The following is a 55,590-nucleotide window of genomic DNA, read 5'->3' as shown; positions in this document are numbered from 1 at the left end:
GCGAGGCGCGCGTCCGCGAGCTCGTGCACCTCGTCGGGCTGCCCGAGTCGGCGCTCGACGCGCTGCCCGGCCAGCTCTCCGGCGGGCAGCGGCAGCGCGTCGCGATCGCGCGCGCCCTCGCGCTCTCGCCCGACGTGATCGTCGCCGACGAGCCCACGTCCGCGCTCGACGTGTCCGTGCGGGCCCAGATCCTCAACCTGCTCGCCGACCTCAAGGCCACGCTCGACCTGGGGATGGTCTTCATCTCGCACGACATCCAGACGGTGCGCCACGTCTCCGACGAGATCGTCGTCATGCAGGGCGGCCGCATCGTCGAGTCGGGCCCGGCCGCGCGCGTGCTCGACGACCCCCAGGACGACTACACCCGCACGCTGCTCGCGGCGGCGCCCGCCCTCCTGTGAGCGGCGCCGCGCCCCTCGCGACGCGGGGCACCACCCAGACCGAACCACCGCTGAACCCAGAACCGGAGCTCCTCGTGACCACCCCCTTCCGCGGGATCGTCCCGCCCGTCCTCACCCCGCTCACGACCGAGGGCGAGGTCGACGTCGCGTCCCTCGAGCGTCTCGTGGACCACCTCGTCACCGAGGGCGTGCACGGCCTGTTCGTGCTCGGGTCGACCGGCGAGGTCGCCTACCTCACCGACGCGCAGCGCGACGTCGTCGTGCGGACCGTCGTGCGCGTGGCCGCCGGTCGCGTGCCGGTCATGGGCGGCGCCATCGACCTGACGACGGCGCGCGTCGTCGAGCAGGCGAAGGCGCTCGTGGCGGGCGGGGTGGACGCGGTCGTCGCGACGGCCCCCGTCTACGCGCTCAACGACCTCGACGAGATCGAGCGCCACCTGCGCGCCGTCGCGGCCGCCGTGGACGTGCCGCTGTTCGCGTACGACATCCCGGTGCGCGTGCGGACGAAGCTGCCCGCGGACCTCCTCGTCCGGCTCGGCACCGAGGGCGTCCTCGCGGGCGTCAAGGACTCGTCGGGCGACGACGTCGCGTTCCGCCGCCTCGTCGCCGCCAACGCGGCGGCCGGCTCGCCCCTCGTGCTCTTCACGGGGCACGAGGTCGTGGTCGACGGGATGCTGCTGCTCGGCGCCGACGGCGTCGTGCCCGGCCTCGCGAACGTCGACGCGGGCGGGTACGTGCGCCTGTGGGACCTCGCCCAGGCCGGGAAGTGGGACGATGCCCGGGTGGAGCAGGACCGTATCGCCGCGTTGTTCGAGATCGTGTTCCAGGCCCGCGGCCGCTCGGGCGACGCCGCGGGCGTCGGGGCGTTCAAGGTGTCCGCGCAGCGCCAGGGGCTCATCGAGACCGCGACGCTCGCGTACCCCGTCGAGCCGCTCGCGGACGACGTCGCCGCGCGCGTCGAGGAGATCACGCGCGCCGCGGGGCTCCTGCGTGGCTGACGCCTCCCCTGCCGCCGCCGCGCCGACGGTCGTCGTCGGCGTCGACCTCGGCGGCACCAAGACGGCCGCGGCGACCGTCGCGGCCGACGGGACCCTCGGTCCCGTGCTCGCCGTGCCGACCCCGGCCGCGGGCGGCCCCGACGCGGTGCTCGACGCCGTCGCCGGGGTCGTGCGCGAGGTCGTCGCCGCGCTGCCGGGCGCGGCGCGCCTGCGCGCGCTCGGGGTCGGCACGGCCGGCGTGGTCGACGTCGGTCGCGGCGTGATCGTGTCCGCGACCGACACCCTGCCCGGCTGGCCCGGGACCGACGTCGCGGGCGGCCTGCGCCGCCGGCTCGCCGACCTCGCGGAGGTCCCCGACCTGCCCGTGTTCGTCGAGAACGACGTCGACGCGCACGCCGCCGGCGAGGTGTGGCGCGGCGCCGCCGCGGGCGCGCGCAGCGCGCTGCTCGTCGCCGTCGGGACCGGCGTGGGGGGCGCCGTCGTGCTCGACGGGCGTCCCCTGCGCGGCGCGCACCACGTCGCGGGGGAGCTGGGGCACGTGCCCGTCCCCGGCGCCGAGCTGCTGCGCTGCCCGTGCGGACGCACCGGCCACCTGGAGGCGATCGGGGCGGGCCCGGCCGTCCACCGCCGCTACCTCGCGCTCGGCGGGGACGCGACCAGCCCCGACACGCGCGACGTCGTCGCCCGGGCCGACGCGGGCGACGAGCTCGCGGCCTCGGTCGTGCGCGACGCCGCCCGGGCCGTGGGCCGCGCCGTCGCCGGGGTCGTCACCGTGCTCGACCCGGAGGTGGTCGTCGTCGGCGGCGGCATGGCCGGCGCGGGCGACCTGTGGTGGTCCGCGCTCGAGGACGCGCTGCGCGCGGAGGTCGTCGACGTGCTCGCCGACCTGCCGCTGCGGCCCGCCGCGCTCGGGAACGTCGCGGCGGTCGTCGGCGCGGCGCGCGGCGCGTGGAACCTGCTCGACGACCGCACGACCGACGGAGGAGCGCGATGAGCGCGGAGCAGCACGACCGGACCCCCTGGACGCGCGAGCGCGTCCTCGACGCGATGCGCGGACGCCTCACGGTGTCCTGCCAGGCCTACCCCGGCGAGCCCCTGCGCGACCCGCGCACGACGGCGCAGATGGCGCGCGCCGTCGTCGCCGGGGGCGCGGCCGCCGTCCGCGTGCAGGGCCTGGACGACGTCGCGGCCGTCGTCGCGGCGGTCGACGTGCCCGTCGTCGGGCTGTGGAAGGACGGCGACGGCGGGGTCTTCATCACCCCGACCCTGCGGCACGCCCGCGCGGTCGCGGACGCCGGCGCGCACGTCGTCGCGCTCGACGGCACGCGCCGGCCGCGCCCCGACGGACTCACGCTCGCCGAGACCGTGGCGCGCCTGCGCGAGACGACCGACGCGCTCGTCATGGCGGACTGCGGGTCGCTCGACGACGCGCTCGCCGCCCAGGACGCGGGCGTCGACCTGCTCGGCACGACTCTCTCCGGCTACACCGGCGAGCGGCCCCGAACTGACGGTCCCGACCTCGCGCTCGTCGACGAGATGGTCGCCACCTGCACCCTCCCGGTCGTGGTCGAGGGTCGCGTGCACACCCCCACCCAGGCCGCGGAGGCGATGGCACACGGCGCGTTCGCCGTGTGCGTGGGCACCGCGATCACCCACCCCACGACCCTCACGTCCTGGTTCGTCGACGCGGTGGCGCCGTCTGCCTGACGGGGTGCGCGCCGGGGTGGCGACCCGTCATCCCGGCTCCGCATGCAGCGCGACCCCGGCGCGAGCACAGGCTGCCCGCGACGTACGGCCTCGCCGGGCTGCGGGCGATCCACCGGCGCCTGTTCCAGGACGTGTAGGACTGGGCCGGGGACGTGCGCACCGTGTCGATCCGCAAGAGCCGAGACGGCTGGTTCGCGCCGCTGGACCGGATCGAGGACGTGATGGACGTGGTGGCGACCTACCTGCGCGACACCGATAACCTGCGCACCCTCAATCCGAGCGACGTGCCGGGCGCGCTGGCCAGCGTCTACGACGTCGTCAACCAGACCCACCCCTTCCGGGCGTAGGCGAGGCCGACCGCGTCGGTGTCGATGCGGAGGTCGTGTTGGGTGAGGTCGACGCCCTCGCTCATGCGCGCGCCCGGGAGGTCGATGACCGAGATCACCGCCTTGGGGTAGAGCTGGGTGTTCGCCCGCTGGAACAGGTGCAGGAGGACCATGTCCATTCTCCGTGGTCGTGGAGTCCTTGCCCCAGTACTTGACCCTGACGATCTCGTGCATGCCGTCCGGGCGGGTTTCGGCGAACGAGGGTCGGAGTGCTATGCCGAGACCGGCGATGTTGACGACCCCCTTTTCGACCTCGGTCGGCGTGCAGGCTGACCACCGCGGCGCGGTCTTCTTCCACTTTCTGGCGAGGTGCGTGGAGCGCGCGCCACCTTCGTCTCGGTCACGCTAGCCACCGCAGCCTCGATCGTTGACCCGTCGCGCTGAACGAGGCGGATCATTTCGGCTGAACGGTACCTGCGGGCTGCTGCGCTGTTGAAGCCGCAGCAGAGTTCGTCGGGAGATAGAAGACCTGGATCGATTTGATCTGCGCCTCCGGGAGGATGACCATCCGCCAGGGATCGTCCAAGTGGTCGAACTCCTTCCCACCGTCTCGCTTGCGCCGGACAGGTGGGCCGATCAGGAGACTTCGTTGTGCGTCCTCAGGGTCGGAGTCGAAGCCGAGTAACTCGCCTCTCCACACGGTGTCGTCGAGTAGTACTACGGTCAGGTATGTGACCTTCGCGTTGGCTGGGCGTAGGTCAATAAATGCCTGGCTCCAGATGCGCCCCTCGTTGATCGAGGCTCGCCCTGGCCACTTTGCGAGCGACACGAACAGCACCAGACCGCATGCGAGTAGGGATGTAGCGACGACTCCCGCGACGTAGGGCACCGACGCGACCGGTGAAGGTGAATTGCTGTCGCTGGCCGTCTCTGCATAGCGGTAGAGCGGCAACCAGACCCACCAACTCAGGAGAGCCGCGGCCGTCCCAGTCGCTGCCAGGGACGCGAGCACGACGCGTGACACCTCGATCAGCGCGCTCTCCTTGACCGTCGGCCGGTAGCGGGCCCGCTGCAACTGCCACACGATCCCTGGGGCGAGCAGAAGGAGGAACGAGACCAGGGCAGCCAGACTGTCCGGAACCACGTCTGGTTAGTCGCTGTTGTCGTTGGCGATGTCCACCACGTCGTTCGCGCTCACCTTGCCTGTGTCGATCGTGGTGTAGGCAGACCCGAGGAGACCCTTCTCCTCCAACTGGGTCAGATCCACGGTCGTGCGGCGGTCGTCCTGCGGTTCGCTCATTTCAACTCCTTTGGGTAGGTCCTTGTCCGTTTCGGCAGGTGCTTCGACAGTCTCCCATTGCCTTGAGACAGCGGCGCCGGCCGCGCGGGCGAACTTTGCGTCGTCGCGTGCCTGCGGACCGCCTGCCGTGTCCCGTCTGGCCTCCGCGTGCCTCTAATAGTGTGTGCGGCACGAGGAGGGAGAGGTCGATGGCGAGTGGCCTGGTCGATCAGTACGTCACGACCTTGATCCCAAGCGCCTACGACCGGTCGGTCGTGTCCGAGCGGCGAGCGGCGATCGAGAAGGCCCTCGACAACTGCGCGTTGGATGCGGGGTTGCTGTTCGAGAGTGGGTCCTGGTCCCACGGAACCGCGCTGGCCGGGCACAGCGACGTGGACCTCATGGCCTGGGCGAGCGGGCTCCAACCCACGCGCCCTAGCAGTGCATTGGCGGCGATGAGTCGGTCCTGCAGGGCTCGCACTGGGCAATCACTAACCTGCGAGTGTCGAGCCCGACGGTGCAGGTCCAGTTCATGGGGCCACCACACTTCGAGGTCGTGCCTGCCTGGCTGCACGCGAACAACGACGGCGAGAGCCGCGTGTTCCAGATCCCGGGGCCGGGGGACCGGTGGACCGAGTCCGCCCCGAGGCCGCACCTGCGGTTCGTCACCCAGCAGAACGAACGCCTGAACAAGCGGGTCAAGCCTCTCGCCCGGCTCCTCAAGCAGTGGAAGGCGCACACCGGGGCACCGGTGTCAAGCTTCTACCTCGAGATGCGCACGGCGGCGTACGCCAAGACGCAGTCCTCGATCTTCTACCACCTCGATCTGACGATCCTGATCGATGACCTGATCACGAGCGGGCTGCCCGACATGAACGACCCCACCGGGTACGTCTCACGGATCCACGCGGTCTCCTCCGAGGAGAACCGCCGCACGACCCTGCAACTGCTGCGCGAAGCCAAGCACCACCTGGACGAGGCGTACGAGCTCGACGGGCGCGCGGACACCAAGACGACGTACTGGCTGGCCATGGCCGACGTGTTCGGCAACGACTTCCCCTACCCGCCGTGGTGAGCGCTGAACCGGCGTCGGTCCGGTACCGGGCCCAAATCGTCCGCGAGCTGCAGACACTCGAGGAAGACCTGCTGTGGACGGAGAAGGCGCACTTCGCCACGGCGACGCACTATGCGCGTCTGCACCTCCTGCTCGGACTGATGGCCACTATCGCCGCCACCGTCGCGGCCGCGACCGTCGTCGCCGAGGTCACGCCCGCCGTCCCGGGAATCGCGGCCTTGGTCGCAGCCCTGGCCTCCGGGCTGGTCACCTTCCTCAAGCCTCGGGACACCGAACGGCGACACCTGGACGCGGGACGCCGGCTCGGCACGCTCCGGGTGCGCACTCGTCAGGCGATCGACCTCGACCTCGACCCCGACCACGGGCTCGCCCTCGACGCCTGGCGCAAGCTCGCCGCCTCGATCGCCCAGGAGAAGGCCACCGCCGATGCCGAGAACCCAGGAACGTCGAACCGCGCGTTCGCCGCGGCACGTCGCAAGATTGACGCGGGGAACTTCGAGCACACCCATACCAGCGCCCCGAACCAGGCCGGGTCAGCTACCCCCCGTCCAGCCCCGTAGCGCCTGCCCAGACCTGGAAGTTGGGAGAGTGCTGGGATGCGCGGCACCTACCTGCCGGGGCCAGCCGGGTCGTCCACTCGTCGACAGAGTCCTGAAGCGCAGAGGCTCGAAGTACTGCGGGCAGGCTCTCATCGCCGATTCCTCGCCTCGCGCCTCCACCACCGCGGCGGTAGCTAAGGGCTGAGCGCTCCGTGCAAGAGCACGGTGTGCTCACCAGACAACTCCATCCACTCGCCGTGTGCGGTGTGCAGAGGATGGACAAACGCCGGCAGGTGGCGGAGCAGATTGCGCAAGTCCACGCTCGTCCGCTCAGGGGCGTATCGGATCCAGTCAGAAGCATCAGGCAGATCACTGGTGACCTCATAGCCCAGGCGGTCCGCAGGGTGGTCAGGTACCAGCGTCCACACAAGAGGTGGGAATACGATCTCGGCGAGCGGGGAGTGCAGCTCGCGCTGCCCAAGGACTCGCATCATCGACAAGCCGCTCGTCAAGAGCCCATGGCGATCCAAGTCCGAGTGCGTGAGAGCAACGCAGAGTCGGGTACGGCCTGGCCAACGCACCGCGCGGGGCGCATGAAGCAAGTCGTGTGCAACCTCGGGTAGCACCACCCGCAACTGGGGTGCGATAGCGAACATGCCCATCAGGACGCTTCGTGCCACGAGTCCGGGCGCGAACATCGCAAGCGGAGGCTCAGTTGACTGAATCATCGGAATGCGGAGGCTAGATGATCGGCGTGCGCGGATCTGCCTGGCGAAGTCGGCATACGCAAGGTCGCACGTGCGTCCAGCGAGGTTGTTGCAGTCCACACACAGGCCACGGACTTGCATACCGCCCGCGACCCAGCGCCCTGGTCCCCGTTGGCCGGCATCGATCCGGTCCGCCGCCCGGAGAACGGTTGTCGTGTTGCCAGCGGCCTGCGGCGGAACGTGCGCACGACTGCGACGCCCCCACGCACCGCACAACCCGCACAGCCCGTCTGCGTTCGCCAGTGTCGTCCCGATGGAAGTCACGCGCAGCGAAGGCATGAGATCTCCGACTTCAACTTGTGCGTCGTGTTGAGTGAATGGCTCGTCGAGGTCAGCCAGCCTCCTCAGGTGCTTCCCCGTCTCGCGCTCTGGCTTGTACCACGCGGCGCTTCGCCGGTTGGCTCGCTTCTGCGTCGATCTCGCCGCGGATGAAGACGCGGTCGGTGAACTGTCGCACGATGTCACGCTGTTCGTCGTCGTCGAGGTTGGCTGTGAACGGCAGAATCTGTCGAAGCGCGAGGTCGGTTCGTTTCGCGGCCCGGGCCTCGAGATGGTGCTGCTGTCCGCGTCGCCCCAGGAGGCCGGCGATGCCGAGAGTGCCCAGCGATACGGCGAGGCGAGTCAGGGAGAGCCCCAGGTTCGAGTCGGCGTTGGGCTCGATGCTGAGCAAGTGGTACACGATCACGGCAAGACCTGCGGCTCCCACTAGCGCGGCCGCGATGTCGCAGGTCCAGGCGGCGATCGTCTTGTTGCGGGCGTAACGCCCGTAGTCGGTGGCCACGATGTGCGACGTCGTCGCGTGAACGACGTTTCGGGCCTGCTCTTCGAGCCCCTTCAGGTTGGTGAGGGTCTGTGCTGCTTCCTGGCTCGCGTCGGCGTTGGCTTTGTCCCATTGGGTCAGGAGCTCGGAGAGCTGCTGACCTTGTTCGTCACGCACCTCGCTCACAGCGTCGGCGGCTTCGGTTTTGAAGGTGGCGATGGTCTCGGCGATGCGCTGCTTCTCCGTGTCGATGGACTCGCCCAGCGTCTGCTGCTTGCTCTGCACTTTGTCGAGCTCCGCGGAGGCAGTCGTCGCGCGCGAGCTGAGCACGTCGATTGCCTGCGCGGCCTTGGTCTGAAACGCCTCGGTCGCACTGCTGATCCCCGACAGGTAGCGCGCGATCTTCAAGGGGGGCCAGGACGCGAGAGCGTCGAGCACCATGTCCGCGTAGGGGATGATCTGCGACCACTGTTGGCTGCCGTTGTTCACCGACTCGACGTACGTCGCCAGGTTCGAGACGCTCGACCCAAGGCTGCTGAGCATCGCCGGAGTGATCTCACGCGCATCGCTATCGCTTCGCCGCTTCTCGAGCAGCTCGACAACCATGCCGACGTAAGCCAGCGCGTCCTGCTCGGACGGCGACTCCGGCATAGTGGAAGCGTTCATGTGTCCGCGCACCTGCTCCACGTACTGCCACACCTGACTGCCCTTGAACCGCTCATCCCACAGCATCAGCGCCTCCTTCGCGCTGAGAGTACGGGGCGGCCCCGACACCGACGGCGTCAACACGGGTGAAATCTCAGGCCAGAGAGCAGTCGACACATCTGACGCCGCTCAGGAGGTGACGTGCGAGTCAGAGACGCGCTCTGGCTTGCTTCTTCATGCGACGGTCGTTCCACAGTGCGCGCGCGAGCCGCCACCGATCGACGACTGGCCGCGGGCGTCGGACACCGAGCTCGGAGATCGACCTGTAGTAGTCACGATCGTTGGGGCCGAACGGCACCGAAATGCCCTCGCGGTAGGTCACGAAGCTGTAGGGCTGGCGGCCAGGAGCTCGGTGCCTGACGAAGAAGATCGCCGATCCGTCGAACTCATCGCCGTCCGGTGCGATGTCTTCAATCCACTCCCAGGGGATGTGGCCGACTTCGACCACGTTCGGTGCGGGGTCGTTCGTCTTGGTCAGGGTGCGGTTTCCGTTCGCGTCGTAGTAGCTCTCGGTTCCGTGCACGATGACCTCAACTCCGCCGTGGACGATCTCGATGAGTTCGGGACCGGTGTACATGTGACCGCGCCAGGTCAACTCGTTACCGCCGTCGTAGCCGCGCTTGTAGCGGTCAACGTTCATCACGATGATCTTGCTGTTCAGACCGTCCGTGCGCATTGGCCCGAGGACCTCCCACGCCTTCGCCTCTAGCTCGCGCACGCGCTCACGACGCTGGCGGAACGTGAGCCGCCGACCCAGAGCGAAGATCGCGATCGTGACTGCCAACGACGCAATGGAGATGACGAGGGCTGCAAGGTCGACCCAGGAGAACGCGGCGGTCATCGCGCCAGACTACGGAACGCGCTCCCCAGAACGGGCAGAGATTCAGTCGACTACCAGCCCGTTCGCGCTCTTCACCGAGGCGCTGGACGCGCCGGACTCTGAGCTGGCGCAGCAGCTGGTCAAGGACCCGTACGTGTTTGAGCACCTCGCGATGGCCGAACGGGTGGCCGAGCGGGACGTCGAGCAGGCGCTGATCGACCGGCTGCAGGACACGATGCTCGAGCTCGGTCGCGGCATGGCGTTCGTCGGGCGCCAGGTGCGCCTGACCGTGCCGGACGACGCGAGCGACCGGGTGGACGAGTTCTACGTCGACCTGCTGTTCTTCCACGTCGAGCAGCTGCGCTGCGTCGTGGTCGAGCTCAAGATCGGGCCGTTCGAGCCGGCCCGAGATCCACGCCCCGACGATCGGGATCCTGCTGTGCACGGATAAGACCGGCCCGACGGTGCGGTACGCGCTGGCCGGCACCCGAATGCCGATAGCCGTCGCGGACAACCAAGATCTGCCCGAGGACGCCCGTGGCGTGCTGCCGTCCGCCGCCGAACTCGGGGCCGTGATCCAGGATGAGCTAGACCACCGGGGATGAGCGTCCGAAACCGCTTCTAACCAGCACAAACGCGGCTCCGATATCGGTCCTTCTGTCGGTCATTTTTGTATAGTTCGACCCGACGGCGAGCGGCGGCAGGCGTGCGGTACCCGCGGCAGGTGGGGCCGGGACCTCGATGAGGGACGGGGCTACTCGGGACCAGCCCCTGAGACCGGCGCACAGACGATCAACCAGGACACGTAGTGCTCGACGACGCGTCCTCCGAGGTCCGCGACGGCCGCTGCGACCTCGTCGACCTCGTGCCGGCTCCAGTCGCTGAACGTGCTGAAGAGCCGGTGAACCTGCTCGGGGTCGAGCTCGATGCTCCAGCGGTACTCACCGATGTCCTCGACGGTGAACAGCCCGGAGGCAGTCAGCCGTGCTGCGGTCGACCTGACGTCCTCCGGGTTCCCGGCGCGCGGCGGCCTGCTCCGCCGCGCGACGATCCGCGCGACCCGGTCGCGGAACGGGGTCGGCTCCGCCGCGGGGTCGCCGAAGACGTGTCGCCAGACGAGGAACCGTCCGGCTGGCATCAGGGCGTGATGGAGCCGGGGCAGGAGCGCGTCGAGGTCCATCCAGTGGATGGAGGTGGCGGCGACCGCGAGGTCGAACGCGGCTCGGCCGAGCTCGGCGTCCTCGGCCCGTGCGACGACGACCTTCGCGGTCGGGTGGCGGGCTGCGAGCATGGCGGCCAGCTGTGGGCCTGGTTCGACGGCGACCACGTCGGCTCCCGCTGCGAGCAGCGGCCCGGTCGCCTCCCCGGTGCCTGCGCCGAGGTCGACCGCTCGCCGGCCCGGCGCGACCAGGCCCGTCCGATGCACCCGCTCCCACAGCTCGGCCGGGTACGGCGGGCGGGCGGACCTGTAGAAGTCAGCGAGCGCGTCGAAGTGCGTCGGGTTCCCCATTGTCCGACCCTACGACCGCAGATCCTGGCGCTCGGCGGTCGCGCCTCACTCGGCGATCCGGCGCTGCGTCAGGCGCGGCCGGTGCGCTCGAGCACGCCTCGGAGGTAGGCGGCCTGGCCCGCATGCTCGAGGGCGTCCACCGCGACGCTCACGAGCCGGACGCCCAGCGTCACGGGCGGGTCCCACGCCTCGTCGACGACCCGGTCGAGGTCGTCGGCGGTGAGGGACGCGAGCACGTCGCGGGACTCGACCTGGACCGCGTGGACGTAGCCGAGCAGCAGGTCGTCGCGCGCGCGGACACGGGCGACGTCGTCGGCCGACTGCCCGTAGCCGGTCGCGCCGTCGTCGAACGGCAGGTCGAACCGGCGGGCCCACCCGTCGCGCGTCCACACCTGGTCCCGGCCGACGGCGCTCGCAATCTGGGCGTCCTGCCCGCGCGCGAGGTGCCACGCGAGCCACGCGATCGTGTTGGCACCCGGGTCGACGCGCGCGGTGAGCGCGTCCTCGCCGAGGCCGTCGACCGCGCGCGTCGCGGTCGGCCCGATCCTCCCGAACAGGTCCTCCAGCACGGTGATCGCGTCCACGGTCCTCCCTCTCCTCGGGTGCCCGGCGGTGTGTCGCCTCTGGCAGCGTCTCCGGACCGCGGGACGCTCGCGACCGGAGCGGCCCGCGCGGGAGGCGGCGCCCGTCCTGCACGTGGGCAAAAGGGCAGGTCCGGGACGTGCGGGCGCTCTCCTGCCCCTGCGGCGCGCAGCACTCCGTGATAGATGTCGGGAGGTCGCGTCACGACGAAGGGCACGAGCAGGGGGAAGAGACTTTGACGACGACCGACGCGCTCCAGGACGAGCGCACGCGGGTCCTGGCGCTCCAGCGGCTCGGGGTGCTCGACAGCTCGCCCGAGGAACGGTTCGACCGCGTGACGCGGCTCGCGCAGCGGCTGTTCGGCGTCCCGACGGTGAGCATCACGCTCGTGGACGCGGACCGGCAGTGGCGCAAGGCGTTCGTCGGCCTCGACGGCCCGGTCGCGCAGCGCGAGGGCGCGTTCTGCGACGTGACGATCCGTGCGGACCGCACGCTCGTCGTCGAGGACGCGGCGCAGGACGCCACGTTCGCCGACAACCCCTTCGTGGTCGGCGACCCGCACCTGCGGTTCTACGCCGGGCACCCCATCGCGGCGCCGGGCGGCGAGCTGGTCGGCACGCTGTGCGTCATCGACACCCGGCCGCGCCGGTTCGACGACGCCGACCGCTCCCTGCTGCGCGACCTCGCGCTGTGGGTCCAGGGGGAGCTCCAGCACGACGTCGAGCTCGACCGGGCGGGCGCGGTGCAGCGCGGGCTCCTCCCGCGCCGCGCCCCGGAGCTCGAGGGCTACCGGGTGGCCGCGCGCTGCCTGCCGGCCCGCGGCGTCGGGGGCGACTTCTACGACTGGACGACGACGGCCGACGGCGCCGGGTTCGTCGTCGCGGACGTCATGGGCAAGGGCATGCCCGCCGCGATCGTGGCGGCGTCGGCGCGCGCCGCGCTGCGGCCCGCGCTCCGGTCACCGTCGCTCGCGGACGGCGTCGAGACGGCCGACGACCTGCTCGCCCCGGACCTGGAGGAGGTCGGCTCGTTCGTCACGGCCTGGTGCGCCACGCTCGAGCGCGACAGCGGCCGGCTCGCGTACGTCGACGCGGGGCACGGCCTCGCGAGCGTGCTGCGGCCCGACGGCGGCATCCACCGCCTGGAGGCGGACGGCCTGCCGCTCGGCGTCGCGCCGGGCACCGCGCGCACCGTCCACCACGTGACCCTCGAACCGGGTGACCGGCTCGTCGTCGTGAGCGACGGGCTCGTCGACCTGCTCGCCGACCTCGGGGTCCCGGGCGGGGACCCGCGGCTCCTGGACCCGGACGTCCCGCTGCCCGTCCCGGAGGGTCCCGCTCTCGCACGGGCCGCGCGCGACGTCCGGCAGGCCGGGGACGCCGCGGCGACGCTCGACGTGCTGGTCAGGCTCGCCGAGGGGCGGTACGTCGGGGACGACCTCACGGTCCTCGTGGTCGAGCGGGTCGCGGCATGAGGGGCTCCGCGCGGCGGCTCGTGCTGATCCGCGTGCTCGTCGTGCTGGCGCTGCTCACGGGCGTCAACTACGTCGCGTGGCGGTGGCTCGACTCCGTGGCGTGGTCGCACTGGTGGATCGCCGTCCCGCTCGTGCTGGCCGAGACGTACAGCCTCGTGGACACCGCCCTCTTCGGCGTGACGATGTGGCGCGTGCGCGAGCGGGGCGAGCCGCCGCCCGCGCCGGAGGGCGTCACGGTCGACGTGTTCGTCACGACGTACGACGAGCCCGAGGAGCTCGTCCTCGCGACCGCCCGCGCGGCCCGGGCCGTCCGGTACCCGCACCGCACGTGGATCCTCGACGACGGCGCGCGCGAGAGCATGCGGGCCGCCGCCGCGGAGGCGGGCGTCGGGTACCTCACGCGCAGCGCGAGCTGGGCGGGCAAGCCGCGGCACGCGAAGGCGGGCAACCTCAACAACGCGCTGTTCCAGACGGACGGCGAGCTGCTGCTCGTGCTCGACGCCGACCAGGTGCCCGACCCGGCGATCCTCGACCGCACTGTCGGGTACTTCACCGCGGACGAGCGCGTCGCGATCGTGCAGACCCCGCAGTGGTTCGTCAACGTCGACGACGCCGACCCCCTCGGGAGCCAGGCGCCCCTCTTCTACGGGCCGATCCAGCAGGGGAAGGACGGGTGGAACGCCGCGTTCTTCTGCGGCTCCAACGCCGTGCTGCGGCGCGAGGCGCTCATGCAGCTCGGCGTCGTCGGGTACGTGCAGGGCGTGACGGTCGGCGTGCGGCGCGCGCTGCGCACCGCGGGCTCGGTGCTCGCCCGGGCGGCGCGCTCGCCGGAGGCGGTCGACCCGGCGGTGCGGACCGCCGTCGAGCGGCTCCGCGCGGAGGCCGACGAGGCCCGCCGCGCCCTCGCGGCGGGGGAGCCCGCCGCCGACGTCACCTACCGGTTCCAGCGCCGCGTCGACGAGGCGTCGCGCAGCGTCGTCGCCGGTCAGGTGGAGGCGCTGCGGGCGGAGCTCGCGACGGTGGAGCCCGAGCTCGTGTCCGGCGGCCCGCTCCAGGTGGACGAGGAGATCGGCCAGCTCGTCGTCGACGAGGAGGCGCTCGACCGGCTCGCCCGGCGCGACCTCTCGCCGCTCGTGGCCGTCGAGGCGGTGCGCCGCCTCGCGGACGCCGTCGACGTCGGGCGCAGCGACGAGGCGCAGGCCGTCATGCCGATGGCGACGATCTCCGTCACGGAGGACATGGCCACCGCGATGCGGCTGCACGCGCTCGGGTGGCGGTCGGTCTACCACCACGAGGTCCTGGCCCACGGGCTCGCGCCCGAGGACATGCCGACGATGCTCCAGCAGCGCCTGCGCTGGGCGCAGGGCACGGTGCAGGTGATGCTCCGGGAGAACCCGCTCACGCTGCGCGGGCTGCGCGTGGGTCAGCGGCTCATGTACTTCGCGACGATGTGGAGCTACCTCGCGGGCTTCGCCGCGCTCGCGTACCTCGCGGCGCCCATGGTGTACCTGTGCTTCGGCATCCTCCCGGTCCAGGCGTTCGGGACGGACTTCTTCGTGCGCTTCGTGCCGTACTTCGTGCTCAACCAGCTCTTGTTCCTCGTCGTGGCGCGCGGGGTGCGGACGTGGCGGGGGCAGCAGTACTCGCTCGCGCTCTTCCCGGTGTGGATCCGGGCCTGCTGGACGGCGTTCGCGAACGTCGTCCTCGGCCGCCCGCTCGGGTTCGTCGTGACGCCCAAGACGCGGACCGGGGAGCACCGGCCGGCCTGGCGCACGATCTGGCCCCAGCTCACGGCCATGGTGCTGCTCGTGGTCTCGGCCGTCGTCGGCACGGTGCGCCTCGTCGCGTTCGACGCCGACCTCGGCGCGACCCTCGTCACCCTCGCCTGGGTGGCGTACGACCTCGCGGTGCTCGGGGTGCTCGTCCCCGCCGCGCGGTACTCCGGCCCGCGCCCGCCGCGCGAGCCCGTGCCGGAGACGACGATGACCGGACGACGGACGGAGGACCAGTGAAGCTCGACGTGACACCGCTCGAGGAGACGGGGGCGGTGATCGTGCCGCGGGGGCGGCTCACGCTCACCACCGCACCCCAGCTGCGCGACGCGGTCACCGACCTCGTCGAGGCGGGCCGGACCCGGCTCGTCGTCGACCTCGGGAGCCTCGAGTTCGTCGACTCCTCCGGCCTCGGCGCCCTCGTCGGCGGGTTGCGCACGACGCGCGCCGCCGGGGGAGACCTGCGGCTCGCGAACGCCGCGCCCTCCGTGGCGACGGTCCTGCGGCTCACCAGCCTCGACCGCGTGCTGCGCGTGCACGACGACGCGGCGAGCGCGTTCGCCGACGGGTGACCCCCGCGTGACCCCGCCGGACGACGCCCCGCTCGTCGTGCTGAGCGCGACCGCGTCCCCGCCGTGGCTCGACGCCCTCCCGGACGCGTTCGCCGCGCTCTGGGAGCAGGCGCCGTGGGTGCCCGCCGACGACCGGCTCGCCGTCGAGCTCGCGACGACCGAGATCGCCGCGAACATCGTGCGGCACTCGCCCGCACCCGAGACGGTCGAGGTCCGGGCGGAGCTCGACGCCGGGGCGGGACGCGTCGTCGTCGTGCTGCGCGACACCGCGCCTGCGGCCGACGTCGACCTCGACCGCACGATGCCGCCCCCCGAGGCCGAGTCCGGGCGCGGGCTCGCGCTCGCGCGTGCCTGTGTCGACCGGCTGGAGCACCGGTGGATCGCGGGGACCTCGGGCAACGAGTGGCGCCTCGAACGCCGCGTGCGCACCGCCGGGGGCGGACCCGGCGACTAGCGTGGGGGCGTCCCGCGCGCGCCGACCCGGGCGCGGCGCCGGTTCCCGGAGGTGCAGATGGAGTTCCCGTTCAGCCTGACCGAGGAGCAGATCCTCTCCCTCATCGTCGTCGGGACGCTCGCGGTCGTCGCGATCGTCGGGGTCAACGCGCTCGCCCCGAAGGCCGGCGTCGCGGCGCCGCTCGTGCTCGTCGCGGTCGGCGTCGTCGTGAGCTTCGTGCCCGCCGTCCCCGAGATCGAGTTCGAGCCCGAGTGGATCCTCGCCGGGATCCTGCCACCGCTCCTCTACTCGGCGGCCGTCGGCCTGCCCACGATGGACTTCCGGCGGGACTTCACCGCGATCAGCGGCCTGTCCGTCGTGCTCGTCCTGCTGAGCACCGCGCTCCTCGGCTACCTCTTCACCTGGCTCATCCCGGGCATCCCGCTCGCGGCGGGCTTCGCGCTCGGCGCCATCGTCAGCCCGACCGACGCCGTCGCGACGTCCATCGTCAAACGGCTCGGTGCGTCACCCCGCGTCGTGACGCTGCTCGAGGGCGAGAGCCTGCTCAACGACGCGTCCGCCCTCGTGCTCCTGCGCTCCGCCATCGCCGGGATCGGGATCGCCGTCGCGACCGGGGAGTCCGCCACGCGGGTGTCGCTGTGGTCGGTCGCGGGCGACTTCGTGTTCGCCGTCGTCGTCGCCGTGCTCGTCGGGTTCCTCGTCGGCTTCCTCGGCCTGTTCGTCCGGCGCCGCCTCGCCAACCCCGCGCTGAGCACCGCGGTGTCCTTCGTCGTGCCGTTCCTCGCCTACCTGCCGTCGGAGGAGCTCGGCGCGTCGGGCCTCGTCGCCGTCGTCACCGCGGGCCTCGTCACCGGCAACGGCGCCGCGAAGTACCTGCGCCCCCAGCACCGGCTCGCCGAGGAGTCGAACTGGCGGACCGTCGAGCTCCTGCTCGAGGGCACCGTCTTCCTCCTCATGGGGCTCGAGCTGTTCGCGCTCGTCACCGACGTCCAGGAGGCGCACGGCAGCCTGTGGCGCGCGGTCGGCATCGCGGCGCTCGCGGCCGTCGTCATCCTCGTCGTGCGCTCCGCGTACGTCGCGACGCTCCTGCGCTCCCTCGCGCGGCGCGCGCGGCGGGGGGAGTCGATGCGCGGCGTCATCGCGGGCATGCAGGAGAAGCTCGACGCGCGCTTCGCGGCCGACGGCACGCCCGTCGCGCCGACCGTGCCCGCCGCGGCCAAGCCGGCGCCCGGGACGCCGGAGCGTCGCGGCGCCGAGATGGTCGCCAAGGCGCCCCCGGATCGGGTGGGTCGGCTGCGGTCGTCGCTGCGTCGTCGTGCCGCCGACATCGACTACCTGACGGCCGAGCGGCTCGGGTGGCGCGAGGGCACGCTCCTCGTGTGGGCAGGCATGCGCGGCGTCGTGACGCTCGCCGCGGCGCAGACCCTGCCGCTCGACACCCCGCAGCGCTCGTTCCTCGTGCTCGTCGCGTTCGGGGTCGCGGCCGGGACGCTCGTCGTGCAGGGCGGCACGCTCCCGTGGGTCGTGCGTCGCCTCGGCCTCTCGGGCGGGTCCACGCGTGCCGACGAGGACCGCGGCGCCGTGCGCGCCGAGCTCGACGGCGCGGCCGTGGCCGTCATCGACGCGCCCGACCTCCGCCGCGCCGACGGCACCACCTACGACGGTGACGTCGTCGCCCGCGTGCGCCGCGACGTCGTGCGCGAGCTCGAGAACCGCGACACCGACGCCGCGACGTCGGCCGACCTGTTCGCGCAGTACAAGGAGCTGCGGCTCCGGGCGATCGCGGCGCAGCGCGTCGCGCTGCTCGACGCGCGCACGTCGGGCGCGTACAGCTCGCAGGCGCTGCGGCACGCGCTCGACCTGCTGGACGCCGAGCAGATCGACCTCGAGCTCCGCCGCGGCCCCTACGTGCCCGGCGACGACGACTGAGCCGCCCCCTTGCGGCTGCCCCAGGGGAAGGCCCTAGCGTCGCGGGCATGGACGAGTACACGACGGGTCAGGTGGCCCGCGCCACGGGGCTGAGCGAGAAGGCCGTCCGGATGTACGTGGACCGCGGGCTCCTCGACGCACGCCGCACCTCCGGGGACGGTCCGCGGCTGCTCGACGGCGGCCAGGTGGAGCGCGCCCGCCTCGTCCGGCTCCTGCGGGGCGTCGGCCTGTCGCTCGCCGAGGTGGGCGACGTGCTCGCCGCGCCCGACCCGGTCCCCGCGTTCGACGCCGTGTGGAGCGCCCGCCGCTCGGCGCTCGCGGCTTCGCTGGCCGCGGGGGAGTACGTGCGGTCCGCGCTGGTCGGGGAGCCGCACCTGGACGTCCTCGTGCGGCGGCGGCACGTGCCCGAGCGCCTCGTGCTCGGGACCGAGCGCCGCGCGACGCTCGCCGAGCTGCCGGCCGTGCTGCCCGAGGCGACCGGAGCGGTCTTCGCCGTGCTGCGCGCGGCCGACGTCCCCCTCGCCGGCCACCCCTACGTCGAGCTGCACGAGCGCGCGACCGAGGGGTACGCCGCCCGCCTCACGCTGCGGGTGCCGGTCCCCGTGGCCGTGCGACCGCCGTCGGGCTTCGCCCTCACGACGGACGCCGCGCACGAGGAGGCGTACGTCGCGCTGACGGCCGCGGAGGCCTGCGACCAGGAGCGCCTGGTCCTCGTGCACGACTACCTGGCGTCCGGGCGGGCGCTCGCGGGCGGGGTGCCCGCGGGGGACGACCGGGAGGTCTACCTGCCGACCTGGGAGGCGGGCGGTCCCGGCCCGGTGATGGAGGTCGCCGTGCCGGTCGCGCGACGCCGACCCGGGGCGTAGCGCCGCTCCGACCGCCCGACGGCCTCCCCCCGGGCCGCGGCGAGGATCCCTGCCTCCTGCGCGACCGCGACGGCCTCGCGTCGGCTCGACACCCCGAGCTTGCGGTACAGCGTGCGGATCTGGGTGCGGATGGTGTTCACCGACACGTTGAACCGCGCCGCCGTCTGCGCGGCCGTGTAGCCCTCGCTGAGCGACCGCAGCACCTTCCGCTCGCGGGGGGAGAGCCGGCTCGCGAGCGTGACCGGGGGAGTGTTGCGCGCCTCGACGGCGCCCCGGGGCAGCACGTCCGCGGTGTCCACCAGCTCGGCGAGCGCGCGTCGCTCCTCCGGCTCGAGCGCGAGGAACGGTGCGGCGTGCTCGGGTGACGACCGCAGCCGCAGGGCCTTCTGGAACCAGCTCCGCGCGCGGTCCTCGCGCCCGGCGCGCAGGTGGGCGACGGCGAGGACGACGTGCAGGTCGAGCGCGTCGGCCGGTGACAGCGACGTCTGGTGGATGGCGGACGACGCGACCCCGATGGCCTCGTAGTGCTCGCCCACCGACAGGTGGGCCCAGGCGTGGTGGTTCGCCAACCACTCGGTCGTGTCGTCTTCCGACCCGTGCGCCAGGTGCAGCACGCGGCCCGCGCCGCCGGCGCGCAGGAGCAGCTTCGCCTCGGCCCGCAGGAGCAGCCGCCCGACGAACGACCCCGGGTCGGGCTCGACCATGCCGTGCACGAGGCGCACCTGGTCCAGCTCACGCAGGCCGTGGAGAGGATCGCCGTAGAAGGCCGCGTGGCTGGCACGCGCGGACGCCAGGAACGCCCAGAGCTCACCGACGGTCGGCGAGGTCGGGTCGGTGGCCCGCAGGATCCTCTGCGCCGTCGCCGCGTCGCCCTCGTGGATCGCGAGGTGTGCCCGCGCGAGCGCCTCGCCGTGCACGTGCGCCGCCGCGATCCACGAGGGGAACGGTGCGGCGTCGCGGACCACGGCGAGCTGCTCGCGCGCGAGGTCGTGGTGCCCCCGGTAGGCGGACAGGAGCGCCAGGTTCGACGCCGCGCTCACCCGCGCGAAGTGGCCGTGGGGCTCGTCGCCCGCCTCGTCGGCCGCGCGACGCAGGTGCTGGATCGCCGGGTCGGTCGCGCCGGACAGCATCGCGGTGATCCCGCGCTGCGCGCTCAGCCAGCCCGGCCGCGCGTCCGGGCGCCCCGCTGTCCAGGGCAGCGGGCCTCCCGCCATGAGGAGCGTCGTGCGCTGCTCGACCCACGTGCCGATCCGCGTCGAGGCGTCGTGGTCGCGGCGGTGCCGCAGGCCCACGACGGCCGCGGTGCCGGCCGAGAGGACGTCGTGCAGGCGGGTGAACCCGTTGAGCCGCCTGCTGTGGCGGAGTCCGGCCCGGGAGTAGTGCCGCAGCAGGCGCGACATGCTGCGCTCGTCGTCGCGCTGGTGGTCGCGGCGTCTCTGGGCGAGGAGCACGAGGTGCGAGAGGCGCGGGCGGCGGTCGAGCACCTCGGGAGGGACGCGTGCGAGCGCTGTCAGGAGCTCGCGCGCGAAGCGGTCGGGGAGCTCGTACCAGAGCACGTCGAACGCGGTCTCCACGCCGTCGAGGTCGCCCGCGTCGAGCGCCCGGAGGATCTCCTCGCTGCTCCACGGGACATCTCTGGCGCCTGTCATAGCCGTGATCCTGACGGACGTGCCGGGTTCTGCAAGCGCGTCTCGCGGCGCCGGGTGAATTCCTTCACGGAACTGGTGATGGGATGGGTGATTTCCCAGGTCACGCTCGTCATGGGCCTCGGTGGCACGGGTCCTATGGGGTGACGACCGTGCACGCGAGGGGCGCGTGCGCACGACGAAGGGGACCCCATGCAAGGTTTCGAGCGAGATGCCGCGGCCGCGGCGGGCGGGCGTCGGCCCGGCGAGCACGCGGCACCCCGCGGCGCCCGGCACGCGCGCAGCAGGACGCGGCCCACCGGGGGACGTGCACGTCGCCTGATCGGCGCCGTCACCGCCGTCGTGATGGCCGGGACCGGTCTCACCGCTGCGGCGCTGCCCGCGACGGCCGCGACCGTGTACGAGCTCGAGGGGTCCTGGGCCGACTCCACGCCCGCGACGCTCGAGACCGGTGACGCGGTGTCGGCGGAGTGGTGGTTCAACCTCAACGACGACGCAGCGGCCCCCGGCAACGAGCCGGTGGAGAACGTCACGGTGACGGTCACCGCCCAGGGCGCGGTGTTCGACACGCTCCCGCCCGCGTGCCTCGTGGACGGCGTGGACCCGGCGTCGAGCGTCTCCGAGGACGGCTCGACGCTCGTCTGCAACGTGGGCACGCAGGACCAGGGCACCGCGTTCTCGCTGACCACGCCGATGCGCGTGACGGCCGTCACCGGCGAGACCGTCGGGGCGGGCGCGGCGATCGCGGACCAGCAGACCACGCTGCCCGAGCTCCCCGTGCAGAACGGCTTCGTGCAGGACATCCACTGGGTGGAGAGCGTCTCCGGGAGCACGCGCAACGACGCCTCTCGCGACTTCCTGTTCAACTGGACGCTGTTCCACGGGACGAACAGCCCCGCCGGGCCCGACCCCGTCACCTACGACCTCACGGTCTCCAACAGCCTGGGCGCGGCCACGCAGGTCGGGCCGCAGGCGTGCTCGGCGTTCACGAGCGGGACGGCTACCGGCCACCCGTGGTCGGGCGGGACTCACGACGCGAGCCAGGTGGCGCCGTCCGTCGGGTCCTGCACGCTCACGCGCAACAGCTCGACGTCGTACACCCTGACACTGTCGGGTATCGACTACAGCCACGCGCAGGCGCCGACGACGGACTCCGCCGGGAACCCGCTGCCGACGGACCGTGTCGCGGTCGCGTCCGGGCAGATCCAGCTGCGGGTCGTCACGACGGCGGGCGCGGGGCAGGTCTCGGTCACGTCGAGCGCGCCGACCTACACCGCGGTCGACGGGCAGACGGCGAACGACGACCCTGCGAACAACACCACGGCGAAGAACTGGACGACGGGGGTCTGGTCGCACGCGTGGCAGCCCTCCTACACGGGGTCGAGCGCGACCGTGTGGACCGACACGTACCGGGTCGCCCCCGAGTCAGAGCTCGGCTCGGCGGTCCGCGTGCTCTACCCGAACGTCCAGAACCAGAACTCCACCCAGGGCGGTCTGTGCCAGGTGCTGGACACGCGGTACGTGGAGTTCACCGGTGCCCTCACGCGCTTCGACGACGGGACGACCGGTGAGCCTGCCGGTCTGCCCGTGGCGTACTACGTCGGCACCTCGGCGCTGGTGGACCCGGCGAGCGGGTCCTACGACCCGAACGCGTTCACGTGCGACGGGACGACCGGGTGGACCACGACCCGCCCTGCGGACCTGTCGACCGTCAAGGCGGTCCGGGCCACGTACTCGATGACGGCCGCTCGATGGCAGCGCACTCTCGTCCTGCAGGTGACGCAGCAGCTCCTGCCCAGCGCCGAGGTCGGCCAGGACGTGTGGACCTGGGGCTCGTACATCAACCCCTCGTCCGCCACGAACGCCTGGGTGAACCCGGCCCGTTCGACCTCACCGTCCGACGCCGGGCCGTCCGCGACGCTGACCCCGGACGCGCGCTACCCGTACGCGGTGGGCGGTCGTGACGTCGTGCGGATCGTCGGCGTCACGCCGGACGTGGCGAAGTCGGTCCTGCCGACGACCGTCGACCCGGGCGGACAGGCGACCTACACCCTGAGCTACGCCGCGAACGGGACGGGCGCGGTCGCGCCCACCGTGGACGACTACCAGCTCGTGGACACGCTGCCGCTCGGCACGACGTACGTCCCGGGCTCGTCGAGCCCGGAACCGGTCGCCACGACGAACGGCTCCGGTCAGCAGGTCCTCACGTGGACCCTCGACGGGGTGCCCACGAACACTCCGCAGTCGCTGTCCTACCAGGTGACGTACCCCGACGACGTCGCCGGTGGTGAGCGGCTGGTCAACACCGTCACCGCCTCGGCCGAGGGCGTGCAGTCGGACTCCGCGACCGCGACGGTCGTGGTCAACGAGTCCGGGCTGACCAGGATCATCAAGACGGCGGACCAGGCGTTCATCCCCAACCTCGCCGGCGACGGCGCGGGCGCGGGCTCGTGGACCGTGCTGGTGCGCTCGGAGGATCCCCTCCCGCAGGAGTTCGTCGACGTGATCGACATCCTCCCGTACGTGGGTGACGGCCGGGGGACCGCGTTCTCCGGCTCGTACCTGCTCGACGGCCCGGTGACCTCCTCGGTCGGGGGGACCGTGTACTACACGACCGCCGACCCGGCGACGCTCACCGACGACCCGGCCGACGCCACGAACGGCTCGGCGGGCAGCACCACCGGCAACACCGTGGGGTGGAGCACCACGTACACCCCCGACGCCACCGCGGTGCGCGTCATCACCGGCGCCCTCGCGGCGCGGGGCGAGCTGACGCTCGACGTCCCGGTCGTGACCGACGGCATGGTCGGTGGCGACGTCCTCGTGAACCGCGCGCAGGGCCGTGCGGAGAACACGCGCCTCGTCATGCGGACGTCGGCGTCGACCTCCATCGCGAACTACTACTCGGCGTCGCTGAAGAAGTACGTGCAGGACGCGGACGGCGAGTGGCGCGACGCGAACGACCCGCTGGACTACCCGCGGTTCCGCGTCGGTGACACGGTCCGCTACCGGATCGTCGTGGAGAACACGGGCCAGGGGATGCTGACGAACGTCGCGGTCTCCGACGACCTGCAGCCGGAGCTGGGGTCGTTCACGATCGAGTCCCTCGCCCCCGGCGCGACCGAGAGCCACGAGTTCGAGATCGAGCTCACCGAGCCCGTCGCCGACTCCGTCGTCAACACGGCGTGCGCGGACGCGGACGTGCCCGCGGACTCGGGCGTCGAGCCCACGATCAACTGCGACCCGGCCGGGTTCGTCGTCGTCGGCACTCCGACGCACACCAAGGAGGTCGTCTCGGCCACCCCGGTCGGCGACGGCCGGTGGGAGGTCGTGTACGAGGTCGTCGTGTCGAACACGCAGACCCCGTCGACCACCTACTCCCTGACGGACGCGCTGCACCTCACCGACCAGGCGACCATCGTCTCCGCGACGGTGACGCAGGCGCCCGACGGCGTCGTCCTCGCCGACCCGGCGTGGGACGGCCAGGGCAACACCCTGGTCGCGGCAGACGTACCGCTGGCCGGGAACGACGACGAGGGCTACGCCCCGCACGTCTACCGCGTCACCGTCCTCGCCGACGTGCCGCTGCAGCTCGACGGTGCCGGCTCCGGCGCCGACGCCCCGACCGCCTGCCCCGCCGACGGGTCGGACGCGGACCAGGGGTTCAACAACACCTCCGGGCTGACCGGCCCCGAGGGCGAGACGGAGGAGGACCAGGCGTGCGCGCCGATCCCGTCGATCGACATCGCGAAGACGGTCTCCGCGGGCCCGACGCCGAACGGTGACGGGACGTGGACGGTGACGTACGACGTCGTCGCGACGAACGCGGGCTCTGCCGACGGCACCTACGAGGTGACGGACCGGATGACGGCCGACGGTGACCTCGAGGTCCGCTCGGGCGCCGTCGTCACCGCCCCGGACGGTGTGACGCCGAACGCGGCGTGGACGGGCCTGGGTGCCGAGGGCGCCCCGGAGAACGTCATCGCCTCCGGCGTCGTCCTGCCCGCGGGCGGGACGCACACCTACCAGGTCGAGGTCGTGCTGGGGATCGTCGAGGGCGTCGAGGGTGCGCCGGTGATCACGCCGTGCTCGGCCGAGCCCGGCGCCTCTCCGGGCGGCCTGTCGAACGCGGCGACGGTCGAGCACAACGACCTGACCGACGACGCGACGGCGTGCGTGGCGATCGCGTACATCGTCGTCGACAAGTCGATCAGCGCGGGCCCGACGCCGAACGGCGACGGCACGTGGACGATCGTCTACGACCTCGTGGCCGAGAACGTCGGCGGCGAGTCGGGCGAGTACGACGTGTTCGACCGCCTGCACCACGGCGACGGCATCGAGATCGTCGACGCCGCGGTCACCACGGCCCCGGACGGGGTCGGGACGAACGCGGGGTGGACCGGCCTGGGCGCGGAGGACGCCGCACCGGAGAACCTCGTGGCGTCCGGCGTCGAGCTCGCCGCGGGTGCGTCGCACACCTACCAGGTCGAGGTCACGGTCCAGATGGACGAGGCCACGATCGACCCGGCGGACCTGCAGTGCCCGCCGCCCGGCTCGGGTGCGAACGGTGGCCTGGCGAACTCGGCGAGCCTGGACCACAACGGGATCGTGGCCGAGGACGGCGTGTGCGCGTCGCTGCCGCTGATCGGCATCGAGAAGTCGATCTCGGCGGGTCCGACGCCGAACGGCGACGGGACCTGGACGATCACCTACGACCTGGTCGCCGCCAACACCGGGCAGGCCGCCGGTGACTACGACGTGGTCGACCGGCTGCTGTACGGCGAGGGCGTCGTCGTGGAGTCGGCCGCCATCACCTCGGCACCCGACGGTGTCGAGCCCGAGACAGGCTGGACCGGTCAAGGAGCGGCCGGTTCGGCCGACAACCTGGTCGCGGCGGGCGTCACGCTGGACGCGGGCGCGTCGCACACGTACCAGGTGCAGGTCGTCGTCTCGCTCGACCGGGAGGTCGTGACTCCGGAGGCGCTGCAGTGCCCGGAGCCCGGCTCGGGCGAGAACGGCGGGCTGGCGAACGCCACCGGGCTCACGCACAACGGTGAGACCCGGGGCGACGACGTGTGCGCCACCCTGCCGCTGATCGACGTCACCAAGACGGTCTCCGCGGGACCGACGCCGAACGGTGACGGGACGTGGACGGTGACCTACGACGTCGTCGCGACGAACTCCGGCGCGGCCGACGGCATCTACGACGTCACCGACCGCATGACGGCCGACGGCGACATCACGGTCGTCTCCGGCGCGGTCGTCTCGGTGCCCGAGGGCGTGAGCCCGTCCGCGACCTGGACGGGCCTGGGCGCCGAGGGCGCGCCGGAGAACGTCATCGCCACCGGGGTGAACCTGCCCGCCGGCGCGTCCCACACGTACCAGGTGCAGGTCGTCATCGCGCTGGCCGAGGGCACGGAGGGCGCTCCCGCGGTCACCGACTGCGCCGCCCCCGGCACGGGGGGGGACGGCGGCCTGTCGAACTCCGCCGGGATCGACCACAACGGCATCCCGGACTCGGACGAGGCGTGCGTGACGATCTCGGCGATCACGGTCGACAAGACCGTGTCGGCCGGTCCCACGCCGAACGGGGACGGCACGTGGACGATCGTCTACGACATCGTGGCCGAGAACGTCGGTGGCGCGGCGGGCGAGTACGACGTGTTCGACCGCCTGCACCACGGGGACGGCATCGAGATCCTCGACGCCGCGGTCACCACGGCTCCCGACGGGGTCGAGACGAACGCGGACTGGACCGGCCGGGGCGCCGAGACGTCCGACCCGGAGAACCTCGTCGCGTCCGGCGTCGAGCTGGGCGCGGGGGCGACGCACACCTACCAGGTCGAGGTCACCGTCCAGATGGACGAGGCCACGATCGACCCGGTGAACCTGCAGTGCCCGCCGCCGGGCTCGGGTGCGAACGGTGGCCTGGCGAACTCGACCGGCCTGGACCACAACGGGGTCGTCGTCGAGGACGAGGCGTGCGCGTCGCTGCCGCTGATCGAGTTCGAGAAGTCGATCTCGGCGGGCCCGACGGGCAACGGTGACGGGACGTGGACGATCACCTACGACCTGGTCGCCACCAACACCGGCGAGGCCGCGGGCGACTACGACCTCGTGGACCAGCTGCTCTACGGCGAGGGGATCGTCGTCGGGTCGGCGACGGTCGCCACGGCGCCCGAGGGCGTCGAGCCGAACGCGGGCTGGACCGGTCGGGGGGAGACGGGCTCGGACGAGAACGTCGTCGCCGCGGGCGTCACGCTCGAGGCCGGTGCCACGCACACCTACCAGGTGCAGGTCGTCGTCTCGCTCGACGCCGCGACGGTCACGCCCGGCACGCTCGCGTGCCCCGAGCCCGGCTCCGGGGACACCGGCGGTCTGGCGAACGCCGGCGCGCTGACGCACAACGGCGAGACGCAGGACGACGACGTGTGCGCGACCCTGCCGCTGATCGACATCACCAAGTCCCTCTCGGGTGCGGTGACGCCGGTCGAGGGCGAGGACGGCGTGTACGACGTGGTCTACGAGGTCACGGTGACCAACCGGGGTCCCGGAGCCGGCACGTACGACCTCGACGACGCGCTCGCGCCGGGCGAGGGCGTGACGGTCGTGGGCGTCCAGGGCGTCGTCACCGACGCGCCCGGATCGGTCGGTGTCAACGAGGCTTTCGACGGCCTCGACGACACCCGGATCGTCACGGGTCAGGACATCACCGGTGCCACCACAGCCCCCGTGGTGCACACCTACACCGTCACCGTGCGGTACGCCGCCGACCTGACGGACGTCACGATCCCGGACACCGACGTGTGCTCCACGGAGGAGGGCACCGTGCCGGGCGGTCTGAACAACGTCGCGACGGTGGGCTGGAACGGGAACGAGGGCAGCGACGACGAGTGCGTGCGTCCGGGCAAGCCCACCCTCGACAAGGCGCTGGTCTCCGCGCGACCGGCCGGCGACGGCACGTGGGAGGTCGTCTACGACCTCACCGTCGGCAACGTCGGCGGGGAGGTCACGACCTACGACCTGGACGACGAGCTGCTCTTCGCCCCGGTCATCACCGTCGACTCGGTCGCGGTGACCGGTCCGGACGGCGTCACCCTGAACGACGGGTTCGACGGGGACGCCGACCGGCGGATCGCGACCGACGTCGTGATCGGCGGCCTGGACGACGAGGGGTACGCCCCGCACGTCTACCGCGTCACCGTGGTCGCCTCCGTGCCGCTGCACTTCACGGACGTGGAGGACGACGGCACGGGCTCGCCCGCGTGCACCGCGGCTCCCGGGGGGAACCTCACCGAGCAGGGGCTGAACAACGCGGCGACGCTCACGGACGAGACCGGCGGGACGCAGACCGACACCGACTGCGCCCCCGTGCCCTCCATCGACATCACCAAGACGATGGACGGCACGCCGGTCGCGGGTGCCGACGGATCGTGGACGGTGGCCTACACCGTCACCGCCACGAACGACGGCGCCGCCGCCGGGGTCTACGACCTCACCGACCGCCTGCGCTACGGCGCCGGCATCGAGGTCCGGACCGCGACGGTCACCGCGGCGCCCGACGGCGTCACGCCGTCGGGCTCGTGGACGGGCCAGGGCGCGGAAGGCGACCCGGCCAACGTCGTGGCGACCGGCGTGAGCCTCGCCGCGGGGGCGGTCCACACCTACCGGGTGGAGGTCGTCGCGACCCTCGACACGGAGCAGGCGGACGACACGACGTTCACCTGCCCCGAGCCGGGCTCCGACGGCAGCGGCGGGTTCGCGAACACCGCCGGGATCGGGCACAACGGGCTGACCGACGCCGCCCAGGCGTGCGCGACGCCTGACCGACCCGGCGACCCGGGCACGCCGGGCAAGCCCGGGAGCCCGCTGGCCACGACCGGCGCGACGCTGGCGTGGGTCGCCGGCGGGGCGGCGCTCCTGCTGCTCCTCGGCCTCCTGGCCCTGGCCGCGGCCCGGCGTCGGCACGCCGTCGACTGACGGCGCGACGAGGAAGGCCCTGCCCACGACCGTCCCCACCGGTCGTGGGCAGGGCTGTTCGTCGGCCGTCTCTCAGCGCTGCGCGCGGGCGGCGGCCCGACGGCGCAGGACGCGCGCCGTCGTGACGAGCGCGAGGCCGGCGACGAGGAGCGTCCAGGCCGCGACGACGTGGAACGCGGTCGCGACGCCGGTGACGGCGAGGACGGGGGCGGTCTGGGCGAGGGTCGAGTTGTACATGGCTGCTGTCCTTCCGGGACGGGTGAGGGCATGCCGAGGACGTCCCGGTCGCGTGCGCGGCGGGGCGGGTCGGCGGGGGGTGAGGGTCAGGCGGTGGCGGCGACGTGGTTCCACGTCGTCTGGCGCCGCGTGACGAACAGCGCTGCGGCGTGCAGTAACGCGCGCTGCAGGGCGAGGTCGTAGAGGAGCTCCGGCAGCACGAGCGCGGCCAGCAGCCGGGCGCGGCGCCCGGCGCCCCAGACGGTGACGAGGCGCTCCGCGGCGAAGACCAGCCCGACGGCCGCCCACAGCGGGGACAGCGTGAAGGTCCCCGCCACGAGGGTGACGACCGTGAGGAGCAGGTAGGCCGCCATCATGAGCGTGCCGACGGCGAGCATCACCTGCTGGCCGACGTAGCGCCACGTGGTGCGCGTGAGCCCGTACTCGGCGAGGTTGTCGAGCATCCCCTTGTACCAGCGGACGCGCTGCCGGTGGAGGTCGCCGGCCGTCGGCATGAGCTCGGTCGTGCAGCTCATGGTGACGGGCGAGCGCAGCTCGTGGCCGAGCGTGCGCAGCGCGAGCGTGAGCTCGGAGTCCTCGGTGATGGCGTGCCGGTCGTACACGTCGCCGCGCTCGCCGGGGAGGATCGAGCCGCGGGCGTCGGCCACCTCCTGGAGCGCGGTGCGGCGCACGAGCGCTGCGGTCCCCGTGAGCACGGCCGTGCGGCCCGTGAGGTCCACCTGCACGCCGTAGCGCGAGTACTCGTTGGCCTGGCAGTGCTGCAGGTAGCCCTGCGGCGGCCGCCCGCGGAACACGCCGCCGACCGCGGCGACCTCGGGCTCCGAGGCGAGCACGGCGAGCCCTTCCTCGACGAAGGTGGGGGCGATCGTGGTGTCCGCGTCGAGGACCATGACGACGTCCTCCGTCGTGGTCGCGATCGCCTGGTTGAGCGCGCCCGCCTTGCGGGCCGTGTTGCCCACGGTCTCCATGACGTCCGCGCCGGCGGCGCGGGCGACCGCGACGGTCGCGTCCGTGCTGTTGTCCGAGACGACGAGCACCCGGTCGGGGCGGCGCGTCTGGGCCGCGAGCGAGGCGACGGTGGCGGGGAGCGCCTGCTCCTCGTCGTGGGCGGGGATGACGACGACGACGCGCACGGCGGGCCCGTCCGCGGGACGGGCGGCCGCCTCGGTGCCGTGGCGGGGGGTGTGCGGGGCAGTGGTGTTCACCGGAGGCTCCAGTCGACGAGTGCTGTCGACAAGGAGCCTCCGGCGGCCGCCTCAGCGTTCCCCCGGTGGAGGCGCAGCGGTCGGCGAGGTCTGGCTCAGCGTTCCGGAAGTCCGATCGAGCGTTCAACCAGAGGCTTTCCTGAGGGTTCGCGCCGTCCTCGCGGCGCGGACGCGGTCAGACGTCGGCGGCCGCGAGCGCGCCGTCCACCCCCACGACCCCGAGCTCGAGCCGCGCGATCCCGTCCACCGGCACCGCCGACGACGCGCCCAGGCCGGACGAGCTCCCCGCCTCCGTCGAGGACCACGTCGCCACGACCGAGCGGGTGCCGTCGTCGTCCACGAGCACGAGCTCGTACGTCGCGCCGTCCTCCCACACCCCGGCCGGGTACGAGCACGACCAGTCGAGGCGCGTGCCCCACGACGCCGGGGTGAGCGTGAGCTCGGCGCGCACGTCCGCGCCCCCGACCGGCTCGAGCGCGACCTGGGTCGTGGCGGACGTCGCGGGGGGGCCGGCGTCGTCCGACCGCGTCACCGCCACCCCGCCCGCCGCGCCCGCGACGACCAGGCCGACCGCCGCCACGGACAGGAGCGACCGCCGTCGGGTGCGGCGCCGCCGGGCGCTCGCGGCGACCACCGCGAGCGGCACGACGGCGCCCCCCGCCCCGCCGGACGCCTCGGCCGGGACGTCGGAGCGCGCGTCGTCCACGAGCGCGTCCGCGTGCTCGGCCGTGAGCATCCCGAGGATGCCCGGCATGCCCGCGAGCTCCGCGACGGCCTCGCGGCACGCCGCGCACGTCGCGAGGTGCTGCTCGAACGCGCGCCGGTCGTGCGGGCTGAGCGCGCCCAGCACGTAGGCGGCGTCCCACTCGCGGTACGGGTCCGGGGTGGCGGTCATGACGAGACTCCCTTCTCCTGCAGCGCGAGCCTCAGCGCGCGGAGCGCGTAGTGCATGCGGGACTTCACCGTCCCGGGCGGGACGCCGTGCGCCGACGCCATCTCGGCCACGGACCGCCCGTGGTAGTACGCGTCGACGACGACCGCCCGGTGCTCGGGCGAGAGCGACACGAGCGCGTCCGCGACGAGCCACGCGTCGAGCACGGCCTGGGTCGCATCCGCCTCGCCGCGGTCGGGCACGTCGGCGCTCGCGAGCTCGCGGCGGTGGTGGGCGCTGCGCAGCTCGTCGACGACGAGGTTGCGCGCCACCGTGAAGAGCCACGCGCGCACCGACCCCTCCGGACGCTCCAGCACCTCGGGGTGGCGCCACGCGCGCAGCAGCGTCTCCTGCACCACGTCCTGCGCCTGCGCCGGGTCGTCGGTGAGGCGCGCGACGTAGCGCTCCAGCGCCGGCCCGTGCGCGGCGTGGACCGCCCGCAGCAGGTCGTCGGCGTCGGCGCGCACGCGCGGCACCTCCCCGTCGGTCACGACCCGGCCGACCGCACGAGGTCAAGGCCGAACTCGACGCTGCCCGCGTCGTCGACCGTGACGAACCCGAGGTTCGGCGCCTCCACGTCGAAGTCGGAGAACGTGATCGGCACGCTCCCGACGACCTGGACGCCGTCGGCGGTCGGGCCGACCTGCGCCTCGACCGTGACGGCCTGCGTCACGCCGTGGATCGTCAGGTCGCCCGCGAGCTCGACGTCGGCCGAGCCGGTCGGCAGGTCCACGGGGCTGGTCAGCTCGAACGTCGCGGTCGGGTACGTCCCGACCTCGAGCGCGTCGCCCCGGAAGTACGCGTCGCGCGGCGGCTCGTCCGTCGCGACGCTCGCCATGTCGACCTCGATCGTCGCCGCGGTGAGCGCGCCGTCCGCGACGGTGAACGTCCCCGTGACCTCCTCGGTCCGGCCGGTCACCGTGACGTCCTCGCCCTGCAGCACCTCGTGCACGCGGTACCCCGCGTACGAGCCGTCCCCGACCGTCCACGCACCGGCCAGGTCGGCCGGGTCGAGCGCGGCGCCGTCGCCCGACGACGCGTCGAGCGTCGGCTCCTCGGCCGCCGCGCGGTTGGACCAGTCCGCGTACAGGCCCGGGCCGAACGCGACGGCCGCACCGCCGAGCACCACGACACCGACCCCGACCCCCACGAGCACCTTCGTCCTCCTGCGCACGTCTGCCCCTTCCGATCATCCTCTGCGACTCCGTCACCTGGGAGACGAGGCCGCGGCCCGATCGGTTCACCCGGGTCCGTCGACGGGCGGCCGGGGATCGTCCCCGGGAGACGGACGGGGCCGTCGGACGGGCGTGCGGCGTGCGGGCCGACGCGCGGGTGCGGGCCCGGTGAACCTCGCGGCGCGCCGCGCCGTCGTGAGAGTAGGGGCCGTGCTCGCGACCCCGACCGTCCTTCCGAGGAGTCGACATGCGACGCACCCTGACCACCGGCGTCCCGGCCGCCACCACCTGGGCCGTCACCGCCCTGCTCGCCGCCACCCTCGCCGGGTGCTCCGGCGGGGGAGGCGGCCTGTACGGGGGCGGTGGCTCCAGCCCGTCGGGAGAGACGTCCGACGGCTCGACCTCCGACGGCTCGACCTCCGACGGCTCGGCGGGCGTCGCGCTCGGCACGGCGGACTCGTCGCTCGGGACCATCGTGGTCGACGGCCAGGGCATGACCGTCTACTACTACGACAAGGACACGAAGGGCGCGGGCTCGAGCGCGTGCGAGGGCGAGTGCGCCGCCGCGTGGCCCGCCGTCCACGCGGCGAGCGCGGACCCCGAGGTCGACGGCGTGACGGGCGAGGTCGGCACCATCACCGGGGTCGACGGCGAGCTCCAGGTCACCGTCGACGGCCGCCCGGTCTACACGTACGCGGCCGACACCGGCCCCGGCGACGTCACGGGCCAGGGGGTGAACGGCGTCTGGCACGTCGTGGCGCCGGACGGCACCGAGATCATGGACGCGGCCCCCGCCGCCGGGTCGGGCTACTGACCGGCGCGCGGGCCGACCTCGCGCGGGCTGGTCCCGCGGGGTCGGCCGCGTGCGTGCCCGCCTCACGCGGGTGGGTCACGGGTGGTCGAGCGGCGGCGAGCTCAGGCAGAACGGGTGGCCCTCCGGGTCCGCGTAGACGCGGAACAGGTCGTCGGGGTGGCCCTCGTCCTCCGGGGTGCCCGTGAGCGGTCGCGCGCCGCACGCGAGCGCGTGCTCGTGCGCCGCGTCGAGGTCGGGGACGTCCAGGTCGACGTGCACGCGCGCCCCGCCGGGCCAGGGCGGCACCTCGGCGTCGGACTGCTGGAACGCGAGGCGCGACGCGCCGCCCGGGACCTGGAGCGAGAGCCAGTCGTCGCCCGCCGGGTCCACGGTCTCGTGGCCGGGCGTGTACGCCCAGCCGGTCAGGCGCCGGTAGAACTCTGCGAGCGCGCGCGGGTCGCGCGCGTCGACGGTGACGTTGCGGAGCCGCAGCGGGCGCGGGTCTCCCACGGCTCAGCCGACCTGCTCGCGCAACCACGCGACGTCGGCCGGGACGTCGGCGTGCGTCTCGCAGACGACCGACGTGCCCGCCGCGCGCACGACCCCGAGCAGGAGCTCCGGGTCGATCGTCCCGGCCGTGAGGCCGGCGTGGCGGTCGGCGCCGGAACCTGCGGTGTCGCGGCTGTTGTTGAGGTGCACGAGGTCGACGCGGCCGGTGATCGCGCGCACGTCGTCGACCGCGGTCGTGAGGTCGATGCCGCCCGCCCACGCGTGGCACGTGTCGAGGCAGAACCCGACGTTCTCGGCGCCGTCGGCCTGCTGCACGGCCGCCCACAGGCCCTCGATGCGGTCGAGTCGGCGCGCCATCGAGAAGTCGCCCCCGGCGGTGTTCTCGATGTACACGGTCACGTCCGTCTGGAGCGCGTCGATCGCCTTGCGCCAGTTGTCGAAGCCCTTCGCCGGGTCCTCCTTCGCGGTGACGTGCCCGCCGTGGACCACGACGCCCGTCGCGCCGACCGCCGCCGCGCCGTCCACGATCTGCTGGAGGAGCTTGCGGCTCGGGATGCGGATGCGGTTGTTGGGGCTCGCGACGTTGATGACGTACGGCGCGTGCACGACGAGCTCGAGGTCCGCCGCCGCGGCGGCGTCCTTCAGGGCCTCTGCGCCGCCCGGGAACGTGAACTCCGGTCCCTTCCAGGACTGGGGGTCGCCGAGGAAGATCTGGGCGACGTCCGCGCCGATGCTCGCTGCCTGCGCGACGACGTCCGACTGGTCGAGGTGGGCTCCGATCCGCATGGGGACCAACCTACGCGGCACCGCCCACGCGCGCGGCCGCTCGTCACCAGCCGGTCGAGCTCTTCCGGATGACGTCGCGGCGCAGGTCGAGCAGCGCCGCGCGGGCGCGCCGACGGCGGTCGGTCGGGTCGACCGTGAGCTCGTCGCCGGGGTTCGCCCGACGGCGCGGCTCGCCGTGGACGTTGAGGTCGGGTGCGGCGCCGTGGTCGGCCGCGCGGTGCACCGCCGTGGTCGGGCCGGCCGACGTCGGGGCGGGCGGGGCGGAGAAGAGCGGGCGGTTGTCCGGCACGGGAGCCTCCTCGGGGACTCCGTCGCGCGGGGCGGCGGAGGGTCGGGACGATGCTGGTGCGCCGGGCTCGCCGCCCGGCGCCCCCTCATCGTGCGACCGCGACGTTTCCCCCGGTCGTCCTGAACGTTTCGGCCATGTTGCGCCCCTACCCCGGCGCCGAGCACGGGGTTCCCGACCGCCGGAGCCCGATTCCGGTCGCCGACCCCGTGCTCGACGGCAGCGGGGGGTCAGGTCAGGAAGGGCCGCGGGCTCCGCACGTGGCGATCGTCTGCGGGCCTTCCTCGCCGTCGATGACCACCGAGGCCTCCCAGCGCCAGGCCTGCGGCAGCAGGTCGACCGTCCCCGCCGGGACGTGGACGGTGTCGAGACCGGAACCGGGCGGTGTGGGGCCGACTGCCTCCCACGACACCCCGCCGTCCGGCGTCGGCTCCACGTGGAAGGGCGAGCGGAGCTCCGCGAGCTCGTCGCCCTGCCACGTCTCGAGGCGCAGGACGAGCGCGGAGTCCAGCGGGGCCGCGAGCGTCGGGCCCGGGAGGTCCAGGCCGAACCTCGCGTCGAACCCGGCGTCCGTGCCGGTCGCAGGCGGCAGAGGCGTCGTACGGGTCACTCCCCAGCGCGTCAGGGTGCCTGCCGTCGACCAGCTCGACACCTGGACGTCGTCGACGAGCAGCGGCGCGGGGGCGGTCGTGGGCGGCGTGCACGACGACGTCCACACGTCCCCGCTGGTGGACGTGGCGGGGCCGAGCATGAAGACGGCGCTGCCCACCGCCGCGAGCGTCGCCGCGCCGGTCACGACGCGCGACGGCGTCGGGCCGCCCACGCCGGTGCCCGGGCCGAGGAACGGGACGGGCGACCGGACGCGCTGGAGCACGACGGTGCTGCACAGCGAGTCGGCGAACGTGCGGCGCTGCGCGTTCCACAGGGGCCGGAGGAAACCGATGTAGAGCAGCGCGTCGAGGATGTGCGCTACGTCCCGCAGGACCGTGCGCACGAGACCCGCGGGGCGACCCGTGGCGTCGTGCACGACGACGATCCCCACCGTCCGCTTGCCGGGCGTCGCGCCCGTCCAGGCCTGGAGGGCGAGGAGCGCGGCCGTGGTCCCGAGGGCCCACCACGTCCCGCCGGGCGCCGGTGTCTCCGTGCTCGTGCTGAAGCTGATCGTCGGGACCCAGACGACCTCGTAGGCCGGCCCCACGGCGAGGAACAGCACCGTCGCGGCGATCGCGGTGTCGAGCAGCGACGCGACGACCCGGCGCGACCAGCTCGCGTAGGGGCCGGGCGCGGGTCCGAGCTCCGGGAGCGCGTCGTCGAGGTTCCCGGCTCCGACGGATTCCGTCGGCCCCCTGCCGGTCGGGGCATCGATGGCCACGCGCGCATCCTGGCACGCCCTGCTCCCGCTGAACACACCCTCTCGCCGAGCACGCGGAGCAGCCTCGTGCTCGGCCGTCGTCTCAGCGGAAGGAGTGCCGCCGGCCCAGGGCGACGGTCGCGAGCACCGGGACCATGAGCGCGAGGGAGACCCACGGGAGGCCGCCCGGGCCCGCGACGGCGAGCGCCGCACCGCCGACGGCCCCGCCGAGCGCGACGGACGTGTTCCACACGGTGACGAGCGCGGACTGCGCGACGTCGGCGCCGTCGCCCGCGGCCCGGGCGGCGGCGGTCGTGTAGAGCGTCCCGGCGCCACCGAACGCGGCACCCCAGGCGGCGGCGGCGAGCACGACGACGACGGTCGACGTCGGGGCGAGGCCGAGCACGAGCATCGCGAGGGCGAAGACGACGACCGACCCGAGGGTGAGGGCGCGCAGACGGTGGTCGATGAGCGCCCCGACGAGCACGAGCGCCCCGGCGGACGCGGCGCCGAGGACGAGGAGCAGCGCGCTGGTGCGCGAGCCCTGGCCGAGGTGCGCGAGGTGGACCGCGACGTACGTGTAGAGCGACGTGTTGGCGAGCACGTTGAGCCCGGTGACGAGCAGCACGGGCCGCAGCCCGGGACGGGGGAGGACGGCGCGGATCGCGAGCTGTGCGCCGCGCGGGGTGCCCGCCGCGCCCGGGACGCCGAGCCGGATCCAGGCGAGCAGCGCGACCCCGACGACGGAGAGGACGCCGAACGTCCAGCGCCACCCGACGGCGGCGCCCAGCACGGCCCCGGCAGGGACGCCGAGCGTGAGGGCGAGCGGGCCGCCGGCCATGGCGATCGTCATCGCGCGGCCGACGCGGTCCGCCGGCACGATCCGGCGCACGTACCCGGGCAGGAGCGCCCACGTCAGGCCGGCGACGAGCCCTGCGGCGAAGCGCGCGACGAGCGTCAGCGCGAACGACGACGACACCGCGGTCACGGTGTTCGCGACGACGAACCCCGCGACGGTCACGAGGAGCAGCGTGCGGCGGTCCCACCGTGCGGTGGCACGCGTGAGCGGGATCGCGGCGACGATCGCCCCGACGGCGAACGCGGTGACGGTCTGCCCGGCCGCTCCGGCCCCGACGCCGAGGTCGGCGGCCATGGCGGGCAGCACGCCCGCGGGGAGGATCTCGGTGAGCAGCGTGAGGAACCCTGACGCCGCGAGCGCGAGGAGCGCGCCGACGGGCAGGACGCCGGGGCCGGGGGTCGCCGGGGTCGTCGGGGGCGCCGGAGTGCCGGCCGAGGTCGGGCCCGGGACGGCGGCGGCCGTGGGGCCGGTGGTGGGTGTGCTCGTCGTGGACATGGGGTTAGCATCGATGTCTGACATTGATGTGAAGGTCAAGCGACACGACCCGGTGAGGTGGATCACGTGCGGATCGGCGAGCTGTCCCGGCGCACCGGGACCCCGACGCGACTCCTGCGGTACTACGAGGAGCAGGGCCTGTTCACGCCCCAGCGGGCCGAGAACGGCTACCGCGAGTACGGCGAGCACCTCGTCGACCGCGTGCTCCAGATCCGCGGGCTCCTCGAGGTGGGCTTCACGACGAAGATCATCAAGGAGTTCCTGCCCTGCCTCGGCAACGCGCCGGAGATCCACCTGCACAACGCCTACCCGGACAAGATCGCGCTCCTCGAGACCGAGCTCGCGCGCCTGGAGGACCGCATCCGCATCCTCGAGAAGAACCGCGAGGCGATCGCCGACTACCTCGACCGCATCCGCCCGTACGCGCAGCGGCCGGAGGACCGCATCGCCGGGAGCGTCCCGTCGAGCACGAGGTCGCTGTCGCCGTCCGCCGGATAGCGACGACAACCTCGTGCTCGGCGGGAGGTGGGCCCGGGCTGTCGCCGTCAGTCACTCGGGGCGCGGCGCGTACATGATGACGGCGACGCCGGCGAGGCAGAGCAGCGCGCCGGCCACGTCCCAGCGGTCCGGGCGGAAGCCGTCCACGACCATGCCCCACGCGAGCGAGCCGGCGACGAACACGCCGCCGTACGCGGCGAGGATGCGCCCGAAATTCGCGTCCGGCTGGAGCGTCGCGACGACACCGTAGAGCCCGAGCGCGACGACCCCCGCCCCGATCCACAGCCAGCCCCGGTGCTCGCGCAGCCCCTGCCACACGAGCCACGCCCCGCCGATCTCGAGCAGGGCAGCGAGCACGAACAGCGGGATCGAGCGCGCGAGGTCCATGCGCGCCAGCGTAGGGGCGTGCTGCTCAGCGGGCGGTGCTTTCCGCGCGGTCCGCGGCGATCGCGCGGACGGGTCGGCACGGGTTCCCCACCGCGACGACGCCCGCGGGGATGTCCCGCGTGACGACGGACCCGGCCCCGATGATGCTGTCGTCGCCGATCGTCACGCCGGGCGTGATGGTGACCGAGCCGCCGATCCACACGTTGCTGCCGATCGTGACGGGCTCGGGGCGCTCCCAGCCCTCGCGGCGGCGGACGACGTCCTCGGCGTGGTTCGGCGTGTAGATCGAGCAGCGCGGCCCGATGAGGCAGTCCGGGCCGATCGTGACGAGGCCGCCGCCGATGACCATGAAGTCGGCGTTGATGAAGGTCCGCGCGCCGATCAGGAGGCGGTCGCCGTAGTCGATCGTCAGCGGCGGGCGGAAGTCGATCCCGTCCTCGGCGCCGGGGACGAGGCGGTGGAAGAGGCGGCGCGCCTCGTCGACGTCCTCGTCGTACACGCGCCCGATCCGGGCGCACGTCGCGTGCGCGTCGCGGGTCAGCTCCTGCAGCGCGGGCGACGTGCGGTAGCGCAGCCACCCGCCGGAGAGCAGGCTGCGCAGGTCCTCGTCCGTGGCGGCCAGCTCGGCCATCCTCGTCGTCGGCTCGGTCGTGCTGCTCATCGGACTCCCTCGTCGTAAATTAGTATTTCCGTTAAACATATAGATCCCCGTGACGCGACGCAAGACCCCTCGCGCACAACGTCTGAGCCGCCGCCGGGGTGACTCGGGCGCCCGGTCAGGACGTGCGGTCGAGCACCCGGCGCAGGCGCGCCTTCTTCTCGTTCTCGCGCACGACCCACGCCACGTCCGGGTCCGACGACCCGCGCAGCGCCGCGAACCGCGGCACACCGGCGGCCGGGTCGCCGACGACGGCGACGCTCCAGCAGTACCCGAGGGCCTGGCGCAGCGCGCGCACGTCGGGGTCGCGGCGCGCGTCTGCGGGGAGGGCGCCGATCGAGGCGGTCGCGGCCGCGCACGCGTCCAGGGCGGCGGTCGCGGTCGCGGGGTCCCGGAGGAGACGCGGTTCGCAGATCCCGGCGACGGCGGCGCGGCGGACCAGCGGGTCGGGGTCGGCGACCCACGCCGCGACGAGCGCGCGCAGGGTGGCGGGCTCGGCGTCCCCGATGCGCTGGAGCGCCATCGCGGCGGCCTCGCGGACGCGCCAGGACCCGTCCGACGCGCGGGCGCGCAGCCGGTCGGTCGGCTCGGCGCGCGCGTCGGCGGGGGCCTCGACGACGAGCCGGCCCAGCCCGCACGTCCCGCAGCACCGGAGGTACTCGTCGGGGTCGTCGGCCAGGTCGCGCACGAGGTCGGCGGGCGCGACGTCGGCGAACGCGCCCAGGAGCTCGAGGTTCGCCCGGGGCCCGGGCAGCCCCGACCCCGCGGTGAGGTGCGCGCGCACCGCGGCCGGGTCGCCGTCGAGCGCACGCAGCGCGGCCCGGTGCTCCTCTCGCACGGTCATGACGACCACGCTAGGACGCGGCGCCCCCGTCCGACAGGGTCTTTCGGCCAGGGCTGCCGGAACGGCCGCACGGAGCCGAGCTCGTCCGGGGACGCCCGCCGTCGGGCTCAGCGCAGCGGGTCGAACGCGCGGATCTCGTCGGGGGTCTCGCCGGTCGTCACGAGGTGGGCGAGCGCCCGGCCGGTCGCGGGCCCGAGCACCATGCCCCACATCCCGTGGCCGCCCGCGACGTAGACGCCGCGCGTGCGCGTCGCGCCGACGAGGGGCAGGCCGTCGGGCGTGACCGGGCGCGAGCCGACCCACTCGTCGTGGCGGTCGTCGAGGTCGACGCCCTGGAACAGGTGCCGCACGGACGCGAGGATCGCGTCGATCCGGCGGGGCTGGAGCGGCTCGTCCGGGCCGCGGAACTCCATGGTCCCCGCGACGCGGAACCGGCCCTGGTAGGGCGTGCACGCGACGCGGCGCGCGGGCAGGTAGATCGGCGTCTCGACGGGCTCGTCGGTCTTCACGGTGAACGAGTAGCCGCGTCCGGCCTGCACGCGCGTGCGCACGCCGAGCGGCGCCGCGAGCGAGGGCAGCCACGCGCCGGTCGCGAGCACGACGGCGTCGCCGCGCAGCACGACGCCCTCCTCGCGGTCGGCGGGGGACGCGGCCCGGTGCGGCGCCCCGGCGTCCGGCCAGGACCCGTCGGTCACCCCGGACCCGTCGCTCGCCCCGGCGCCCACGAGGGCGGGGTGCCGGGCGGCGTCGGGGTGCACGGCGCGCGCGAAGACGCACGCGCCGAGGCGGCCGGGCTCGACGTCGAGCACGTCGAGGCCGGTAAGGATGGTGCCGCCGCGGGCGCGCACGGAGTCGGCGAGCGCGTGGACGTACGGTCCGGGCTCGAGGAAGCGCTGGCCCTCCAGCGCGTAGACGGTGGAGACGCGGTCGGTGAGCTGGTGCGCGCGCTCCCCGGCCTCGACGCGCCGGACGGGGACGGCTTGCCCGGCGGCGGCGACGTGCTCCAGCTCGCGCAGGAAGGGCCGGGCCTCGCGGACGTGCTCGAACGCGACGGTGAAGGGGCCGGGGGTCGTGCCGGCCTCGACGCCGTGGCCGAGGCTGCCGCCCGCGGCGAGCTCGTCGAACGCGTCGAGCGCGACGCGGTCGATCGGGGTGAGGGCCGCCATCGCGCGGTCCCAGCGCGCCTGCGTCGCGTGCGCCATGAAGCGCGCGAAGAACGTCCACAGGCGCGGGTCGAACCGCAGCGGGACGTGCAGGGGAGCGGCGGGGTCGAGGAGGGCGCGCGGCCCGTACGTCCACAGCGACGGGTCGGCGAGCGGCATCGCCATGCCGGGGGTCAGCCACCCGGCGTTGCCCCACGAGGAGCCCGCGGCGACGCCCTCGCGGTCGACGACGGTCACCTCGACGCCCTGCTCCTGGAGGTGCCACGCGGTGGCGAGCCCCACCATGCCGGCGCCGACGACGACGGCCGTGCGCGGGGCGCGGCCGGGGGGTGCCGTCCGGGCGTCGCGGGAACGGGGACGGGGACGAGAGGTCGTGCTCACGCCGGGCTCCTTCGACCGACGCCCGCCCCGCGGGTGGCGAGGCGGGCGCGTGGCTGGTGTGCGGCGGGATGGTGCCGCACGACTCTCAGCGTGGTGGATCCTTCGGTCTGCGGCAAGATGTGCCGAAGGATCGTCGATCCGGGCGGCAGCCGCTGCCCCGACGTTCACCCGCCGACCAGGGGAGGCCCGCCGTGCCGAAGGATCTTCGACCGCCCGCGCTGGACGACGTCGACCGCCGCATCCTCGACGTCCTCGCGACCGACGCGCGCGCCACGAACGCGGCGGTCGCCGCCCGCGTCGGCATCGCCGCCTCGACGTGCCACGCGCGCGTCCGGGCCCTCGTGGACCGCGGCGTGATCCGCGGCTTCCGGGCCGACGTCGACCCCGCGGCGCTCGGCCGAGGGCTCGAGGCGCTCATCGCGATCCGCCTCCAGGCCGGGGCCCGCAAGGGCCTGGAGGCGTTCCGCGACTACCTGCTGACCCTGCCCGACGTCGAGGGCGTCTTCTTCGTCACCGGCGACCGCGACTTCCTGCTGCACGTCGCGGTCGCCGACTCGGACGCGCTGCGCGACCTGGTGTCCCGGACGCTCAGCGTGCGACCCGAGGTGGCCGGGACGAGCACGACCGTGATCTTCGAGCACGCGCGCCCCTGAGGCTCCCCGGCCTCACGCCACCGTCGTCCCCTCCCGCACGCGCGACCGCAGGACGTGCTTGGTGAGCTTGCCGGAGGGGTTGCGGGGGAGCTCGGTCACGAGCGCGACGTCGCGCGGCACCTTGTAGCGCGCGAGCCGGTCGGCGAGGAACGCGCGCAGGGAGTCGAGCGTCGGCTCGGCGCCGGGCGCGGGGACGACGAACGCGACGACCGTCTCGCCCCAGTCGGCGTGCGGCCGTCCGACGACGGCGACGTCCGCGACCTCCGGCGACCCGCGCAACGCCTCCTCGACCTCCTGGGAGTAGACGTTCTCGCCCCCCGTGATGATGACGTCCTTGAGCCGGTCGACGATGAACAGGTACCCGTCCTCGTCGACGCGCACGACGTCGCCGGTGCGGTACCAGTCGCCCACGATCACGGCCTCGGTCGCCTCCGGGTCGTCGAGGTAGCCGACCATCCGGGTGTCCGACCGCAGCCAGATCTCCCCGGTCCCGCCCGGGCCGACGTCGTTCCCGTCGAGGTCCACGACCCGCACGTCGACGCCGGGCATGCCCGCGTGCCCGATCGAGCCCGCCTTGCGCTCCTGGTCGGCCGGGCCGAGCGCGGTGCCGACCGGCCCCATCTCGCTCATGCCGTAGACCTGGTGCAGCTCGCCCGGGTAGGCGGCGCGGATCGCCCGCACCGTGTCGGCGCCGACGGGCGCGCCGCCCGCGAGCCACAGGCGCGCGCTCGACAGGTCGAACGTCGACAGGTCGATGCCCTGCGCGGCGGCGACCTGGAGCGGCGCGACGTACGCGATGGGCGCGCCGAAGAACGCGGTCGTGCGCTCGGCCGCGACCGTCCGCAGCATCTCGATCGGGTGGTACTCGCGCAGCAGCACGGTCGTGCCGCCGAGGAACACCATCGACAGGAACCAGTTGTTGAGCGGCGAGGCGTGCCAGATCGGCATCGCGAGGAGGAAGCGGTCGTCCGCCCGCAGGCCGACGGCCGCGGTCGTGTAGGCCGCGACCGAGCTCAGCCCGCGGTGGGTGTGCTCGCAGCCCTTGGGGGCCGCCGTCGTGCCGGACGTGTAGAGCACCTGGGCGATGGTGTCCTGGTCCGGCGGCACGCCGTCCCACGGCTCGGCGGCCGCGACGAGCGCGTCGAAGTCGTCGTGCTCCGGCGTCCCCTCCGCACCCGCCGGGTCCTGCCCGACGGCGCCCGCCTCCGTCCACAGCCAGCGCACCTGGGGCGCGGCGGCGGTGACGACGGGGGCGAGGGTCGCGTCCGCGACGCCCAGCACGGCGCCGCTGTGGGCGACGAGCCGCGCGACCTCCGGAGCCTGGAGCTTGTGGTTGACGGGGACGAGCACGGCGCCCGCGCGCCACAGGCCGAACGCCGCGACGACGAAGCCCGGGGTGTTGTAGGTCATCACCGTGACCCGGTCGCCGGGGCGCACGCCGGCGTCCCGGAAGACCGCCGCGGCGCGGCGTGCGGCCGCGTCGAGCTCGGCGTACGTGAGGCGGCGCTCGCCCAGCACGAGCGCTTCCTTGGCCGGGACCTTGCGTGCCGTGCTCTCGAGCATGCTGCCCAGGTGCATGTCGTCCTCCTCGACGTCGTGCGCGGCGTCCTCCTCGACGCCCGCCCGGCCCGGCGGGCCGGTACCGCGATGAATTGAATCATGCTTCAATTCTTCGTGGAAGCCGCCCCGAGGCGGTTCACCCGACGGCGAGGGAGGGCCCGTGGCCTACCGCGAGACCCCGGCGACGCGCGCCGCGCGCGAGCGCAAGCGCGACGCCCTGCTCGACGCGGCGCGGACGATCGTCGCCGCGCACGGGTTCGCCGGCGCGAGCGTGCAGGCGCTCGCGGCGCGCGCCGGGGTGAGCACCGGCGGCGTCTACTCGTACTTCCCGACGAAGGCCGACCTGCTCGTCGCGGTGTTCCGCCAGGCGGCCGACGTCGAGCTCGACGCGGTGCGCGCGGCCGCCGCCGCGCGCCCCGACGACCCGCCGGGCGGCGGCACCGCGGCACGCCTCGGCCGCGCCGTCGACACGTTCGCGCGGCGCGCGCTGCGCGGCCCGACGCTCGCGTGGGCGCTCCTGCTCGAGCCCGTCGACCCGGCCGTGGACGCCGCGCGCCTCGAGTACCGCCGCGCCTACGCGACGACGTTCGCGGACGTCGTGCGCGACGGCGTCGCGGCGGGCGAGATCCCCGACCAGGACGTCGAGGTCGTCGCGACCGCGCTCGTCGGCGCGATCGGCGAGTCGCTCACCGGCCCGCTGTCCCCGCTCGCCGCGGCCCGCGGCGGCCGGTGCGCTGGCCCCGCGCCGACCCCGGGCGAGCGGGACGCCGTCGTCGCCACGATCCAGCGCTTCTGCCTGGGGGCCGTGGGCGCCCGGGCGGTGGCGCGCGCTCTCGCCTGACCCACCCGCCTGACCCGCCCCGCCCGTCCGAGCAGCACCCGAGCACCGACCCGAGCCACCCGCAGAGCCGCAGGAGGACACCGTGACCCCGACCGACACCCGCAGCGACGCCCCCAGCCGGGCCGCCGGGACCGCCGCCGGCGCCGTCCCGCGCCCGGCACCCCGCACGACCCACCGCGTGACCAACCAGCCGCCCGAGCGCGAGGGGGTCAACGAGTACCTCGACCACCCCGTGCTGCGCGAGGCGGTGCACGCGTACGGCGGCGCGTGGGGCGAGGACCGGCTCGTCGAGGTCGGCGCGCTCGTCGGGACGGGCGACTTCCAGCGCGCGGCCGAGCTCGCGAACGTCCACGAGCCCGTGCTGCGCACGCACGACCGCCGGGGCCACCGCATCGACGAGGTCGAGTACCACCCCGCGTACCACGAGGTGATCGGGGCGGCCGTCGCGCACGGCGCGCACACGAGCGCGTGGGCGGAGCCCGGGCCGGGGGCGAACGTCGTGCGGGGCGCCGTGTTCTCGCTGTTCGCGCAGGTCGAGCCGGGCCACGCGTGCCCGGTCTCCATGACGCACGCGGCGGTGCCCTCGCTGCGGCACGCGCCGTCGCTCGCCGCGGTCTGGGAGCCGCGCCTGCTCTCCCGCGGGTACGACGGCGCCCTCGCAGCCCCGGGGAGCAAGCCCGGCGTGCTCGTCGGCATGGCGATGACGGAGAAGCAGGGCGGCTCGGACGTGCGCGCGAACGCGACGACGGCCGTGCCCGCCGGGGCGGACGGCGCCTACCTGCTGACCGGGCACAAGTGGTTCTGCTCGGCGCCGATGTCCGACGCCTTCCTCGTGCTCGCGCAGGTGCCGGGCGCACCGGGTGAGGGGGCGCCGTCGTGCTTCCTCGTGCCGCGCGTGCTGGAGGACGGGACCCGCAACGTGTTCCGCATCCAGCGCCTCAAGGAGAAGCTGGGCAACCGGTCGAACGCGTCGTCGGAGATCGAGCTCGACGGCACCGTCGGGTTCCTCGTCGGGGAGCCCGGGCGCGGCGTGCGAACGATCATCGAGATGGTGTCGCGCACGCGGCTGGACTGCGTGCACGGCTCGGCCGCGGGCATGCGCCAGGCGGTCACCGAGGCGCTGTGGCACGCGCGGCACCGCAGCGCGTTCGGCGCGGCGCTCGTGGACCAGCCCGCGATGACCGCGGTGCTCGCGGACCTCGCGCTCGAGTCCGAGGCCGCGACGCTCACGTCGGCGCGCCTCGCGGCCGCGCACGACGGCGAGTCCGAGCACGACCGCGCGTTCCGCCGCCTCGCGACGGCCGTGAGCAAGTACTGGGTGTGCAAGCGCGGGCCGCACCACGCCTACGAGGCGATGGAGTGCCTGGGCGGCAACGGGTACACGGAGGCGTTCCCCCTCGCGCGCCGCTACCGCGAGCAGCCGGTCATGGCGATCTGGGAGGGGTCGGGCAACGTCATCGCGCTCGACGTGCTCCGCTCCATGGGCCGCGAGCCCGCGTCCGTCGCGGCGTTCGAGGCGGAGCTCGCCACGACGGCGGGCGCGCACCCCGTCCTCGACGCGCACGTCGCGCGCACGCGCCGTCTGCTCGCGGAGGTCGCGGGGGCCGACGCCGGGGCGCAGCAGGCGCAGGCCCGTCGCGTCGTGGAGTCGCTCGCCCTCGCGCTCCAGGCGTCGCTCGTGGTGCGGCACGCGCCGTCGGGCACGGCCGACGCGTTCGTCGCCGCGCGGCTCGGCGAGGACCGCGGGCACGGGTACGGCGTCCTGCCGCGCGGCACCGACGCGCACGCGATCCTCGCGCGGCACGCGGGCGCATGACCGGCGGCCGGCTCGCGTCTGGAGCGCCACTCCCGTCCTGCTCGGCTACGGTCTCGGAGGGCGGTGGCCCGAGATCGAGGCCGTGATCGGGCCGTACCAGAAGGGGTCCTCGCGTCGGTGAGCGCCCTCGTCGGCGAGGAGGGGCACGTGGGTTCGTGGGAACGGGGCGACGGCGTCGTCGAGCTGCCCGACGGACGGCGCGTGCGGGGTCGCGGGCTGCGCGCGGGGTTGCCCGGGTCGGGCGACGAGCCGGAGCTCGGCGTCTACCTCACCGGAAGGCGGCCGCCGTCGCAGCCCTGGGAGTCGTGCTGGGTCCGGTGGCCGGACTTCGCGCTGCCGCGGTCCACGCCGGACGCCGTCGCGGTGCTGCGCGAGGCGTACGAGCGGGCCCCCGACGAGCGCGTGGAGATCGCCTGCGGGGGTGGGACCGGCCGTACCGGCACGGCGCTCGCGCTCCTCGCCGTCTGGGGCGGCGTCCGTCCCGACGACGCCGTCGCCTGGGCTCGCACGCACTACCGGCCCCGCGCCGTCGAGACGCCGTGGCAGCGCTGCTGGGTCCGCCGCACCGGGGCCAGCACGGTCCCGTAGATCCGGCTCCGGGACATGGGCGTGCCAAGGAGCGATCGTCCGTGGGTGCCTGGTCGTACCGTCCGGGGCATGGATCGAGAGACCTTCTGGGAGATCGTCGACGCCGCGCGTGACCGGGCGGGCGCGGGTGCGGACGACCGCGGCGCCGAGGACGACCCGCTGCCCGGCGTCCTGACCGAACTGCTCATCGAGCGGCTGAGCCCGGACGAGATCCTCGCGTTCGCCGACGTCGCCGGTGCCGTGGCGCGCGACGCCTACGCGTGGCCCGTGTGGGGAGCGGCGTACCTCGTCGAGGGCGGGTGCAGCGACGACGGGTTCATGGACTTCCGCGACGGGCTCGTCCTCGCGGGTCGTGCGACGTTCGAGCGTGCGGTCGCCGACCCGGACTCGCTCGCCGACCATCCCGTGGTTGCCGCGATGGCCGACGGCGGCTCGCCGTGGTTCGGGTACGAGTCCCTCGAGTGGCTCGTCGGCGGTGCCTGGGCGCGCGCGACGGGTGAGGACGACGAGGCGTACCACGCGGCGCGCGAGCGGACGTCGTCGGGGCACTCCCACCGCGAGCCCACCGGCGAGCAGTGGGACTTCGACGACGACGAGGAGAACGCGCGTCGCCTCCCGCGGCTCACCGCCCTGTTCGCCGTGTGACCGCATCGCGTCGACCCACGCGCGACCGGCGCCGCCCGGAGATGCTGCCGGGTCCGACGATGGGCCCGCCGCGTCGGACGTCGGTTCGCGTTCGCCCTCGGCCTCGGTGCCAGCCGTGACACGTGCGTGGACGCGTTCGGCGACCCGTGCCGCACGGCGCCGACGTACCTCGGCGTGATGGTCGGTCTCCTCGCGGCGCCGCTGCTTCTGGGGCTGGCGACCGCCCGCCTCCGACGCGCACGCGTGTGGATCGCTGCAATCCTCGGAGCAGCGCTCGTGCTCTACGTCGTCCTGCTGATCGTGACATGAACGACCCCACGGCTCGACGCCGGGGCGATGCGTCTCAACCTCTCGGCGGGCTGGTGCGTTGTCCTGGGTGATCGGGAGGGTCGATGGCGGAGGTGCGGGTGGAGCAGGGGGTCGGGTCTGGGGACGTCGAGGTCGAGGCGTCGCTCCCGCTCGCGGTGGGAGACCGGTCTCCGGCGGTCGAGTTCGAGGCGTTCGTGCGCGACTCGGCGAGAGCGTTGGCCACGACGGCCTACCTGCTGGTCGGCGAGCGGCACCGGGCCGAGGAGCTGACGCAGCAGGCGTACGAGCGCGTGTGGCGGGCGTGGCCGCGGGCACGCCAGGACCCGCTGCCGTACGCGCGACGCGTGCTGGTGAACCTCCGGGTCGACCACTGGCGCCGACGGCGGCGCGAACGACTCGTCGACGTCGTGCACGAACGCGCGTGCCGACCTGTCGAGGACTATGTCCCTCCACCGGCCGAGACGCTGCCCGCCGACGCGATCGTCGTCCTGGACGCCCAGACCGGCGAGGTCCTCGCCGAGCAGGCGCTCAACACCCCGACCACGTCGTAGACCGACACCGACGCGCGTGCGGGTGCCCGGCGTCACACGCGCCAGGCGAACAGGCCGGTCGGGTCGTACGCCGAGCGGACCGACGCGAGGCGCCCCGCGGTCTCGGGCGACCACGCGCGGGCGAGCGTCTCGTCCGTCCAGGGCCCGGGCAGGAAGTTGATGTTCGTCTCCGTCGCGGCCCACGGCTGCGACCACTGCGCGAACGAGGCCGCGGCGGCGGCCATGTCGGGCAGCCGCGGCGGGTTGACGCCCACGAGGCTCAGCAGGAACCCGGCGGTGCGACCACCCGCGGCAGACCCGCCCTCGACGTCGCGCGCCCCGGCGCCGTCGACGTGCCGCAGCTCGGCCGCGACGAACGGCGACCCGCTGCCCGGCCCGAGCTCGGCGAGGAACCGGTCGAGGAACTCCCCGTCGACCTCCCGCAGGCCCGCGCCGTAGACCCACGACGGCCCGGCGTCCTCCGGGTCGGCGTGGATCGTCGCGACGGCCGTCACGGGCAGCTCGCCGACCGTGTCGGCGAGGGCCGGCGCGAGCGCCCGCAGCGGCGCGGCGAGGCGCTCGCCCTCCGCGGGGTCGCCCGGGTAGGCGAAGCGCAGGGCGAGCACCGTGCGGCCGCGCAGGTGCTCCGGGACGAACGGGAGGTCCGGGAGGGCGAGCACCGCGACCGAGGTCGTGACGTCGTCGGGCGCGGTCGCGGTCCACGCCGCCCAGCCGCGCAGGACCCCCTCGACGTGCGGGGCGTCGAACGTGAGCGACCCCGCGTACAGCGTGCGCAGCGGCACGAGCTCGAGGTCGAGCCGCGTCACGACGCCGAGCCCGCCCTTCCCGCCGCGCAGCGCCCAGAAGAGGTCCGGCTCGGTGTCCGGACCCGCCTCGACGACGGACCCGTCGGCGAGCACGACCCGGAAGCCGCGCACCCGGTCCGACGTGAGGCCGTGGCTGCGCGTCAGGGGCCCGTACCCGCCGCCGAGCGTGTACCCGACGACCCCGACGGAGGTCGACGACCCCGTGACGGGCGCGAGCCCGTGCTCCGCCGCCGCGTCGACGACCGCGCTCCAGCGCGTCCCGGCACCGATGCGCGCGATGCGCGTCGCCGGGTCGACCTCGACGCCCGCGAGGCCGCTCGTCCCGAGCACGAGGCCGTCCGTGATCGGCGACGACTCGCCGTGGCCCGTCGCGTGCGACCGCACGGGCAGCCCGTGGTGGGCGGCGAACCGCACGGCCTCGACGACGTCGGCCTCCGTCTCCGCGAGCACCGCGACGTCGGGGTCGTGCGCGACGAGCGTGCTGTGCGCGGCGACGGCCTCCGCGGCGGTCGGGCCGCCGTCGGGCAGGTCGCCCCGCGCGAGGACGCGTCCCGTGACGCGGTCCCGCAGCGCGGCGACGTCGGTGGGCGAGAACGTGGTGGAGGCGGTCATGGTGCTGGTCCCCTTCGTCGCGGTGTGCGCGCTGCACGGCCGGAGGTGCGGTCAGGTCACCTGGACGACGACGCGCGGGCACGGTCTGTGACATGCCCGAGGGGTAGGGAGGGCGCCGCGTCAGGTTCGTGGCGTCCCGGCCAGCGGCAGCCAGTCGAGGACGTCCTGGATCGTGCGGTCCCAGAAGCCCCACTCGTGCGTCCCGGGCGAGAACTCCGACCGCAGCGGCACGCCGGACTCATCGGCCACCCGCTCGAACGCCCGGTTGCCGTCGACGAGGAAGTCCTCCGTCCCGCACGCGAGGAACAGCTCGGGGAGATCGGCTGTGCGGCCCTCGGCCGCGGCGCGCCGCAGCAGGGCGAGCAGGTCGTCGTCCGACCCGGCGATCTCGCGGTCGCCGAACACGCGCTCGATGTCCGGCAGCCGCCGCTCCCGGTACGACTCGTCGGCGAGGTCGAGCACCCCCGACAGGCTCGCCGCCGCCGCGAACCGCTCGGGGTGCCGCAGCGCCCAGCGGAACGCGCCGTACCCGCCCATCGACAGCCCCGCGACGAACGTGTCCTCGCGGCGCGTCGACACACGGAAGAACTGGTCGACGAGGCTCGGCAGCTCCTCGGACAGGAACGTCCAGTACCGGTGCCCGTGGACCTCGTCGGCGTAGAAGCTGCGCTCCACGCGCGGCATCACGACGGCCAGCCCGCGGTCGGCGACGTACCGCTCGATCGACGTCCGGCGCGTCCAGATGGTCTCGTCGTCGCTCATGCCGTGCAGCAGGTAGAGCACCGGGGCACCCTCGGCGCGGGCGCTCGCCGACCCGGCCATGCCGATCTGGGTCGACGTGGCCTGGGGGAGCACGACGGTCATCGACGTGCTCACCTCGAGCACGTCGGAGTAGAAGCTGCAACGGACGAGAGCCACGGGTCGCCTCCAGGCGGGGTCGGGTGCGCCGCGGTGCCGCGGCGCACCCAGTCTGCCGCCCCGGTCGTGGCGCCCTCGTCCGCGGGCGTCCCGGCGCGGCGCCGTCGGGTGTCAGCCGCCGTGGGGCGTCAGCCGCCCAGGGTGTCCACGAGCCGCCGGACGGACGTCCCGAGTCCCCACCGCTCGGTGAGCTCGGCGAGCGCGTCGGGGTCCGCGGGGGTGCGGGGCAGGGCGTCGTCGACCTCGCCCACCGGAGCGTCGGGGGCGACGCGCACGACGAGCGGGGCCACCCTCAGGTAGGACGCCGCCTCCTCGAGCCGACGGCGCTGGGGCGCGGTCAGCCCGGGGTCGCCGGCCTCGCGCGCGGCGAGCACGCCCGCGAGGTCGCCGTACTTCTCGAGGAGGGCGACCGCCGTCTTCTCGCCGATGCCCGGGACGCCCGGCAGGCCGTCGCTCGGGTCGCCGCGCAGCACCGCCATGTCTGCGTAGGCCGCGCCCGTCGCGACGCCGTACCGTTCGCGCAGGCGCGCCTGGTCGACGACGTCGAGGTTCTTCACGCCCTTCGTCGGGTAGAGCACGCGCACGCCCGCGGCGTCGTCCACGAGCTGGAACAGGTCGCGGTCGCCCGTGACGACCTCGACCGCCGCCCGCCCCGACGGGTCCGGCGCGGCGCCCGCCGCCGCGCGGCGTGCGACCTCGCGCGCGGTGAGCGTGCCGATGACGTCGTCCGCCTCGTAGCCCGCCGCCCCGACGCGTGCGATCCCCAGCGCCGCGAGCACGTCGACGATCACCGGCACCTGGGCGACGAGCTTCTCGGGGACCTCCTCCACGCCCGTCGTGCCCGGGACGAGCTCCGCGACGCGGTGCGCCTTGTACGACGGGATGGCCTCGACCCGGAAGGCCGGCCGCCAGTCCACGTCCCAGCACGCGACGAGGCGCGTCGGACGACGGTCGGTGACGAGCGTCGCGATCATGTCGAGCAGGCCGCGCACCGCGTTGACGGGCGTGCCGTCCGGCGCCTTGATCGAGTCCGGCACCCCGAAGAACGCCCGGAAGTACAGGCTCGCGGTGTCGAGGAGCAGGAGCTCCCCGCCCGGCGCGGTGCTGGTCGAGGGGGCGTCGTCGTCCGTGCTCGGGCTCATGGCCTCATCCTGCCGCACCCCACCGACGCGCCGCCCGTGGGCGCGGCGCGGCACGCCGCCGACCCTGCTGTCGCCGTCCCTCCCCGTGCGCGGTTCACTGGTGCCGGAGGTGAGCGTCATGTCCACGACGACGCGACGGGGTGCCGGTGCGGTCCTGGCTCTCGCGGTGCTCCTGCTCCTGGGGGCGTGCGCGGCCGGGCCGAACCTGGAGGCGAACCCCGGCGGCTACGGCTTCTGGTGGGGTCTGTGGCAGGGGACGATCCTGCCGGTCACGTTCATCGTGTCCCTCTTCACGGACACGGTAAGCATCTACGAGGTCGACAACAACGGGAACTGGTACGACGTCGGCTTCGTGCTGGGCATCGCGCTCTTCTCGGGGCCCGTCATCGCGCTGCGCGGCCGGCGGTCCTGACGGGCGGACGGGCGGCGGTCAGCCCTCGACCGGCGCGGGTCGCCCGGCACTGCCCCGCACGAGGAAGATCGCGACCAGGGCGACGACGACGAAGACCACGCTGAACACCCCGGCGATCCCGTCGAGCGCCTGCGACCCGCTGTTCGCGCCGTGCGCGTCGACGCCGCCCGTCGCGAGGATCGTGGTCGGGTCGGTCGCGGCGTGCAGGAGGATCGCGGGGACGATGCTGCCGGTGACGCGCATCGAGAGGTACATCATCGTGCCGAATCCGAGCGCGTAGACGACCGTGACGCCCACCGCGACGGGGGACTGCCCGGAGACGAGGTTCGTCGCGTGCAGCAGCCCGAACAGGAGCGACGAGAGCACCATGACGGCGCGCTCGCCGTAGCCCGCGCGCCGCAGCATCGCCACCGCGACGCCGCGTGCCAGCACCTCTTCCGCGAACCCGACGCACAGGCCGAGCGCGAACACCGTGAGGACCACCGTGACGTCGTAGGCGCCCCAGTCCGTCGCGAGGAGGTGCAGCACCACGGGCACGAGGACCAGGACGACCGCGACCCACATCCACGGTCGGCCCGCGACCGGCTGCGGCCCGAACACCTCGCGCCGCCACCGGACGGTCCGCAGGAAGACGACGAGGAGCAGCCCCATGACGAGGATCGGGAGCAGCAGGCCGAAGAACACGGTGCCGGACGAGTCGAGGAGCTCCTCGCCGCTGCCTGGCCCCAGCCCGGTGAGCCCGACGAGCCACCCGACCCCCAGATACACCGCGACGTAGAGGACCGCGAACAGGAACGCCCGCCACCAACCGCCGCGGTCCCAGAAGCGCTGCCAGCCGGACCGGGGGCCGGCCTCTTCGATCGATCCGGTCAGCTCGGTCATCGTGTGCCTCGCTCGTCGTCGGACGACCGTCACCGACGGCCGGTCGGTGCGGACGGCGCCACCGACAGGGGCGAGCGTAGGGACAGGACGACGGGAGCGCGCGGCGAAGCGGCGCTCAGCTCCCCGCGCTCTCCGTGAGCGACCGTGCGACGCGGGCGAGGGCGCCCGGGACGAGCGAGTAGTACGCCCAGCGGCCGCGCTGCTCGCGGGTCAGCAGACCGGCGTCGACCAAGATCTTGAGGTGGTGGCTGACGGTCGGCTGGGAGAGGCCGACCGGCCCGGTGAGGTCGCACACGCACGCCTCGTGCCCCACCTGGGCGGCGACGATCGCGAGGAGCTGGACTCGCGTCGCGTCCGCCAGGGCCTTGAAGGTGCGCGCGAGCTCGTGCGCCGCATCGGGGTCCGCCGCCCGGGTGACCGCCGGGCCGCAGCAGCCGGGTGCACCGCGAGGGGGCGCCGGGGGCGGCGTGGCCGTCGTCATGCGCTCATCCTGCCACACATTGACACCCATCGATGGGTGGTCCACGATGCTCGCATCGACAACCTTCAATGCGAGGAGCGGTCATGGTCGAGGTGGTGCGGGACGAGCTCCCGGTCGTGGTGATCGGTGCGGGTCCGGTGGGTCTGGCCGCGGCGGCCCACCTGCTGGAGCGCGGGCTGGAGACGGTCGTGCTCGAGGCGGGCGACGGGCCCGGTGCGGCCGTGGCGTCGTGGGGCCACGTGCGGTTGTTCTCGCCGTGGCGCTATGACGTCGACGCCGCCGCACGGCGCCTGCTGGAGGTGACGGGGTGGGCGGAGCCGGATCCGGACGCGCTCCCCACCGGCGGGGAGCTCGTGGGGCGCTACCTGGCTCCGCTGGCCGCGACGCCGCAGATCGCGCCGCGCCTGCGTACCGGCACGCGAGCGGTGGCGGTCGCCCGCGACGGTGCGGACAAGACACGCTCCCTCGGGCGGGAGCGGCGCGGATACCGGGTGCGGACGGTGGACGGTGGCGGCACGGTGACCGACGTGCTGGCCCGCGCGGTGATCGACGCGTCGGGGACGTTCTCGAGGCCGAACCCGCTGGGGGTCTCGGGTCTTCCGGCCGTGGGCGAGGAGGAGTCGGCTGCGTTCGTCACCGGACCTCTCCCGGACGTGCTCGGCGCCCGGCGCGACCGGTTCGCGGGCCGGGACACCCTCGTCGTCGGGATGGGCCACTCCGCGGCGAACACGCTCCTGAACCTCGTCGAGCTCTCCGAGTCCGAGCCGGGCACCACGATCACGTGGGCGATCCGCGGTGGGTCCGCGCGGCGCCTGTTCGGCGGTGGCGCCGACGACGAGCTTCCCGCGCGAGGCCTGCTCGGCACGCGCCTGCGGGCCGCCGTGGAGGCGGGGCGGCTGACGCTGCTCACGCGCGTCTCGATCGAACGGCTCGTCCCCGGTGCCGGAACCGTCCAGGTGCTGGGGACCGCGCGCGACGGGGCGCTGAGCCTCGAGGTGCACCAGATCGTCGACGCGACCGGCTTCCGGCCGGACCTGGACATGCTGCGCGAGATACGCCTCGATCTGGACCCGGTCGTGGAGGCACCCGCGGCGCTCGCTCCGCTCATCGACCCGAACCAGCACTCCTGCGGCACCGTGCCGCCGCACGGCGAGCAGGTGCTGTCCCACCCGGACGACGGGTTCTACCTCGCGGGCATGAAGTCCTACGGACGCGCTCCGACGTTCCTGCTCGCCACGGGCTACGAGCAGGTGCGCTCGATCGCGGCGGCGCTGGCAGGGGACCGGGCTGCGGCCGACGCGGTCGAGCTGGACCTCCCTGCGACCGGGGTCTGCTCGACCGACCTCGCCCTGGAGGCGGACGGCGCGGGCGCGAACGGGTCGTGCTGCGGCACCGCGCCGGCGGCGCCGCAGCCGGTCGCCCTCGGGGTCGGGGCGCCGGCCGGGGTCGGGTTCGCGACCGGCGTCGTGCACGGCCGCTCGGGCGACGCAGACCACCCGTGAGCGACGAGCCTCGCGTCGCTCCTGTGCGGGACCGGCGCTCGGCCGACCCCTCAGCTCTGCGAGAGGCCGACCGGGGCGACACCGAGCTCGTCGAGCAGGGTCAGCACGCGCCTGCGGATCTCGTCGCGGATCGGGCGCACCGACTCGATGCCCTGCCCGGCGGGGTCGGCCAGGGCCCAGTCCTCGTAGCGCTTGCCGGGGAAGATCGGGCACGCGTCGCCGCAGCCCATGGTGATCACGACGTCGGACGCCTGGACCGCGTCCGTCGTGAGGACCTTGGGCTGCTCGGCGCGGAGGTCGATGCCCTCCTCGAGCATGGCCTCGACGGCGACGGGGTTGACCTGGTCGGCCGGGGCGGACCCGGCAGAGCGGACCTCCACGGCCCCGCCGGACAGGGCGCGCAGGTACCCGGCTGCCATCTGGGAGCGGCCGGCGTTGTGGACGCAGACGAACAGGGCGGACGGCTTCGGAGCGGTGTCGGTCATGGTGGTCTCCGGTGGTTCAGGGTGCGGGCAGGTCGAGGTCGGGCAGGAGGTCGGCGAGCAGTGCGCGCACGCGGGTGTCGAGCTCGTCGCGGATCGCGGCGACCCCGGCCGGGGAGGCCAGGGCCGGGTCCCCCACGAGCCAGTCCTCGTACCGCGTGCCGGGCAGGACCGGGCACACGTCGCCGCAGCCCATCGTGATCACGACGTCGGCTGCGCGGACCGCGTCGTCGGTCAGCGGCTTGGGGTAGGCCTCGCCCTCGGTGGTGCCGAGCGCGGCGAGCTCGGGTCGCACGGCGGGGTGCACGTCCGATGCCGGCGTGGAGCCGGCCGAGCGCACGACGACCCGGTCGCCGGCGTAGCGGCGGACCAGGGCGGCGGCGAGCTGGGAGCGCCCGGCGTTGGCGACGCAGACGAACAGCACCTGCGGGCGGGCGCCGGCCGCGCGGGTGAGGTCGGCCAGGCGCTGGCGGGCGAACCGGTCGGTCAGGGTGAGCAGGTGCGCGGACACCGTGGCCGAGCGGGCCAGCGCCGTGTAGGACTCGCGCACGGTGGCCAGCACCACGCCCGCCGCGAGGTCGGGGTGGCGGGCGGTGAGGTCGGTCGCGAGGTGGTCGAGTGCGGCATCGACGTCCTCCAGGCCCGTGAGCTCGTGCGGGGCGACGAGCG

At 74.1% G+C, this 55,590-nt stretch carries 56 protein-coding genes (2 of these 56 only partly in view); 26 read left to right on the top strand and 30 right to left on the bottom strand.

Annotated features, from left to right (window positions below):
* From AC3WT4_RS06825 to AC3WT4_RS06805, 5 genes are all read left to right on the top strand, one after another.
* Positions 1 to 401, top strand: partial view of an ABC transporter ATP-binding protein gene (locus AC3WT4_RS06825; protein ID WP_492315070.1) — the final stretch only. 442 nt of this gene lie to the left of the window's left edge; 401 of the gene's 843 nt are visible here — the last part of the coding sequence; the start codon falls outside the window, past its left edge; the stop codon is at positions 399 to 401.
* Positions 402 to 475: 74 nt separating this feature from the next.
* Positions 476 to 1,399, top strand: a complete 924-nt coding sequence (locus AC3WT4_RS06820; protein WP_492315069.1) for a dihydrodipicolinate synthase family protein — start codon at positions 476 to 478, stop codon at positions 1,397 to 1,399.
* Positions 1,392 to 2,393 (top strand): ROK family protein, encoded by a 1,002-nt coding sequence (locus AC3WT4_RS06815; protein ID WP_492315068.1) that lies wholly within the window; start codon positions 1,392 to 1,394, stop codon positions 2,391 to 2,393. Before AC3WT4_RS06820 ends, AC3WT4_RS06815 begins: the two co-directional genes overlap by 8 nt.
* Positions 2,390 to 3,106 carry an N-acetylmannosamine-6-phosphate 2-epimerase gene (locus AC3WT4_RS06810; protein ID WP_492315067.1) on the top strand — a complete coding sequence of 239 codons (717 nt, stop codon included), beginning with the start codon at positions 2,390 to 2,392 and terminating at the stop codon, positions 3,104 to 3,106. Before AC3WT4_RS06815 ends, AC3WT4_RS06810 begins: the two co-directional genes overlap by 4 nt.
* Before the next feature lie 161 nt (positions 3,107 to 3,267).
* Entirely contained in the window at positions 3,268 to 3,453 is a 186-nt protein-coding gene (locus AC3WT4_RS06805; protein WP_492315066.1) for a hypothetical protein, read from the top strand.
* Here AC3WT4_RS06805 and AC3WT4_RS06800 read toward each other — a convergent pair.
* The 3 genes from AC3WT4_RS06800 to AC3WT4_RS06790 form a co-directional block, all read right to left on the bottom strand.
* Positions 3,414 to 3,605 (bottom strand): hypothetical protein, encoded by a 192-nt coding sequence (locus AC3WT4_RS06800; protein ID WP_492315065.1) that lies wholly within the window; start codon positions 3,603 to 3,605, stop codon positions 3,414 to 3,416. The two genes, AC3WT4_RS06805 and AC3WT4_RS06800, sit on opposite strands and share 40 nt — an antisense overlap.
* Before the next feature lie 281 nt (positions 3,606 to 3,886).
* On the bottom strand, positions 3,887 to 4,576 hold the full coding sequence (locus AC3WT4_RS06795) for a DUF6338 family protein (RefSeq protein ID WP_492315064.1): 690 nt from the start codon (positions 4,574 to 4,576) through the stop codon (positions 3,887 to 3,889).
* Positions 4,577 to 4,582: 6 nt separating this feature from the next.
* The gene (locus AC3WT4_RS06790) at positions 4,583 to 4,732 is read right to left on the bottom strand and encodes a hypothetical protein (protein WP_492315063.1); all 150 of its coding nucleotides are present in this window, start codon (positions 4,730 to 4,732) and stop codon (positions 4,583 to 4,585) included.
* A 535-nt stretch (positions 4,733 to 5,267) separates the two neighbouring features.
* Here AC3WT4_RS06790 and AC3WT4_RS06785 point away from each other — a divergent pair.
* Positions 5,268 to 5,786, top strand: coding sequence for a hypothetical protein (locus tag AC3WT4_RS06785; protein ID WP_492315062.1), 519 nt, complete (start codon positions 5,268 to 5,270; stop codon positions 5,784 to 5,786).
* Positions 5,780 to 6,346, top strand: a complete 567-nt coding sequence (locus AC3WT4_RS06780; protein WP_492315061.1) for an SLATT domain-containing protein — start codon at positions 5,780 to 5,782, stop codon at positions 6,344 to 6,346. Before AC3WT4_RS06785 ends, AC3WT4_RS06780 begins: the two co-directional genes overlap by 7 nt.
* A 1,077-nt stretch (positions 6,347 to 7,423) precedes the next feature.
* On the opposite strand, the gene AC3WT4_RS06775 is transcribed toward AC3WT4_RS06780, so the two are convergent.
* Together AC3WT4_RS06775 and AC3WT4_RS06770 are read right to left on the bottom strand one after the other, a co-directional pair.
* Entirely contained in the window at positions 7,424 to 8,584 is a 1,161-nt protein-coding gene (locus AC3WT4_RS06775) for a hypothetical protein (protein ID WP_492315060.1), read from the bottom strand.
* A gap of 121 nt (positions 8,585 to 8,705) precedes the next feature.
* A complete protein-coding gene (locus AC3WT4_RS06770; protein ID WP_492315059.1) occupies positions 8,706 to 9,341 on the bottom strand; it encodes a hypothetical protein in 636 nt (211 codons plus the stop codon).
* Between AC3WT4_RS06770 and AC3WT4_RS06765 the strand changes: the two genes are divergently transcribed.
* On the top strand, positions 9,331 to 9,828 hold the full coding sequence (locus tag AC3WT4_RS06765) for a PDDEXK nuclease domain-containing protein (protein WP_492315058.1): 498 nt from the start codon (positions 9,331 to 9,333) through the stop codon (positions 9,826 to 9,828). The two genes, AC3WT4_RS06770 and AC3WT4_RS06765, sit on opposite strands and share 11 nt — an antisense overlap.
* 303 nt (positions 9,829 to 10,131) lie before the next feature.
* On the opposite strand, the gene AC3WT4_RS06760 is transcribed toward AC3WT4_RS06765, so the two are convergent.
* Entirely contained in the window at positions 10,132 to 10,887 is a 756-nt protein-coding gene (locus AC3WT4_RS06760; RefSeq protein ID WP_492315057.1) for a class I SAM-dependent methyltransferase, read from the bottom strand.
* A gap of 68 nt (positions 10,888 to 10,955) precedes the next feature.
* A complete protein-coding gene (locus tag AC3WT4_RS06755; RefSeq protein WP_492315056.1) occupies positions 10,956 to 11,471 on the bottom strand; it encodes a mycothiol transferase in 516 nt (171 codons plus the stop codon).
* Between the two features lie 233 nt (positions 11,472 to 11,704).
* Between AC3WT4_RS06755 and AC3WT4_RS06750 the strand changes: the two genes are divergently transcribed.
* From AC3WT4_RS06750 to AC3WT4_RS06725, 6 genes are read left to right on the top strand one after another with little or no spacing between them, the layout of a single operon-like run.
* A complete protein-coding gene (locus AC3WT4_RS06750) occupies positions 11,705 to 12,943 on the top strand; it encodes a PP2C family protein-serine/threonine phosphatase (RefSeq protein WP_492315055.1) in 1,239 nt (412 codons plus the stop codon).
* The gene (locus tag AC3WT4_RS06745; RefSeq protein ID WP_492315054.1) at positions 12,940 to 14,955 is read left to right on the top strand and encodes a glycosyltransferase family 2 protein; all 2,016 of its coding nucleotides are present in this window, start codon (positions 12,940 to 12,942) and stop codon (positions 14,953 to 14,955) included. The genes AC3WT4_RS06750 and AC3WT4_RS06745 overlap by 4 nt, the downstream gene beginning before the upstream one ends.
* Positions 14,952 to 15,287 carry an STAS domain-containing protein gene (locus tag AC3WT4_RS06740; protein WP_492315053.1) on the top strand — a complete coding sequence of 112 codons (336 nt, stop codon included), beginning with the start codon at positions 14,952 to 14,954 and terminating at the stop codon, positions 15,285 to 15,287. The genes AC3WT4_RS06745 and AC3WT4_RS06740 overlap by 4 nt, the downstream gene beginning before the upstream one ends.
* A gap of 7 nt (positions 15,288 to 15,294) precedes the next feature.
* Positions 15,295 to 15,741 (top strand): ATP-binding protein, encoded by a 447-nt coding sequence (locus tag AC3WT4_RS06735; protein WP_083384884.1) that lies wholly within the window; start codon positions 15,295 to 15,297, stop codon positions 15,739 to 15,741.
* Positions 15,742 to 15,798: 57 nt separating this feature from the next.
* Positions 15,799 to 17,670, top strand: coding sequence for a cation:proton antiporter (locus tag AC3WT4_RS06730; RefSeq protein ID WP_492315052.1), 1,872 nt, complete (start codon positions 15,799 to 15,801; stop codon positions 17,668 to 17,670).
* A gap of 47 nt (positions 17,671 to 17,717) precedes the next feature.
* On the top strand, positions 17,718 to 18,536 hold the full coding sequence (locus AC3WT4_RS06725; protein ID WP_492315051.1) for a MerR family transcriptional regulator: 819 nt from the start codon (positions 17,718 to 17,720) through the stop codon (positions 18,534 to 18,536).
* Here AC3WT4_RS06725 and AC3WT4_RS06720 read toward each other — a convergent pair.
* On the bottom strand, positions 18,452 to 20,185 hold the full coding sequence (locus AC3WT4_RS06720) for a helix-turn-helix transcriptional regulator (protein ID WP_492315050.1): 1,734 nt from the start codon (positions 20,183 to 20,185) through the stop codon (positions 18,452 to 18,454). The two genes, AC3WT4_RS06725 and AC3WT4_RS06720, sit on opposite strands and share 85 nt — an antisense overlap.
* 189 nt (positions 20,186 to 20,374) lie before the next feature.
* Between AC3WT4_RS06720 and AC3WT4_RS06715 the strand changes: the two genes are divergently transcribed.
* Complete coding sequence (locus tag AC3WT4_RS06715; RefSeq protein ID WP_492315049.1) at positions 20,375 to 28,162, top strand: DUF7507 domain-containing protein; 7,788 nt, start codon at positions 20,375 to 20,377, stop codon at positions 28,160 to 28,162.
* Between the two features lie 72 nt (positions 28,163 to 28,234).
* On the opposite strand, the gene AC3WT4_RS06710 is transcribed toward AC3WT4_RS06715, so the two are convergent.
* From AC3WT4_RS06710 to AC3WT4_RS06690, 5 genes are all read right to left on the bottom strand, one after another.
* On the bottom strand, positions 28,235 to 28,399 hold the full coding sequence (locus tag AC3WT4_RS06710; RefSeq protein ID WP_158097153.1) for a hypothetical protein: 165 nt from the start codon (positions 28,397 to 28,399) through the stop codon (positions 28,235 to 28,237).
* An 86-nt stretch (positions 28,400 to 28,485) separates the two neighbouring features.
* Positions 28,486 to 29,604, bottom strand: a complete 1,119-nt coding sequence (locus tag AC3WT4_RS06705) for a glycosyltransferase family 2 protein (protein WP_492315048.1) — start codon at positions 29,602 to 29,604, stop codon at positions 28,486 to 28,488.
* 175 nt (positions 29,605 to 29,779) lie between these two features.
* A complete protein-coding gene (locus AC3WT4_RS06700) occupies positions 29,780 to 30,499 on the bottom strand; it encodes an anti-sigma factor family protein (RefSeq protein ID WP_492315047.1) in 720 nt (239 codons plus the stop codon).
* The gene (locus AC3WT4_RS06695) at positions 30,496 to 31,002 is read right to left on the bottom strand and encodes a sigma-70 family RNA polymerase sigma factor (protein WP_269467723.1); all 507 of its coding nucleotides are present in this window, start codon (positions 31,000 to 31,002) and stop codon (positions 30,496 to 30,498) included. Before AC3WT4_RS06695 ends, AC3WT4_RS06700 begins: the two co-directional genes overlap by 4 nt.
* A gap of 20 nt (positions 31,003 to 31,022) precedes the next feature.
* Positions 31,023 to 31,709 (bottom strand): YceI family protein, encoded by a 687-nt coding sequence (locus AC3WT4_RS06690; protein ID WP_492315046.1) that lies wholly within the window; start codon positions 31,707 to 31,709, stop codon positions 31,023 to 31,025.
* A gap of 248 nt (positions 31,710 to 31,957) precedes the next feature.
* On the opposite strand from AC3WT4_RS06690, the gene AC3WT4_RS06685 reads away from it, so the two are divergent.
* Positions 31,958 to 32,524 carry a COG4315 family predicted lipoprotein gene (locus tag AC3WT4_RS06685; RefSeq protein ID WP_492315045.1) on the top strand — a complete coding sequence of 189 codons (567 nt, stop codon included), beginning with the start codon at positions 31,958 to 31,960 and terminating at the stop codon, positions 32,522 to 32,524.
* A gap of 75 nt (positions 32,525 to 32,599) precedes the next feature.
* Here the strand turns inward: AC3WT4_RS06685 and AC3WT4_RS06680 are convergent, their stop codons facing one another.
* The 5 genes from AC3WT4_RS06680 to AC3WT4_RS06660 form a co-directional block, all read right to left on the bottom strand.
* Positions 32,600 to 33,013, bottom strand: a complete 414-nt coding sequence (locus tag AC3WT4_RS06680; RefSeq protein ID WP_492315044.1) for a VOC family protein — start codon at positions 33,011 to 33,013, stop codon at positions 32,600 to 32,602.
* Positions 33,014 to 33,016: 3 nt separating this feature from the next.
* A complete protein-coding gene (locus AC3WT4_RS06675) occupies positions 33,017 to 33,799 on the bottom strand; it encodes a deoxyribonuclease IV (RefSeq protein WP_257416561.1) in 783 nt (260 codons plus the stop codon).
* A 43-nt stretch (positions 33,800 to 33,842) separates the two neighbouring features.
* Positions 33,843 to 34,088: a hypothetical protein gene (locus tag AC3WT4_RS06670; protein ID WP_108050762.1), complete on the bottom strand. Its 246-nt coding sequence runs from the start codon at positions 34,086 to 34,088 to the stop codon at positions 33,843 to 33,845.
* A 232-nt stretch (positions 34,089 to 34,320) separates the two neighbouring features.
* Positions 34,321 to 35,457 carry an RDD family protein gene (locus tag AC3WT4_RS06665; protein ID WP_492315043.1) on the bottom strand — a complete coding sequence of 379 codons (1,137 nt, stop codon included), beginning with the start codon at positions 35,455 to 35,457 and terminating at the stop codon, positions 34,321 to 34,323.
* Between the two features lie 82 nt (positions 35,458 to 35,539).
* On the bottom strand, positions 35,540 to 36,790 hold the full coding sequence (locus AC3WT4_RS06660) for an MFS transporter (RefSeq protein ID WP_492315042.1): 1,251 nt from the start codon (positions 36,788 to 36,790) through the stop codon (positions 35,540 to 35,542).
* Positions 36,791 to 36,856: 66 nt separating this feature from the next.
* On the opposite strand from AC3WT4_RS06660, the gene AC3WT4_RS06655 reads away from it, so the two are divergent.
* Positions 36,857 to 37,288, top strand: a complete 432-nt coding sequence (locus tag AC3WT4_RS06655; RefSeq protein ID WP_108050768.1) for a MerR family transcriptional regulator — start codon at positions 36,857 to 36,859, stop codon at positions 37,286 to 37,288.
* 51 nt (positions 37,289 to 37,339) lie between these two features.
* On the opposite strand, the gene AC3WT4_RS06650 is transcribed toward AC3WT4_RS06655, so the two are convergent.
* The 4 genes from AC3WT4_RS06650 to AC3WT4_RS06635 form a co-directional block, all read right to left on the bottom strand.
* Positions 37,340 to 37,675 (bottom strand): YnfA family protein, encoded by a 336-nt coding sequence (locus tag AC3WT4_RS06650; RefSeq protein WP_171467221.1) that lies wholly within the window; start codon positions 37,673 to 37,675, stop codon positions 37,340 to 37,342.
* Between the two features lie 25 nt (positions 37,676 to 37,700).
* On the bottom strand, positions 37,701 to 38,336 hold the full coding sequence (locus tag AC3WT4_RS06645; RefSeq protein WP_074804557.1) for a sugar O-acetyltransferase: 636 nt from the start codon (positions 38,334 to 38,336) through the stop codon (positions 37,701 to 37,703).
* Positions 38,337 to 38,451: 115 nt separating this feature from the next.
* Positions 38,452 to 39,177 carry a HEAT repeat domain-containing protein gene (locus AC3WT4_RS06640; protein WP_492315041.1) on the bottom strand — a complete coding sequence of 242 codons (726 nt, stop codon included), beginning with the start codon at positions 39,175 to 39,177 and terminating at the stop codon, positions 38,452 to 38,454.
* Positions 39,178 to 39,284: 107 nt separating this feature from the next.
* On the bottom strand, positions 39,285 to 40,721 hold the full coding sequence (locus AC3WT4_RS06635) for an NAD(P)/FAD-dependent oxidoreductase (RefSeq protein ID WP_492315040.1): 1,437 nt from the start codon (positions 40,719 to 40,721) through the stop codon (positions 39,285 to 39,287).
* A 191-nt stretch (positions 40,722 to 40,912) separates the two neighbouring features.
* Between AC3WT4_RS06635 and AC3WT4_RS06630 the strand changes: the two genes are divergently transcribed.
* On the top strand, positions 40,913 to 41,374 hold the full coding sequence (locus AC3WT4_RS06630; RefSeq protein ID WP_021482652.1) for an Lrp/AsnC family transcriptional regulator: 462 nt from the start codon (positions 40,913 to 40,915) through the stop codon (positions 41,372 to 41,374).
* A 12-nt stretch (positions 41,375 to 41,386) separates the two neighbouring features.
* Here AC3WT4_RS06630 and AC3WT4_RS06625 read toward each other — a convergent pair whose 3' ends face one another.
* A complete protein-coding gene (locus AC3WT4_RS06625; RefSeq protein WP_400112134.1) occupies positions 41,387 to 42,952 on the bottom strand; it encodes a class I adenylate-forming enzyme family protein in 1,566 nt (521 codons plus the stop codon).
* Positions 42,953 to 43,094: 142 nt separating this feature from the next.
* Between AC3WT4_RS06625 and AC3WT4_RS06620 the strand changes: the two genes are divergently transcribed.
* The 6 genes from AC3WT4_RS06620 to AC3WT4_RS06595 all read left to right on the top strand — a co-directional run bounded on the left by AC3WT4_RS06620 (position 43,095) and on the right by AC3WT4_RS06595 (position 47,684).
* Positions 43,095 to 43,775, top strand: coding sequence for a TetR/AcrR family transcriptional regulator (locus AC3WT4_RS06620; protein ID WP_492315039.1), 681 nt, complete (start codon positions 43,095 to 43,097; stop codon positions 43,773 to 43,775).
* A gap of 82 nt (positions 43,776 to 43,857) precedes the next feature.
* Positions 43,858 to 45,591 (top strand): acyl-CoA dehydrogenase family protein, encoded by a 1,734-nt coding sequence (locus tag AC3WT4_RS06615; protein WP_492315038.1) that lies wholly within the window; start codon positions 43,858 to 43,860, stop codon positions 45,589 to 45,591.
* 117 nt (positions 45,592 to 45,708) lie between these two features.
* A complete protein-coding gene (locus tag AC3WT4_RS06610; protein ID WP_492315037.1) occupies positions 45,709 to 46,179 on the top strand; it encodes a phosphatase domain-containing protein in 471 nt (156 codons plus the stop codon).
* Positions 46,180 to 46,248: 69 nt separating this feature from the next.
* Positions 46,249 to 46,824 (top strand): DUF4240 domain-containing protein, encoded by a 576-nt coding sequence (locus AC3WT4_RS06605; protein WP_492315036.1) that lies wholly within the window; start codon positions 46,249 to 46,251, stop codon positions 46,822 to 46,824.
* 126 nt (positions 46,825 to 46,950) lie between these two features.
* Positions 46,951 to 47,133: a hypothetical protein gene (locus AC3WT4_RS06600; RefSeq protein ID WP_108048256.1), complete on the top strand. Its 183-nt coding sequence runs from the start codon at positions 46,951 to 46,953 to the stop codon at positions 47,131 to 47,133.
* A gap of 83 nt (positions 47,134 to 47,216) precedes the next feature.
* Positions 47,217 to 47,684: a sigma factor gene (locus AC3WT4_RS06595; RefSeq protein ID WP_108048254.1), complete on the top strand. Its 468-nt coding sequence runs from the start codon at positions 47,217 to 47,219 to the stop codon at positions 47,682 to 47,684.
* 32 nt (positions 47,685 to 47,716) lie between these two features.
* Here AC3WT4_RS06595 and AC3WT4_RS06590 read toward each other — a convergent pair whose 3' ends face one another.
* The 3 genes from AC3WT4_RS06590 to AC3WT4_RS06580 form a co-directional block, all read right to left on the bottom strand.
* Positions 47,717 to 49,102 carry an FAD-binding oxidoreductase gene (locus tag AC3WT4_RS06590; RefSeq protein ID WP_492315035.1) on the bottom strand — a complete coding sequence of 462 codons (1,386 nt, stop codon included), beginning with the start codon at positions 49,100 to 49,102 and terminating at the stop codon, positions 47,717 to 47,719.
* A gap of 120 nt (positions 49,103 to 49,222) precedes the next feature.
* Positions 49,223 to 50,020: an alpha/beta hydrolase gene (locus AC3WT4_RS06585; protein ID WP_257416542.1), complete on the bottom strand. Its 798-nt coding sequence runs from the start codon at positions 50,018 to 50,020 to the stop codon at positions 49,223 to 49,225.
* Between the two features lie 128 nt (positions 50,021 to 50,148).
* On the bottom strand, positions 50,149 to 51,162 hold the full coding sequence (locus AC3WT4_RS06580) for a 5'-3' exonuclease (RefSeq protein WP_492315034.1): 1,014 nt from the start codon (positions 51,160 to 51,162) through the stop codon (positions 50,149 to 50,151).
* Positions 51,163 to 51,280: 118 nt separating this feature from the next.
* Here AC3WT4_RS06580 and AC3WT4_RS06575 point away from each other — a divergent pair, with 118 nt between their 5' ends.
* Entirely contained in the window at positions 51,281 to 51,574 is a 294-nt protein-coding gene (locus tag AC3WT4_RS06575) for a hypothetical protein (RefSeq protein ID WP_257416540.1), read from the top strand.
* An 18-nt stretch (positions 51,575 to 51,592) separates the two neighbouring features.
* On the opposite strand, the gene AC3WT4_RS06570 is transcribed toward AC3WT4_RS06575, so the two are convergent.
* A complete protein-coding gene (locus AC3WT4_RS06570; protein WP_492315033.1) occupies positions 51,593 to 52,456 on the bottom strand; it encodes a CPBP family intramembrane glutamic endopeptidase in 864 nt (287 codons plus the stop codon).
* 115 nt (positions 52,457 to 52,571) lie between these two features.
* Positions 52,572 to 52,937 carry an ArsR/SmtB family transcription factor gene (locus AC3WT4_RS06565; RefSeq protein WP_492315032.1) on the bottom strand — a complete coding sequence of 122 codons (366 nt, stop codon included), beginning with the start codon at positions 52,935 to 52,937 and terminating at the stop codon, positions 52,572 to 52,574.
* Between the two features lie 83 nt (positions 52,938 to 53,020).
* Between AC3WT4_RS06565 and AC3WT4_RS06560 the strand changes: the two genes are divergently transcribed.
* Entirely contained in the window at positions 53,021 to 54,439 is a 1,419-nt protein-coding gene (locus tag AC3WT4_RS06560) for an FAD-dependent oxidoreductase (protein ID WP_492315031.1), read from the top strand.
* A 50-nt stretch (positions 54,440 to 54,489) separates the two neighbouring features.
* Here AC3WT4_RS06560 and AC3WT4_RS06555 read toward each other — a convergent pair whose 3' ends face one another.
* Both AC3WT4_RS06555 and AC3WT4_RS06550 read right to left on the bottom strand, forming a co-directional pair.
* A complete protein-coding gene (locus AC3WT4_RS06555; RefSeq protein ID WP_492315030.1) occupies positions 54,490 to 54,924 on the bottom strand; it encodes an arsenate reductase ArsC in 435 nt (144 codons plus the stop codon).
* 16 nt (positions 54,925 to 54,940) lie between these two features.
* Positions 54,941 to 55,590, bottom strand: the 3' portion of a protein-coding gene (locus AC3WT4_RS06550; RefSeq protein ID WP_492315029.1) for a metalloregulator ArsR/SmtB family transcription factor. It continues 367 nt past the right edge of the window; 650 of the gene's 1,017 nt are visible here — the last part of the coding sequence; its start codon lies beyond the right edge, outside the window; it ends in the stop codon at positions 54,941 to 54,943.

The organism is Cellulosimicrobium sp. EB106-03-01-XG111 (genome assembly GCF_058792115.1).
The sequence above is the reverse complement of the archived record's forward strand: the minus strand, read 5'-3'. Positions and strand labels throughout refer to the sequence as shown.

Excerpts from the sequence above, each read along its gene's own strand:
- AC3WT4_RS06555 (WP_492315030.1), bottom strand. The coding sequence starts at position 54,924 with ATGACCGACACCGCTCCGAAGCCGTCCGCCCTGTTCGTCTGCGTCCAC.
- AC3WT4_RS06720 (WP_492315050.1), bottom strand. The coding sequence starts at position 20,185 with ATGACAGGCGCCAGAGATGTCCCGTGGAGCAGCGAGGAGATCCTCCGG.
- AC3WT4_RS06710 (WP_158097153.1), bottom strand. The coding sequence starts at position 28,399 with ATGTACAACTCGACCCTCGCCCAGACCGCCCCCGTCCTCGCCGTCACC.
- AC3WT4_RS06685 (WP_492315045.1), top strand. The coding sequence starts at position 31,958 with ATGCGACGCACCCTGACCACCGGCGTCCCGGCCGCCACCACCTGGGCC.
- AC3WT4_RS06800 (WP_492315065.1), bottom strand. The coding sequence starts at position 3,605 with ATGGTCCTCCTGCACCTGTTCCAGCGGGCGAACACCCAGCTCTACCCC.
- AC3WT4_RS06775 (WP_492315060.1), bottom strand. The coding sequence starts at position 8,584 with ATGCTGTGGGATGAGCGGTTCAAGGGCAGTCAGGTGTGGCAGTACGTG.
- AC3WT4_RS06730 (WP_492315052.1), top strand. The coding sequence starts at position 15,799 with ATGGAGTTCCCGTTCAGCCTGACCGAGGAGCAGATCCTCTCCCTCATC.
- AC3WT4_RS06660 (WP_492315042.1), bottom strand. The coding sequence starts at position 36,790 with ATGTCCACGACGAGCACACCCACCACCGGCCCCACGGCCGCCGCCGTC.
- AC3WT4_RS06565 (WP_492315032.1), bottom strand. The coding sequence starts at position 52,937 with ATGACGACGGCCACGCCGCCCCCGGCGCCCCCTCGCGGTGCACCCGGC.
- AC3WT4_RS06580 (WP_492315034.1), bottom strand. The coding sequence starts at position 51,162 with ATGAGCCCGAGCACGGACGACGACGCCCCCTCGACCAGCACCGCGCCG.
- AC3WT4_RS06810 (WP_492315067.1), top strand. The coding sequence starts at position 2,390 with ATGAGCGCGGAGCAGCACGACCGGACCCCCTGGACGCGCGAGCGCGTC.
- AC3WT4_RS06570 (WP_492315033.1), bottom strand. The coding sequence starts at position 52,456 with ATGACCGAGCTGACCGGATCGATCGAAGAGGCCGGCCCCCGGTCCGGC.
- AC3WT4_RS06605 (WP_492315036.1), top strand. The coding sequence starts at position 46,249 with ATGGATCGAGAGACCTTCTGGGAGATCGTCGACGCCGCGCGTGACCGG.
- AC3WT4_RS06595 (WP_108048254.1), top strand. The coding sequence starts at position 47,217 with ATGGCGGAGGTGCGGGTGGAGCAGGGGGTCGGGTCTGGGGACGTCGAG.
- AC3WT4_RS06725 (WP_492315051.1), top strand. The coding sequence starts at position 17,718 with ATGGACGAGTACACGACGGGTCAGGTGGCCCGCGCCACGGGGCTGAGC.
- AC3WT4_RS06640 (WP_492315041.1), bottom strand. The coding sequence starts at position 39,177 with ATGACCGTGCGAGAGGAGCACCGGGCCGCGCTGCGTGCGCTCGACGGC.
- AC3WT4_RS06675 (WP_257416561.1), bottom strand. The coding sequence starts at position 33,799 with ATGCGGATCGGAGCCCACCTCGACCAGTCGGACGTCGTCGCGCAGGCA.
- AC3WT4_RS06700 (WP_492315047.1), bottom strand. The coding sequence starts at position 30,499 with ATGACCGCCACCCCGGACCCGTACCGCGAGTGGGACGCCGCCTACGTG.
- AC3WT4_RS06745 (WP_492315054.1), top strand. The coding sequence starts at position 12,940 with ATGAGGGGCTCCGCGCGGCGGCTCGTGCTGATCCGCGTGCTCGTCGTG.
- AC3WT4_RS06560 (WP_492315031.1), top strand. The coding sequence starts at position 53,021 with ATGGTCGAGGTGGTGCGGGACGAGCTCCCGGTCGTGGTGATCGGTGCG.
- AC3WT4_RS06790 (WP_492315063.1), bottom strand. The coding sequence starts at position 4,732 with ATGAGCGAACCGCAGGACGACCGCCGCACGACCGTGGATCTGACCCAG.
- AC3WT4_RS06625 (WP_400112134.1), bottom strand. The coding sequence starts at position 42,952 with ATGCACCTGGGCAGCATGCTCGAGAGCACGGCACGCAAGGTCCCGGCC.
- AC3WT4_RS06575 (WP_257416540.1), top strand. The coding sequence starts at position 51,281 with ATGTCCACGACGACGCGACGGGGTGCCGGTGCGGTCCTGGCTCTCGCG.
- AC3WT4_RS06590 (WP_492315035.1), bottom strand. The coding sequence starts at position 49,102 with ATGACCGCCTCCACCACGTTCTCGCCCACCGACGTCGCCGCGCTGCGG.
- AC3WT4_RS06760 (WP_492315057.1), bottom strand. The coding sequence starts at position 10,887 with ATGGGGAACCCGACGCACTTCGACGCGCTCGCTGACTTCTACAGGTCC.
- AC3WT4_RS06645 (WP_074804557.1), bottom strand. The coding sequence starts at position 38,336 with ATGAGCAGCACGACCGAGCCGACGACGAGGATGGCCGAGCTGGCCGCC.
- AC3WT4_RS06650 (WP_171467221.1), bottom strand. The coding sequence starts at position 37,675 with ATGGACCTCGCGCGCTCGATCCCGCTGTTCGTGCTCGCTGCCCTGCTC.
- AC3WT4_RS06715 (WP_492315049.1), top strand. The coding sequence starts at position 20,375 with ATGCAAGGTTTCGAGCGAGATGCCGCGGCCGCGGCGGGCGGGCGTCGG.